54 protein-coding genes, 1 tRNA gene, 1 pseudogene and 1 riboswitch are annotated in these 56,473 nt (G+C 57.4%); of the genes and pseudogenes, 28 read left to right on the plus strand and 28 right to left on the minus strand.

Going from position 1 to position 56,473, the window contains the following annotated elements:
- Positions 1 to 70: 70 nt before the first annotated feature.
- The 8 genes from BMY44_RS11705 (at position 71) to BMY44_RS11740 (ending at position 7,009) form a co-directional block, all read left to right on the plus strand.
- Positions 71 to 478, plus strand: coding sequence for a DUF1428 domain-containing protein (locus BMY44_RS11705; protein WP_089994915.1), 408 nt, complete (start codon positions 71 to 73; stop codon positions 476 to 478).
- Between the two features lie 148 nt (positions 479 to 626).
- Positions 627 to 1,289 (plus strand): 50S ribosomal protein L25/general stress protein Ctc, encoded by a 663-nt coding sequence (locus tag BMY44_RS11710; RefSeq protein ID WP_089994918.1) that lies wholly within the window; start codon positions 627 to 629, stop codon positions 1,287 to 1,289.
- A 112-nt stretch (positions 1,290 to 1,401) separates the two neighbouring features.
- Positions 1,402 to 2,076, plus strand: a complete 675-nt coding sequence (gene pth, locus BMY44_RS11715) for an aminoacyl-tRNA hydrolase (RefSeq protein WP_089994920.1) — start codon at positions 1,402 to 1,404, stop codon at positions 2,074 to 2,076.
- The gene (locus BMY44_RS11720) at positions 2,073 to 3,104 is read left to right on the plus strand and encodes a DUF2332 domain-containing protein (RefSeq protein ID WP_089994923.1); all 1,032 of its coding nucleotides are present in this window, start codon (positions 2,073 to 2,075) and stop codon (positions 3,102 to 3,104) included. Before pth ends, BMY44_RS11720 begins: the two co-directional genes overlap by 4 nt.
- Positions 3,101 to 4,258, plus strand: a complete 1,158-nt coding sequence (locus tag BMY44_RS11725; RefSeq protein WP_089994926.1) for a serine hydrolase domain-containing protein — start codon at positions 3,101 to 3,103, stop codon at positions 4,256 to 4,258. Before BMY44_RS11720 ends, BMY44_RS11725 begins: the two co-directional genes overlap by 4 nt.
- A 24-nt stretch (positions 4,259 to 4,282) precedes the next feature.
- Entirely contained in the window at positions 4,283 to 4,660 is a 378-nt protein-coding gene (locus BMY44_RS11730) for a DUF2237 family protein (protein ID WP_089994929.1), read from the plus strand.
- 285 nt (positions 4,661 to 4,945) lie between these two features.
- Complete coding sequence (locus BMY44_RS11735; RefSeq protein WP_089994932.1) at positions 4,946 to 6,346, plus strand: selenium-binding protein SBP56-related protein; 1,401 nt, start codon at positions 4,946 to 4,948, stop codon at positions 6,344 to 6,346.
- A 3-nt stretch (positions 6,347 to 6,349) separates the two neighbouring features.
- The gene (locus tag BMY44_RS11740) at positions 6,350 to 7,009 is read left to right on the plus strand and encodes a hypothetical protein (protein ID WP_089994935.1); all 660 of its coding nucleotides are present in this window, start codon (positions 6,350 to 6,352) and stop codon (positions 7,007 to 7,009) included.
- Between the two features lie 101 nt (positions 7,010 to 7,110).
- Here BMY44_RS11740 and BMY44_RS18220 read toward each other — a convergent pair whose 3' ends face one another.
- The 5 genes from BMY44_RS18220 to ihfB form a co-directional block, all read right to left on the minus strand.
- On the minus strand, positions 7,111 to 7,713 hold the full coding sequence (locus tag BMY44_RS18220; RefSeq protein WP_165611836.1) for an EF-hand domain-containing protein: 603 nt from the start codon (positions 7,711 to 7,713) through the stop codon (positions 7,111 to 7,113).
- Positions 7,714 to 7,848: 135 nt separating this feature from the next.
- Positions 7,849 to 9,081: a tryptophan synthase subunit beta gene (gene trpB, locus BMY44_RS11750; RefSeq protein WP_089994941.1), complete on the minus strand. Its 1,233-nt coding sequence runs from the start codon at positions 9,079 to 9,081 to the stop codon at positions 7,849 to 7,851.
- Positions 9,082 to 9,175: 94 nt separating this feature from the next.
- On the minus strand, positions 9,176 to 9,829 hold the full coding sequence (locus BMY44_RS11755; RefSeq protein ID WP_089994943.1) for a phosphoribosylanthranilate isomerase: 654 nt from the start codon (positions 9,827 to 9,829) through the stop codon (positions 9,176 to 9,178).
- Between the two features lie 4 nt (positions 9,830 to 9,833).
- A complete protein-coding gene (locus tag BMY44_RS11760) occupies positions 9,834 to 10,184 on the minus strand; it encodes a lipopolysaccharide assembly protein LapA domain-containing protein (protein ID WP_089994947.1) in 351 nt (116 codons plus the stop codon).
- Positions 10,185 to 10,193: 9 nt separating this feature from the next.
- Positions 10,194 to 10,475, minus strand: a complete 282-nt coding sequence (gene ihfB / locus BMY44_RS11765) for an integration host factor subunit beta (protein ID WP_089994950.1) — start codon at positions 10,473 to 10,475, stop codon at positions 10,194 to 10,196.
- 301 nt (positions 10,476 to 10,776) lie between these two features.
- Between ihfB and BMY44_RS11770 the strand changes: the two genes are divergently transcribed.
- Entirely contained in the window at positions 10,777 to 11,256 is a 480-nt protein-coding gene (locus BMY44_RS11770) for a pyridoxamine 5'-phosphate oxidase family protein (protein WP_089994954.1), read from the plus strand.
- Between the two features lie 81 nt (positions 11,257 to 11,337).
- On the opposite strand, the gene rpsA is transcribed toward BMY44_RS11770, so the two are convergent.
- The gene (rpsA, locus tag BMY44_RS11775; RefSeq protein ID WP_089994957.1) at positions 11,338 to 12,999 is read right to left on the minus strand and encodes a 30S ribosomal protein S1; all 1,662 of its coding nucleotides are present in this window, start codon (positions 12,997 to 12,999) and stop codon (positions 11,338 to 11,340) included.
- A 416-nt stretch (positions 13,000 to 13,415) separates the two neighbouring features.
- Here rpsA and BMY44_RS18100 point away from each other — a divergent pair, with 416 nt between their 5' ends.
- Entirely contained in the window at positions 13,416 to 14,606 is a 1,191-nt protein-coding gene (locus BMY44_RS18100) for a hypothetical protein (RefSeq protein ID WP_131801604.1), read from the plus strand.
- Positions 14,607 to 14,775: 169 nt separating this feature from the next.
- Positions 14,776 to 15,264, plus strand: a complete 489-nt coding sequence (locus tag BMY44_RS11785; protein ID WP_089994960.1) for a hypothetical protein — start codon at positions 14,776 to 14,778, stop codon at positions 15,262 to 15,264.
- Here the strand turns inward: BMY44_RS11785 and BMY44_RS11790 are convergent.
- From BMY44_RS11790 to miaB, 12 genes are all read right to left on the minus strand, one after another.
- Positions 15,261 to 15,779 (minus strand): hypothetical protein, encoded by a 519-nt coding sequence (locus BMY44_RS11790; RefSeq protein ID WP_089994963.1) that lies wholly within the window; start codon positions 15,777 to 15,779, stop codon positions 15,261 to 15,263. The genes BMY44_RS11785 and BMY44_RS11790 overlap by 4 nt on opposite strands.
- Before the next feature lie 67 nt (positions 15,780 to 15,846).
- Positions 15,847 to 16,458 (minus strand): (d)CMP kinase, encoded by a 612-nt coding sequence (locus BMY44_RS11795; RefSeq protein WP_089994967.1) that lies wholly within the window; start codon positions 16,456 to 16,458, stop codon positions 15,847 to 15,849.
- Positions 16,455 to 17,807, minus strand: a complete 1,353-nt coding sequence (gene aroA, locus BMY44_RS11800; protein ID WP_089994970.1) for a 3-phosphoshikimate 1-carboxyvinyltransferase — start codon at positions 17,805 to 17,807, stop codon at positions 16,455 to 16,457. Before aroA ends, BMY44_RS11795 begins: the two co-directional genes overlap by 4 nt.
- Positions 17,808 to 17,888: 81 nt before the next feature.
- Positions 17,889 to 18,602, minus strand: a complete 714-nt coding sequence (trmB, locus tag BMY44_RS11805; protein ID WP_089994974.1) for a tRNA (guanosine(46)-N7)-methyltransferase TrmB — start codon at positions 18,600 to 18,602, stop codon at positions 17,889 to 17,891.
- 247 nt (positions 18,603 to 18,849) lie between these two features.
- Positions 18,850 to 20,031, minus strand: a complete 1,182-nt coding sequence (gene metK, locus BMY44_RS11810) for a methionine adenosyltransferase (protein ID WP_089994977.1) — start codon at positions 20,029 to 20,031, stop codon at positions 18,850 to 18,852.
- 6 nt (positions 20,032 to 20,037) lie between these two features.
- A riboswitch (SAM-SAH riboswitch) is annotated at positions 20,038 to 20,085 on the minus strand.
- 33 nt (positions 20,086 to 20,118) lie between these two features.
- Positions 20,119 to 21,615 (minus strand): apolipoprotein N-acyltransferase, encoded by a 1,497-nt coding sequence (gene lnt / locus BMY44_RS11815; RefSeq protein ID WP_089994980.1) that lies wholly within the window; start codon positions 21,613 to 21,615, stop codon positions 20,119 to 20,121.
- Positions 21,608 to 22,498, minus strand: a complete 891-nt coding sequence (locus BMY44_RS11820) for a hemolysin family protein (protein ID WP_089994983.1) — start codon at positions 22,496 to 22,498, stop codon at positions 21,608 to 21,610. The genes lnt and BMY44_RS11820 overlap by 8 nt, the downstream gene beginning before the upstream one ends.
- A 39-nt stretch (positions 22,499 to 22,537) precedes the next feature.
- Entirely contained in the window at positions 22,538 to 23,032 is a 495-nt protein-coding gene (ybeY, locus tag BMY44_RS11825; RefSeq protein WP_207510544.1) for an rRNA maturation RNase YbeY, read from the minus strand.
- Positions 23,029 to 24,030, minus strand: coding sequence for a PhoH family protein (locus tag BMY44_RS11830; protein WP_089994986.1), 1,002 nt, complete (start codon positions 24,028 to 24,030; stop codon positions 23,029 to 23,031). Before BMY44_RS11830 ends, ybeY begins: the two co-directional genes overlap by 4 nt.
- A 198-nt stretch (positions 24,031 to 24,228) precedes the next feature.
- A complete protein-coding gene (locus tag BMY44_RS11835; protein ID WP_089994989.1) occupies positions 24,229 to 24,546 on the minus strand; it encodes a hypothetical protein in 318 nt (105 codons plus the stop codon).
- Positions 24,547 to 24,558: 12 nt separating this feature from the next.
- Positions 24,559 to 25,116, minus strand: coding sequence for an OmpA family protein (locus tag BMY44_RS11840; RefSeq protein WP_089994992.1), 558 nt, complete (start codon positions 25,114 to 25,116; stop codon positions 24,559 to 24,561).
- A gap of 231 nt (positions 25,117 to 25,347) precedes the next feature.
- Positions 25,348 to 26,658 (minus strand): tRNA (N6-isopentenyl adenosine(37)-C2)-methylthiotransferase MiaB, encoded by a 1,311-nt coding sequence (gene miaB, locus BMY44_RS11845; protein ID WP_089994996.1) that lies wholly within the window; start codon positions 26,656 to 26,658, stop codon positions 25,348 to 25,350.
- Between the two features lie 115 nt (positions 26,659 to 26,773).
- On the opposite strand from miaB, the gene BMY44_RS11850 reads away from it, so the two are divergent.
- The gene (locus BMY44_RS11850) at positions 26,774 to 27,637 is read left to right on the plus strand and encodes a glycosyltransferase family protein (RefSeq protein WP_089994999.1); all 864 of its coding nucleotides are present in this window, start codon (positions 26,774 to 26,776) and stop codon (positions 27,635 to 27,637) included.
- A 61-nt stretch (positions 27,638 to 27,698) separates the two neighbouring features.
- Entirely contained in the window at positions 27,699 to 28,193 is a 495-nt protein-coding gene (locus tag BMY44_RS11855) for an REP-associated tyrosine transposase (protein WP_089995002.1), read from the plus strand.
- On the opposite strand, the gene BMY44_RS11860 is transcribed toward BMY44_RS11855, so the two are convergent.
- Positions 28,190 to 29,251 carry an ABC transporter ATP-binding protein gene (locus BMY44_RS11860; RefSeq protein WP_089995005.1) on the minus strand — a complete coding sequence of 354 codons (1,062 nt, stop codon included), beginning with the start codon at positions 29,249 to 29,251 and terminating at the stop codon, positions 28,190 to 28,192. The two genes, BMY44_RS11855 and BMY44_RS11860, sit on opposite strands and share 4 nt — an antisense overlap.
- 3 nt (positions 29,252 to 29,254) lie before the next feature.
- Positions 29,255 to 30,061 (minus strand): IclR family transcriptional regulator, encoded by an 807-nt coding sequence (locus BMY44_RS11865; protein ID WP_089995008.1) that lies wholly within the window; start codon positions 30,059 to 30,061, stop codon positions 29,255 to 29,257.
- 194 nt (positions 30,062 to 30,255) lie between these two features.
- Here BMY44_RS11865 and BMY44_RS11870 point away from each other — a divergent pair, with 194 nt between their 5' ends.
- The 10 genes from BMY44_RS11870 (at position 30,256) to BMY44_RS11915 (ending at position 42,343) form a co-directional block, all read left to right on the plus strand.
- Positions 30,256 to 31,512, plus strand: a complete 1,257-nt coding sequence (locus BMY44_RS11870) for an ABC transporter substrate-binding protein (RefSeq protein ID WP_089995011.1) — start codon at positions 30,256 to 30,258, stop codon at positions 31,510 to 31,512.
- A gap of 144 nt (positions 31,513 to 31,656) precedes the next feature.
- On the plus strand, positions 31,657 to 32,598 hold the full coding sequence (locus BMY44_RS11875) for a carbohydrate ABC transporter permease (protein WP_089995014.1): 942 nt from the start codon (positions 31,657 to 31,659) through the stop codon (positions 32,596 to 32,598).
- Positions 32,599 to 32,612: 14 nt separating this feature from the next.
- Entirely contained in the window at positions 32,613 to 33,461 is an 849-nt protein-coding gene (locus BMY44_RS11880; protein WP_089995016.1) for a carbohydrate ABC transporter permease, read from the plus strand.
- Between the two features lie 113 nt (positions 33,462 to 33,574).
- The gene (locus tag BMY44_RS11885; RefSeq protein WP_207510579.1) at positions 33,575 to 35,638 is read left to right on the plus strand and encodes an alpha-galactosidase; all 2,064 of its coding nucleotides are present in this window, start codon (positions 33,575 to 33,577) and stop codon (positions 35,636 to 35,638) included.
- Complete coding sequence (locus tag BMY44_RS11890; protein WP_089995019.1) at positions 35,635 to 36,525, plus strand: 2-dehydro-3-deoxygalactonokinase; 891 nt, start codon at positions 35,635 to 35,637, stop codon at positions 36,523 to 36,525. The genes BMY44_RS11885 and BMY44_RS11890 overlap by 4 nt, the downstream gene beginning before the upstream one ends.
- Complete coding sequence (locus BMY44_RS11895) at positions 36,526 to 37,131, plus strand: 2-dehydro-3-deoxy-6-phosphogalactonate aldolase (protein ID WP_089995022.1); 606 nt, start codon at positions 36,526 to 36,528, stop codon at positions 37,129 to 37,131.
- Positions 37,128 to 37,949, plus strand: a complete 822-nt coding sequence (locus BMY44_RS11900; RefSeq protein WP_089995025.1) for an SMP-30/gluconolactonase/LRE family protein — start codon at positions 37,128 to 37,130, stop codon at positions 37,947 to 37,949. The genes BMY44_RS11895 and BMY44_RS11900 overlap by 4 nt, the downstream gene beginning before the upstream one ends.
- 46 nt (positions 37,950 to 37,995) lie before the next feature.
- Positions 37,996 to 39,900, plus strand: coding sequence for a beta-galactosidase (locus BMY44_RS11905; protein ID WP_089995029.1), 1,905 nt, complete (start codon positions 37,996 to 37,998; stop codon positions 39,898 to 39,900).
- Entirely contained in the window at positions 39,897 to 40,886 is a 990-nt protein-coding gene (locus BMY44_RS11910) for an aldose epimerase family protein (protein WP_089995032.1), read from the plus strand. Before BMY44_RS11905 ends, BMY44_RS11910 begins: the two co-directional genes overlap by 4 nt.
- On the plus strand, positions 40,883 to 42,343 hold the full coding sequence (locus tag BMY44_RS11915) for a malonate--CoA ligase (protein WP_089995034.1): 1,461 nt from the start codon (positions 40,883 to 40,885) through the stop codon (positions 42,341 to 42,343). The genes BMY44_RS11910 and BMY44_RS11915 overlap by 4 nt, the downstream gene beginning before the upstream one ends.
- Here BMY44_RS11915 and uraH read toward each other — a convergent pair.
- A pseudogene (gene uraH, locus BMY44_RS11920) lies at positions 42,340 to 42,699 on the minus strand (hydroxyisourate hydrolase). The gene BMY44_RS11915 and the pseudogene uraH overlap by 4 nt on opposite strands.
- 208 nt (positions 42,700 to 42,907) lie before the next feature.
- Here uraH and BMY44_RS11925 point away from each other — a divergent pair.
- Positions 42,908 to 44,314 (plus strand): cytochrome ubiquinol oxidase subunit I, encoded by a 1,407-nt coding sequence (locus BMY44_RS11925; protein ID WP_089995037.1) that lies wholly within the window; start codon positions 42,908 to 42,910, stop codon positions 44,312 to 44,314.
- A gap of 6 nt (positions 44,315 to 44,320) precedes the next feature.
- Positions 44,321 to 45,331, plus strand: a complete 1,011-nt coding sequence (locus tag BMY44_RS11930; RefSeq protein WP_089995040.1) for a cytochrome d ubiquinol oxidase subunit II — start codon at positions 44,321 to 44,323, stop codon at positions 45,329 to 45,331.
- On the opposite strand, the gene BMY44_RS11935 is transcribed toward BMY44_RS11930, so the two are convergent.
- Positions 45,328 to 48,912 carry a hydantoinase B/oxoprolinase family protein gene (locus BMY44_RS11935; RefSeq protein ID WP_089995043.1) on the minus strand — a complete coding sequence of 1,195 codons (3,585 nt, stop codon included), beginning with the start codon at positions 48,910 to 48,912 and terminating at the stop codon, positions 45,328 to 45,330. The genes BMY44_RS11930 and BMY44_RS11935 overlap by 4 nt on opposite strands.
- A gap of 108 nt (positions 48,913 to 49,020) precedes the next feature.
- Here BMY44_RS11935 and BMY44_RS11940 point away from each other — a divergent pair.
- A tRNA-Met gene (locus tag BMY44_RS11940) sits at positions 49,021 to 49,097 on the plus strand.
- 37 nt (positions 49,098 to 49,134) lie between these two features.
- Here the strand turns inward: BMY44_RS11940 and BMY44_RS11945 are convergent.
- Genes BMY44_RS11945 through BMY44_RS11955 form a run of 5 tightly spaced genes read right to left on the minus strand, consistent with a single transcriptional unit; the run spans position 49,135 to position 52,900 of the window.
- Positions 49,135 to 50,676 (minus strand): polyamine aminopropyltransferase, encoded by a 1,542-nt coding sequence (locus tag BMY44_RS11945; protein ID WP_242650554.1) that lies wholly within the window; start codon positions 50,674 to 50,676, stop codon positions 49,135 to 49,137.
- Positions 50,673 to 50,897: a DUF350 domain-containing protein gene (locus tag BMY44_RS18385; protein WP_242650555.1), complete on the minus strand. Its 225-nt coding sequence runs from the start codon at positions 50,895 to 50,897 to the stop codon at positions 50,673 to 50,675. Before BMY44_RS18385 ends, BMY44_RS11945 begins: the two co-directional genes overlap by 4 nt.
- An 18-nt stretch (positions 50,898 to 50,915) precedes the next feature.
- Complete coding sequence (locus BMY44_RS18390; protein ID WP_242650556.1) at positions 50,916 to 51,074, minus strand: hypothetical protein; 159 nt, start codon at positions 51,072 to 51,074, stop codon at positions 50,916 to 50,918.
- Between the two features lie 3 nt (positions 51,075 to 51,077).
- On the minus strand, positions 51,078 to 52,352 hold the full coding sequence (locus tag BMY44_RS11950; RefSeq protein WP_089995049.1) for a DUF4178 domain-containing protein: 1,275 nt from the start codon (positions 52,350 to 52,352) through the stop codon (positions 51,078 to 51,080).
- Positions 52,349 to 52,900 (minus strand): DUF4178 domain-containing protein, encoded by a 552-nt coding sequence (locus tag BMY44_RS11955; RefSeq protein ID WP_242650557.1) that lies wholly within the window; start codon positions 52,898 to 52,900, stop codon positions 52,349 to 52,351. The genes BMY44_RS11950 and BMY44_RS11955 overlap by 4 nt, the downstream gene beginning before the upstream one ends.
- 142 nt (positions 52,901 to 53,042) lie before the next feature.
- Here BMY44_RS11955 and BMY44_RS11960 point away from each other — a divergent pair, with 142 nt between their 5' ends.
- Entirely contained in the window at positions 53,043 to 54,410 is a 1,368-nt protein-coding gene (locus tag BMY44_RS11960) for an FAD-binding oxidoreductase (protein ID WP_089995055.1), read from the plus strand.
- On the opposite strand, the gene hemC is transcribed toward BMY44_RS11960, so the two are convergent.
- Entirely contained in the window at positions 54,397 to 55,341 is a 945-nt protein-coding gene (hemC, locus tag BMY44_RS11965) for a hydroxymethylbilane synthase (RefSeq protein ID WP_089995057.1), read from the minus strand. The genes BMY44_RS11960 and hemC overlap by 14 nt on opposite strands.
- Before the next feature lie 79 nt (positions 55,342 to 55,420).
- On the opposite strand from hemC, the gene hemE reads away from it, so the two are divergent.
- On the plus strand, positions 55,421 to 56,455 hold the full coding sequence (hemE, locus tag BMY44_RS11970; RefSeq protein ID WP_089997140.1) for a uroporphyrinogen decarboxylase: 1,035 nt from the start codon (positions 55,421 to 55,423) through the stop codon (positions 56,453 to 56,455).
- The last annotated feature ends 18 nt before the right edge of the window (positions 56,456 to 56,473 follow it).

Below are 56,473 nucleotides of genomic sequence, written 5' to 3' on the forward strand. Positions count from 1 at the left end.
GAGCCCTCTGGCATCCTTGTCTGGACGGCGATAATGGCGGACAGTGGGTTGAGATATCTGGACTGTGACCATGCCATTCTGCGACATCACGATCTTTCCCGTAGCTGCAAATGGAAAGGAAGCCTACCTTCGCTTCTCCGAACGCATGGCGAAGATCTACCGCGAGTTCGGAGCGTCACGCGTAACGGATTTCTGGCAGGATGACGACGCCAGCGCCGATGAGAACTTCCACGCCGAAGATGCAATGGCGAACTATGCCGCGGGGAACCTTCCGAACTTCCGAAAACTCGCTGGTGCAGCCGAGGGCGAGACAGTGGTCGTTTCGATCACCGAATGGCCAGACCGCGAGGCTCGAGATCGCGGAATCGAAGCCGTCGTCTCGGACGCGCGCATCCAGGCCACGATGGCGGAAGAGCCAGTTTTCGATGGCAGCAAACTAATAGCCGGTGGATTTACCGTCGAACTCGACATCAGCTGAAGTAGTCAATGTCCGCTTTGTCCGCAAACCAGACATACGCGCTCTATCAAATTACCCCCTTCCCAATCAGCCCGATTCCCCCTATAGCGCAGGCTTCATCGGGCTCGGACACCCTTGGAGGCGGGCCCCTACATTATAGGAATATACTATGGCTGATACGATCCCTGATCTGAACGCCACGGTACGCGCGGGGACAGGCAAGGGGGCCGCCCGCTCTGCTCGCCGTAACGGCGACGTACCTGGCATTGTTTATGGTGGTGGCGCTGATCCACTTCCCATCAACATTGACTTCAACAAATTGCTGACACGCCTGCGCAAGGGCCGTTTCATGTCGACGCTGTTCAACCTCAAGGTTGACGGTCATGATGATGTCCGCGTGATCTGCCGCGGTGTCCAGCGTGACGTTGTCAAGGATCTGCCGACACATATCGACCTGATGCGCCTGAAGCGCACAAGCCGCGTGAAGATCTTCATTCCCGTCAACTTCCTGAACGAAGAAACATGCCCCGGCGTGAAAAAGGGCGGAGTTCTGACCGTTGTGCGCAACGAAATCGAACTTGACGTTCTTGCCGGTGACATTCCCGATCAGATCGAGGTTGATCTTGCCGGTGCTGAAATCGGTGATACCATTTCGATCAGCAGCGTTACGCTGCCAGAGGGTGCGACATCCGTCATCAGCGACCGTGACTTTGTGATCGCCAACATCCAGGCACCACGTGCGCTGGCCGCCGACGATGACGACGAGACCGAAGAAGTTGCAGCCGACGAAGTCCCGACAACGGACGAAGCCGAGGATGGTGGCGAAGAGTAATCTTCCCGCTTTTGACCATTTGAAAGGGCACCCTGACCGGGTGCCCTTTTTGCATGCTGCCACCCCACGGGACGGGTTGTTGTCTGCGCCTGTTGTCTTTTAGAGTGCGCCCATGAAACTGATTGTCGGCCTTGGAAATCCCGGTGCGAAATACGCCCAGAACCGCCATAACATAGGGTTCATGGCCGTGGATCGGATTGTATCCGATCATGGCTTTGGCCCCTGGCGGTCGAAGTTTCAGGGATCTGTCACCGAAGGGCGTTTCGGGTCGGACAAGGTGATCCTGCTCAAGCCTGAAACATTCATGAACCTGTCAGGCCAATCTGTCGGAGAGGCGATGCGTTTTCACAAGCTTGATCCCGCTGATGTCATCGTTTTTCACGACGAACTCGACCTTGCCCCGGGCAAGGTGCGCGTCAAGACAGGTGGTGGTCATGCCGGCCACAACGGTTTGCGGTCGATCCATGGTCATATCGGCCCGGACTACGACCGCGTGCGCATGGGGATCGGGCATCCGGGGCACAAGGATGCGGTGCCGGGGTATGTGTTGCGCGACTTTCCGAAGGCGGATGCCACTTGGCTGGATGATGTCTTGCGTGGGGTCTCGGACGGCATCGCAGACCTTGTTGCGGGTGACAGCGGCAGGTTTTTGAATGCCATCGCGCTGCGTGTGGCCCCGCCGCGATCTTCGACCACCAAGCCGAAACCCCAGCCGGTGCCAGAACCGGAACCCGAGCCGGTTGACGATCGCTCTGCCCTCCAGAAACTGGTGGATCGCTTCAAATGAAGCCCGAAGTCGTCCGTGCGGCATTTCACGAACAAGGAATAGCCTGCGCCAGCCTTGGTTCGCCCTTCATGGCCCGGCTTTGCGCCTTGTTCGGATCGCGTGATTGGCCTGAAGGACGTGTGCGTGACAAAGTCTTTGGCTGGAGCGGTGATTTGTCGCCGCGCGCCCAATCCGTGCCGTTGCGGTTGTGCGGCGGGCTTCATGCGCTAAAGCTGAAGGGCGATGTGACGCTGACTGCTGCCTATCCGCCGCAAGACGTATCTGACGATACGCTTTGGCAGGCTGTCTGCAAGGTCATGGTCGCGCAAGAGGCGTTCCTGACTACGTGGATGGCCAGCCCACCCCAGACCAACGAGGTCCGCCGCTGTGTCACATTGATCCCTGTCGGGCACTATTTGCATGAACGCTTTGGGTTGCCGATCCGCCTGTCCGAACTGGGCGCGAGCGGTGGTTTGAACCTGATGTTTGACCGCTTTGCGCTAAACATTGATGGGCAGGTATTTGGACCGCCCCACCCCGCCGCGCGTCTGACACCGGACTGGTCCGGCCCCCTGCCGCCCGCGCAGGAACCGACCATTGCTGCGCGCGAAGGTGTCGATTTGAACCCGCTTGATCCACACGATCCAGAAGATGCATTGCGCCTGCAGGCCTATCTATGGGCTGACCAGCCTGAACGCATGGCGCTGACGCTGGCGGCGATCAAGGTGGCTAACGCGCCGGTGACACGTGCGGATGCAATCGACTGGTTGGCCAAGCGACTGGACCATGCGCCGGGACAGGCGCACCTGATCTATTCCACCGTCGCGTGGCAGTATTTTCCAGCAGAGAAACAAGTGCTTGGCACGTCCCTGATTTCGGCTGCAGGTGCAAAAGCGACCGAGGACGCGCCGCTGGCCTGGTTCGGGATGGAAAACGACGGGGGCGCGCGTGGTGCCGCGCTAACCTTGCGCATCTGGCCTGGAAACGAAACCAAGGACCTTGGCCGCGCCGATTTTCACGGTCGCTGGGTAGAGTGGAAAGACGAATGAGACGGTGGATTCTGCGCATCCTGCTAGCGCTTGTATTGGCGATTGTCGTGGTCGGCCTGTGGAAACGCGAAGAGATCACGCGATTGATGGCAGTGAACAGCCTGTTCGCGGAAGACCGGATCGTGTCGAACTTCAGCGGTATGGACGATTTGTTTCTGGTCCGCAGCATGTCGCGTGGCGACACGCCGGTGAGTCCGCTGCCAGCGGGTACGCCTGCCGAGATGCCTGCAGGCTACGACCATTGGGTTACTGAGCGGAACGTGACCGCGATGGTCGTGCTGCACGATGGAGCAATCGTATTTGAAGAGTATTATCAAGGCACCGAAGCCGAGGATTTGCGCATCGCCTGGTCGATATCCAAAAGCTGGATGTCTGCGCTTTTCGGCATTCTGGTGGATGAAGGCGCTATCGCCAGTATCGATGATCCTGTCACCCTGTATGCCCCAGCACTGACTGGCACCGCTTATGATGGCGCGCGCATCAAGGACGTCTTGCAGATGTCGTCGGGCGTGGTGTTCGACGAGGACTACTTGGACTTCAATTCGGACATCAACAAGATGGGGCGTGTCATTGCCCTTGGCGGTTCGATGGATGCGTTTGCCGCCGGTCTTCAGGATACGTCGGCCGCACCGGGTGAAGTATGGAAGTACGTGTCGATTGATACCCATGTGCTGAGTATGGTCTTGCGGGGTGCCACAGAACGTTCCTTACCTGAACTGATGACCGAAAAGGTGATCGCTCCGTTGGGTCTTGAGGCTGACCCCTTTTATCTGACGGACGGATATGGCGTTGCCTTCGCCCTTGGCGGGTTGAACCTGCGTACCCGTGACAACGCACGGTTCGCACAGATGTTCGCCAATGGCGGCACATGGCAGGGTCAACAGATCGTCCCTAAAGACTGGGTCGCCGCGTCGACCACCGCAAGCGCCCCCAAGGCGAACGGGATGGGATACGGCTATCAGTGGTGGATGCCAGCAGGTGCGCCACCGGGTGTCTTTCACGGGCAGGGGATTTATGGACAGTATATCTATGTCGATCAGAACCGGAATGTCGTGATTGCCACCAACGCGGCAGACAGGCTGTTTCGTGAAGCGGGCGTTGCCGATCAAAACATGGCGATGTTTGCAGAGATCGCCGCACTTTTTGACGAATGATATTGACGGGTTAGGTTGGTGGTTATGGAAAAAGATCCCTCACTCAATGTTCTTGGCGGCACTTTGGAAAGCTGTTCCACTGATCCGATGACCGGCTTCTTTCGCAACGGGGCTTGCGATACCTGCGCACAGGACGCAGGCAGCCATACCGTTTGCGCAGTGATGACGGCCGAGTTTCTGGCCTTTTCGAAGTACGTCGGTAACGACCTTTCTACACCGCGCCCAGAGTTCGGTTTTGTCGGATTGAAGCCTGGCGATTCTTGGTGTCTTTGCGCGTCCCGCTTCATGCAGGCCCATGAAGAAGGCTGTGCGCCGAAGGTCAATTTGGCCGCAACGCATGTGCGTGCGCTTGAAATTGTCCCCGGCGATGTCCTTGAGCTTTACGACGAAAGTGCTGTCTGAGTTCCGCCTTTTTTTTGCTTTGAATCATTGCACTGTCATAAATTGCGCGCATCATTGAGTCCGCTTTCGCGCTGTTCTTTTCGCGTGGTGCATCGGGGCTCCTTGAGCCGCGCGAGAGAAAAATCTTGCAATGTAAAATCTTCTCTCATCTAATTGTCTGACATTTAGACTTGGTGGCCGTTGCTGGGCGGTTCACACCGCGCACCAAGGATGACGTGGCACAAGGAAGGGCATCCGCTGAAAGACAAATAGGGAAGACGACAAAGATATCTGGGAGGATACACCGTGAACTTGAGACCTGATCCGACGTTTCACGCCACACCGCAACTTGCGATGCAGGCCCCAACCGAGAATTTCGCCTTTACGGTGATGCTCTCGCCTGACGGATCGCAATCCGACGGAATTGCCGTTGTTGATGTGAATCCAAAATCAAAGACGTACGGCCAAATTGTCCACAAGGTGATCGTGCCCAACAAGGGCGATGAATTTCACCACTTTGGCTGGAATGCCTGTTCTTCGTCGCTTTCGCCGTTGACGGGCCATGCCTTTCTGGAGCGCCGCTATCTGATCGTGCCGGGCATCCGGTCGTCCCGCATCTATATCATCGACGTGAAAGAGCCGCTGAAGGCGAAAATCCACAAGATCATCGAACCCGAAGAAGTCTTTGCCAAGACCGGTTATTCGCGCCCCCATACAATCCATTGCGGGCCCGAGGGGATTTATGTCTCTACCCTTGGTGGCGGTGGCGAAGACGGCACTGACGGTCCTCCGGGCATCTTCATCATGGACTGTGAGACCTTCGAAATCATTGGCCGTTATGAAATGGATCGCGGCAAGCAGGACAAGCACTATGATTTCTGGTGGAATTTGCCGCAGGATTACATGGTCAGTTCCGAATGGGGCCTGCCCCCGCAGTTCGAGAATGGCGTTGTCCCCGAAGACTTGCTGTCCAACAAATACGGCCATTCGATCCACTTCTGGGATTTGCGCAAGCGCAAGAACATCCAGACCATTGATTTTGGTGAGAATTATCAGATGGCGCTGGAAATTCGCCCGGCCCATGATCCGGCAAAATCATACGGTTTCTGCGGGGTGGTTGTGGATACCACCAACCTGCAAGGCGCAATCTTTACGTGGTGGCGCGATGACGACGGTACGTGGCAGGCCAAGAAGACGATCACGATTGACCCGCGTCCCGAAAAGCCAGAGAACCTGCCGCCCCTGCTACAGGGTTTCGAGGCTGTGCCGCCACTTGTGACGGACATTGACCTTAGCCTTGATGACCGCTTTCTTTATGTCGCGTGCTGGGGTCTAGGTGAAATGCACCAGTACGATGTCAGTGATCCGATGAACCCCAAGCTGGCAGGCAAGGTCGAACTGGGCGGAATTGCCAAGGGTACCAAACACGTGAACGGCAAACCCTTTGCCTATGGTCCGCAGATGGTCGAGATCAGCCGTGATGGCGAGCGCGTCTATTGGACCAACTCGCTTTATTCCACGTGGGACGACCAGTTCTATCCCGACGATGAAGGCGGCCAGATGGTCATGGCGCGGGTTGGCAAGGATGGTGGGTTGACGCTCGACAAGGATTTCTATGTCGACTTTCCGAAAGGATTGCGGTCGCACCAGATCAGGTTGGAAGGCGGCGACTGTTCGACCGACAGTTTCTGCTATCCAAACGTCTAGGCGATGGATCCGACAACATCGATGATGGCCCTTTGGGGGGCCGTCGTCCTGTCCGGTCTGTATCACGGACTGAACCCTGGCATGGGCTGGCCGCTTGCTGTGTCGGCCGCCTTGTTCGAGCGTAAGTCAGCCGCCCTGCCCCGTGCATTGGTCTGGCTGGCGTTCGGCCATTTCGTTGCGATGGCCGCGATTCTGCTGCCGTTTTCGATGATGTTCGTGCTGGTCGATTTTGCGTCCGAAATCAGGATCGGAGCCGGTTTGCTGGTGATCGCGTTAGGCGTCTACCTATTGATCAATCGCAGGCATCCGCGCTTTCTGGCCCGCGTCAAGCCAAGCAAGCTTGGCCTTTGGTCATTTCTGGCTGCGATGGCGCATGGTGCCGGTTTGATGCTGGTGCCGATCTATCTGGGCATCTGTGCGGCGGATCAACTGGAAGGCGGGCACAAGGCCGCTGGCATCCTGATGTCGTCGAACATTGGCGTCGCTTTCGCAGTGGCAACCACCCATACGCTGGCCATGACGATAGCGGGCGGAGCGCTGGCCGCGGGCATGTATTTCTGGCTGGGTATGCAGTTCCTGTCGCGGTCCTGGTTCAACCTGGACGTGGTCTGGGCGCTGAGCCTGATTGGCGTCGGCACCTTAGGGATCACGCTGGGACATTAGCGCCGAAGACCCGATTCTTCGCAAAAGAAAAGCCTGCCCCAAGGGGACAGGCTGACACTATGTGGCAGTGTTTCAAGTGATCAAAGACGATTGGTCAAGCCTTAATTGTCGTCGTCATCATCGTCGTCATCGTCGTCATCGTCGTCATCATTGTCATCATCGTCGTCGTCTTCATCTTCGTCGTCATCGTCGTCTTCGTCTTCGTCTTCGTCGTCGCGATCATCGTCTTCGTCACGATCTTGATCATCGTCGTCATCGTCGTCATCGCGACCCTGATCTTCGTTGTCATCTTCGCCTTGATCGTCGTCATCGTCTTCACGATCTTGATCGTCATCATCATCGTCGCGGCTATCGCGGCCTTGGTCATCATCATCGTCATTTGCGTTGCTGCGCGGCTTACGACGATCCCCGCGATCATCATTGTCATCTTCATCTTCATCGTCCGCACTGGTCCGACGATTGCTGTCGTTATCATTGCCAGAAGAGTCTTCTGACAATTCTGCAACTGTTACGGAGCGGTCACCGTTGCGATCGCTTTTGGCAACAAGTGCGTCGGCACCTGCTGTACCAAACGTTGCTACCAGTTCTGCGTAGCTCAGCACGTTGTCGCCATTTGCATCAATCGTGGAGAAGTTCGTTTGCGACGTTGCCTGTGTTGCCAGAAGCGCCATCACAGCAGTCGAAGAAGAGAGTAATTTAAGCACAAGTCATCCTTTCAGTGGACGCAATGCAGGAAACATCACGTTTTTCACATGTATGGCGACAAATGTGGTCACAAAGCGGCTAAAGCTGGATTTTTTTTCAGAATCGCTTAATAAATCGGCGAAAACCTGAATCCATCAGGCAAATTTGCCCATTTCAAAGCCGAGGTGCTTGGCGACGGTAAAGATGTCTTTATCCCCACGGCCGCACATATTCATCACCAGCAAGTGGTCCTTGGGCAGGTCTGGCGCGATCTTCATGACGTGCGCAAGCGCGTGGGATGGTTCGAGCGCCGGGATGATGCCTTCGAGTTCACAGCAAAGCTGGAAGGCTTCCAGCGCTTCCTTGTCAGTGATTGAGACGTATTTCGCCCGACCGATTTCGTGCAGCCATGAATGTTCTGGCCCAATACCGGGATAGTCGAGCCCGGCGGAGATCGAAAAACCTTCGAGGATCTGGCCGTCGTCATCTTGCAGCAGATATGTCCGGTTGCCGTGCAACACGCCCGGGCGACCGCCGGTCAGTGAGGCGCAATGCTCCATCTTGGCATTCACGCCTTTGCCGCCTGCCTCGACCCCGATGATGTTGACGTCTTTGTCGTCAAGGAATGGGTAGAACAGCCCCATCGCGTTCGAGCCACCGCCGATGGCGGCAATGATCGTATCCGGCAGACGCCCTTCTGCGGCTTGCATCTGTTCCTTTGTTTCCTTGCCGATGATCGCCTGAAAGTCGCGGACCATCGCAGGATAAGGGTGCGGACCCGCCACTGTGCCGATGCAATAGAACGTATCCCGCACGTTTGTGACCCAGTCCCGCAGAGCGTCGTTCATCGCGTCCTTGAGCGTGCCACGCCCAGATGTGACCGGCACGACCTCTGCCCCCAGAAGACGCATGCGGAACACGTTCGGGGCCTGCCGTTCGACATCATGTGCGCCCATGTAGACGATGCATTTCAGCCCGAATTTGGCACAAACCGTTGCCGTTGCGACCCCGTGCTGACCAGCCCCTGTTTCAGCAATGATCCGGGTCTTGCCCATGCGACGGGCGAGGATGATCTGGCCGAGTACGTTGTTGATCTTGTGTGCGCCGGTATGGTTGAGTTCATCACGCTTGAGGTAAATCTTGGCCCCGCCCAGCCGTTCGGTCAGACGTTCGGCATGATACAGCGGCGACGGGCGACCGACGTAGTGGGTCCAGAGGTCGTGCATCTCGGCCCAGAACGACTCGTCCGTTTTTGCATTCTCGTACTGTTCCTCCAGTTCGAGGATCAGCGGCATCAACGTTTCACTGACAAAACGCCCACCAAAATCACCGAACCGTCCTTTTTCGTCGGGGCCGGTCATGAAGGAATTGAAGAGATCGTTTGCCATGGGTCCGCTTTCAACTTTTCTGTCGGTAAGCACTAGCCCGAACCGGCAGAAGGGTAAAGTGATAGAGGGTCGCACGATGGCCAGCCGAAAGGGGTCAGCCCGCTTGGGTTGCTGCCTTGCAGAACGCTGCCATCAGCTGGGCATCCTTTACGCCCGGCGCGCTTTCGACACCTGATGCGACATCGACCTGTTTTGCGCCTGTCAGCCGGATCGCGTCAGCCACGTTGTCGGGCGTCAGGCCGCCCGCAAGCATCCAGGGGGTTGTCCAGTATTTGCGGTTTGCCAGAAGCGTCCAGTCGAAGGCCACACCGTTGCCGCCCGGCAGGACCGCGTCCTTTGGCGGTTTGGCGTCGACCATGATCTGATCGGCAACCGTGCTGTACGTGTCTATGGCGTCCAGATCAGCGGCGGTGGAGATCCCCAGCACTTTCATGACCGGCAGGCCATAGCGGGTCCGGATTTCGGCCACACGGTCAGGCGTTTCGCTGCCGTGCAGTTGCAGGATATCCACTGGCACTTGTGCTGTCAGGGAGTCAAGCGTGGCGTCATCGGCGTTCACGACCAAGGCGACCTTGGCAATGCCCACGGGTGTTTCGATTGCCAGATCGCGCGCGTCGGCGAATGATACAAAGCGCGGAGATTTTGGGAAGAAATTCAGCCCGATGTAGTTCGCACCTGCACGGGCTGCTGCATTCACGTCTTCGATTGTCCGCAGACCGCAGATCTTGACCCTTACATCAGTGGACATGATCCTAGCGTGCGTCGATCAGGGCGAGGATATCGTCGCCGTTCTCTTGCGCTTTGGATGCGCGCAAATCAGCAACTTCGCGCTTGAGTGCCTCTGCCTCGCGGGTCTTGGCGCGCGCGTCAGAGCGAATGCGATGTTCACGCACCCATTCCCAGAGAAAACCGATCATCAGGCCTGCCGCAACGCCGATAAAGATCACGACGAACAGCGGCAATTGCACGTCTGGCGAAATGTTCAGCAGGTTGCTGATCGCTTCAGGCATGGCACGCACAGTGACCATCGCTGTGTTCCCGAGACCGACAAGGATCAGGCACAGCGCAACGATAGCCCAGAACGCGTAACGAATGGTTTTCATGGTTGCCTCTTAATGACCGTTCAGTCGGTCACGTAGCAGTTTGCCCGTCTTGAAGAAAGGCACGTGTTTTTCTTCGACCTGCACCGCTTCGCCGGTGCGCGGGTTGCGACCGGTCCGCTGGTCGCGCTTCTTGACCGAGAACGCACCAAAGCCGCGCAGTTCGACACGGTCACCATTGGACATGGCACCGGTAATTTCTTCGAAGATGGTATTCACGATGCGTTCGACGTCTCGTTGATACAGGTGCGGGTTTTCGTCTGCGATTTTTTGAATCAACTCAGAACGGATCATAGGGGCCCCCCAGGACATGTTTCACGCGCGGCAGCACATCTTGCCGACTATACGCACAAACCTACGCGCGTTGAATAGCATGACAACGACCTTTTTCAGCCAAAATTGAAAAACTTTGGCCAAAGTTGGGGTGGCAAGCCCTTGATTAAGGATACCTTTTCAGATGTTGCGCGCGCCGCACCCCAATTTGCGCCCGCCGCATCACGACCGATTCGGGGGCAATCACGCATGTTCCTCGAACGCCCAATGGAACAAGAGCAGCGTTGGAGGGTTCTTTCGCTGACAAAACAGGAGCCAAACCATGACCACCGAGCACGCCCGTTTCTGGGAGATTATTTCCGGCATGACCGCAGCGATGGTCACAACCCACGACGGCACCGTTATCCGCGCCCGCCCCATGGCCGCGTTCATTGATGAAGATGCGCGCACGATCCGCTTCGTCACCGACAACGACAGCCACAAGATCGACGAGCTTTGCCGCGACAATAATCTTTGCCTGAGCTTTGCTGACGAAAAGAAGATGCTTTACGCGTCTGTTTCGGGAACCGGCCACGTCAGCCATGACCGCGACCTGATCAAGAAACTTTGGGGCCCGTATTGCGATGTATTCTTTTCCGGTGGTGCCGAAAACGCGGATGTCGCCGTGATCACGATTGATCCGTCACAGGCCGAATACTGGGACAACGACAAGGGCGCGGTCTCGATGGCGGTCGAAATGACGAAGGCCTATTTCAGCGACCATGGTCCCAATCTTGGTGATAATGCCAAACTGTCAATGTGACCGGACCCAGTCGCCCCGGACATGCAAAAAGCCCCGCTGTTTCCAGCGGGGCTTTTGATTTTGCGAACCTGACGAAAATGTTTATTCGTCGCCCTTGAGTGCTGCACCAAGGATATCGCCAAGCGATGCGCCGGAGTCGGATGAACCGAACTGTTCGACGGCTTCTTTTTCTTCTGCGATTTCGCGTGCCTTGATCGAGAGACCCAGCTTGCGGGTCTTGGAATCGATGTTGGTGACGCGAACGTCGACCTTGTCACCGACGCCAAAACGCTCTGGACGCTGTTCGGCACGGTCACGGGACAAGTCGGAACGACGGATGAACGACTTCATGCCTTCGTATTCTACCTCGATGCCGCCGTCTTCGATCTTGGTCACCTCGACGGTGATGATCGAACCGCGCTTTACGCCGCCAATTGCGTCAGCGAACGGATCACCGTCCAGCGCCTTGATGGAAAGCGAGATACGCTCTTTCTCGACGTCGACTTCGGCAACCTTGGCTTTTACGATGTCGCCCTTGCGGAAATCACCGATGACGTCTTCGCCACGGCCTTCCCATGTCAGGTCGGACAGGTGAACCATGCCGTCGATGTCGCCTTCGAGGCCAACAAACAGACCGAATTCGGTGATGTTTTTGACTTCGCCTTCAACCTCGGTCCCCTCGGGGTGGGTTTCGGCAAAGACTTCCCATGGGTTGCGCATGGTCTGCTTGAGACCAAGAGAAACGCGACGCTTTGCAGAGTCGATTTCCAGAACCATGACTTCGACTTCCTGAGAGGTCGATACGATCTTGCCCGGGTGTACGTTCTTCTTTGTCCAGGACATTTCGGAAACGTGCACCAGACCTTCGACGCCTGGTTCCAGTTCAACAAATGCGCCGTAGTCGGTGATGTTGGTCACGCGGCCCATGTGCACGGAATCAAGTGTGTACTTGGCTTCGACTGCGTCCCATGGATCGGCCTGCAGCTGCTTCATGCCAAGGCTGATACGGTGTGTTTCCTTGTTGATCTTGATGACCTGCACCTTGATCGTTTCACCGATGGTAAGGATTTCAGACGGGTGGTTCACACGGCGCCACGCCATGTCGGTCACGTGCAGAAGCCCGTCAACGCCACCAAGGTCAACGAACGCACCGTATTCGGTGATGTTCTTGACCACGCCGTCAACTTCCTGACCTTCAGTCAGGTTGCCAATAACTTCGGCACGTTGTTCAGCACGGGATTCTTCAAGGATCGCACGGCGGGATACAACGATGTTGCCACGGCGACGGTCCATCTTGAGGATCTGGAACGGCTGCTTGAGACCCATCAGTGGGCCAGCATCGCGCACGGGGCGCACATCGACCTGCGAGCCGGGAAGGAACGCAACAGCGCCGCCCAGATCAACAGTAAAGCCGCCTTTGACGCGGCCGAAGATGGCACCGTCAACACGTTCTTCGTCAGCATAGGCTTTTTCGAGACGATCCCATGCTTCTTCGCGGCGGGCCATCTCGCGAGAGATAACTGCTTCGCCACGGGCGTTCTCAACCTGACGCAGGAACACTTCGACAGTGTCGCCAACGTTGATTTCAGCGTCTTCGCCGGGATTTGCAAATTCTTTCAGATCAACGCGGCCTTCCATTTTGTAGCCGACGTCGATGATGGCTTGTCCCGCTTCGATTGCGATGACCTTGCCTTTGACAACTGATCCCTCGGAGGGCGTGTCAATTTCGAAGCTTTCGTTCAAGAGTGCTTCAAACTCTTCCATTGTGTTAGCCATGTGGCAGATTTTTCCTAATCTAGTTTTTATACGGGCCGTGCGGTTGTCTCCGCCGGTCTTTGGATTTCAGTTGGTCAATGGCCAAGGGGCCGAAAAATAACAGGGCTGGTGAAACACCAACCCCGCTCAAGTCCCTCGTCCGCGCCTGTCTCGACGCTTAGACACGGCGGCGTATAGGGTATGGAAAACCATAAGGCAAGGCTGTTTGCCCTTCAAAACAGGCGTTCTGCCGCCGCAAATCCCCCCAAAAGAGTGGTGAGGAAAACCCGACCGTCCGGTTTTCCTGACTGTCAGAGCGCAAACCGGTCGCGATAGGTCTGCCGTATTCTCTCATTTCAGAGATGTCCAACACGCCCGACACGTTTGCGGGCTTTTGAATTACGAGCAAAAACAAGGATTTGATAATGGAATTGAAAACACAGATCAAAGAACTGACATTGAAGGCAGACACCGACCTGTCCGCGACGATGGACGCCGGTGAGTTGGCAAAGCTGATTGCAGAATCCGCTTATCTGGAAGCTGCCGCAAAGGCCGGTGTTGACCCCAACACGGCACTTGATGCCCTGCTTGGCACCCCTGATGCCTTTGCAGCCATGCTGGAAGGTCATGGAGAAACCGCTTTCGACCTGGTCGATGCAGGCCGTTTTGGCGATCAGTTCGATCATGGCTTTGGGCTGGATCAGACAGGCACAGGTCCCGATTTTGGCGGCGGTCTTGGCGGTCAGGGCACGCTGTTTGATGGCGGCGAACAGGGCCATGTCGTGGACAGCAAGGGCAATGCCCTGCCCGGCCCGGACGAGTCGCAACAGAACGGAAGCGGCCCGATCGACATCTTCAACACGCCTCGTCCTGACGGCCAGAATGACGGTGATCCCCATTACAACGAAAAAGGTGAGATCGACGGCATGTGGAAGGGCGGGAAGCACACCATTCTGGTTGAGCCCCGCTATGACGCGGACGGCAACCTTGTCGGATGGGAACATCACAACGGCACCTATGAAAGCGTCGAAGACCTGAAAAATGGGGGCAATGACGGCAACGGAACCGATGGCACGGATGGATCAACCGGCACAGATGGCGGCGATGGCAATTCCGGGTCTGATGGTGGCGACGGCAGCACTGGAACGGACGGGAGTGACGGAAACACCGGGTCCGACGGTGGCGATGGTAGCACCGGCACGGACGGCAATAATGGCAACACGGGCACCGATGGAAAGGATGGCGAAAATGGCGGAGAAACTGGTCCGGAAGACAAGACAGGGCAAACCACAACCACACCGGCCGACGGCGAAGGCTGCGGTGGCGAGGATGATTTGCCAGATCACTTTGACTTCGGGTCGGATGACGACGACGACGCGCCTGACGATGGCCTTGGCGGCCTGACCCAACCCGGCGTTCTGGGTGTAGGCGGATCGGGCGATGGGGTTGTGACGGTGCAAGGCCCCGGTTACGGCCTGACACAGCCTGCGGCTGACTACGTAGATGCGAATGTGACACTGAATCCAGAACTGCTGGATCCGACCTATGGCCTGACCCAGCCGGGCCTGGATGGCGATGGCGGCATGTTTGCCGCAGTGGACGATTTCCTGTTCTGATGAAAGATCAGGGTTCGGCCATGCGCCGGGCCCTGAATGTCGGCTCTTGCACTTTGCGGGCGCATTGTTGGATATGGTACAATACGCTGTTGCCGCATTAACGATTGGACCGTCTCAGGTGTGATCACTAAGTTGAACGCTGCGTTCACAGACACCGAAAAATGGACCCATGCGCACACTGTTTATCTGGCTTCTTTGCCATCTGGTTGTTGTTGCTGCGTCTCCTGTTGTCTGGACGGGCGTCGCTGATGGTTATGTTGGCGACAGTTTCTGGACCCTGTCGGATGTGGGGCAGATCGGCGTGATCGCCATCTGTCTTTCCGGTTTGCTGACGGTCGCAACGGTGAATGCGTGGAAAACACTGGCCATTCTGCGGATGAGTCACCATCGCTGGCGCATTTCGGTCTGGCTGCTTGACGTTGTTCTTGGGCTTGGCGTTTTTGCCATTGCCTACGTGCTGTCACCGCAGGTCTTTTACAGCTTCTATCAGCAGCTTTTTCCCAGTTTGCCCGATCAATGGGTGATCGACAGTGCGGCCAACTGGACCAAGCTGCTAAAGGTTACCAGTCCCCGGCATGGGGCCAGTCTGTCGGACCACATTGCCGGGATTGCGATGGGTGGGATCGTTCTGTTCACCGCGTATCTGCACCGTCGCTAGATATCCTGCCCTTTTTCAAGCAGGTCCTCCAACAACTTGCGCTGGAGCGCGCCGGAGTCACCGGCCCCGAATTGCGCCGCCCCACCGGTAAAAAGCGTGCCATAGGTGTTGGCGATATTCACGGTTTGGGCGATCCCGGAAATCAGCTGGTCTTTTTCGAGTGGCGAGAGCGGGTGGATGAAGACGCCCCACAGGCGATCACCTGCAATGGCATAGCGTGCATCGAGTGCCGTATCAAAGTTTGCCTGCATCACGCGCAGCATTTCTTCGGGCGTCATCTCTGTTGCGGCACGGATTGGCACCATGGCCCGCATCCGGTCGGCCCGCACGTCCATTACGATCAGGACCGGCACGTCGTCGACCGTAAATTCGATCCCGTTGGCCGTGATCTGCGCCTCTGCATCCAGTGCCAGCACGATTTCGGCCATGCGCGGTGCCGTCATTGCAGGTTCTGACTCTTGGGCGGTAAGCGTAACAGGAAAAAGGCAGAGGGTCAGGGCAAGTGTGCGCAGCATCAGGGTCTCCTTCGTTTGGCGCAAGTTTAGCCATGATGCGCTGTAACAGGGAGCCACAATGGTGTGACTAGGCAGTGCGCGCCTTTTCAATAAGCGCAACCGCCTGTGCGACTGCGTCATCAATGCTGAGATCTGTGGTGTCGATCACGATCGCATCTTCCGCCGGGATCAGGGGTGCGGTCGCACGTTCCCTGTCGCGCTTGTCGCGGGCTTCGACGTCCGCCAGGACCCCGTCGCGCGTCGCGCTTGAGTCTTTCGGCTGAAGTTCGAGAAAGCGCCGCTCTGCCCGGCAGGCGGCACTTGCCGTGACAAAGAGTTTTACATCTGCATCCGGGCAAATCACCGTGCCGATGTCGCGACCGTCGAGAACGGCACCACCGTCGCGTTTTGCGAAATCCTGCTGGAATTGCACAAGCGCGCGGCGCACCTCCGGGTTGACCGCCACCTTGCTTGCGGCCTGCGCGACAGCAGATGTGCGCAGCGTTTCGGGATCAAGATCCGCACTTGTCAGTGATGTTGCCGCTGCAATTTCGTCAGAGCCCTTCAGCACCTTTGCCCCGACAGCGCGATAGAGCAGCCCAGTATCGAGGTGCGCAAAACCAAAATGCGCCGCGACAGCCTTTGACACCGTACCCTTGCCTGCTGCGGCTGGGCCGTCGATGGCCACTACAAATTTCATGTATTGGACCGGACGATCTGTGCGCCAAGGTCGGCCATAAGTGTTTCGAAAATCGGGAACGATGTCGCAATTGGTGAACCGTCGTCGACGGAGACCGGTTTTTGCGTTGCCATGCCCAGGATCATGAACGACATGGCAATACGGTGATCAAGCTGGCTTTCCACGGTCGCCCCGCCGGGGACATTCCCATGACCAAGGCCTGTGACCTTCCACCAATCCGGCCCTTCATCAACCGTGAGTCCGGCTGCACGCAGGCCTTTGGCCATCGCGTCGATCCGGTCGCTTTCCTTGACGCGCAGTTCCTTGACGCCCTGCATGTCCGTCACGCCTTCGGCAAATGCCGCGACGACGGACAGGACCGGGTATTCGTCGATCATTGACGCCGCGCGTTCGGGTGGCACGGCGATGCCTTTCAAATCAGGCGAGTAACGTGCGCGCAGGTCGGCGACGGGTTCGCCACCTTCTTCGCGCATGTTTTCGTATTCCAGATCGGCACCCATTTCGCGCAATGTCGTGAACAATCCAGCGCGCGTAGGGTTAAGTCCGATGTTCGGCACCAGCACGTCTGAGCCCGGCACAATGAGCGCCGCACAGACCGGAAACGCGGCAGAGGACGGATCGCGCGGCACTGCGATGGTTTGCGGTTGTAATTCGGGCTGGCCTTGTAGCGTGATGACCCGCCCTTCGTCGGTTTCGACGACATCCACGTTTGCGCCGAACCCGGCCAACATCCGTTCGGTGTGATCGCGTGTGGCTTCTTTTTCGATGACGATTGTTTCGCCGGGCGCGTTCAGCCCTGCCAACAGTACGGCGGATTTGACCTGCGCTGACGGGACCGGCACCACATAGCGCACAGGCACCGGATCGACGGCACCAACAAGGGTCATGGGCAGACGTCCGCCTTCGCGCCCGACCGCTTGCGTTCCGAATAGCGCGAGTGGGTCCGTGACCCGCCCCATCGGACGCCCGTTCAGTGACGCATCCCCCGTGAATGTCACCGTGATTGGCGTCGTCGCCATCGCGCCCATAATCAACCGCACCCCAGTGCCGGAGTTGCCGCAGTCGATCACTTGGTCGGGTTCGCCAAACCCACCGACGCCGACGCCCTGCACCGACCATGCACCGTCACCGTGGTTTGTCACCGTCGCCCCGAAGGCGCGCATCGCCTTGGCGGTATCGAGCACGTCTTCGCCTTCCAGCAGTCCAGTAATTTCTGTTCGCCCGACAGCCAGCGCGCCAAGGATCAAAGCGCGATGCGAGATCGATTTGTCACCGGGTACCCGCGCTGTACCTTGCAATGGACCGCACGGGCGGGACGTCATGGGAATGGGGGTGCCGTGGCCTGACATCTTCTCTCTCTTTATCGTTCGCCATCCAGTAACGCAGGTCATGCCGCGCGTAAATTGCCGTTCTTGCTGTGGATCGACAGTCTAGGCTTTGTGAAACGTCAGGTAGTGCGGCGTGCGCCCTTCGCGCAGCGCTTTTTGTTCATAGCGCGTGGACAGCCAGTCGACCCAAGGATCGCGCCAGTCCGAAGGCCGTTCGGCGGACCATGTGAACCCGGCTTTCGGCACCTCTTCCAGCGTCTGGCGCACGTAATCCTGAATGTCTGTCGCGACCCGCAATTCTGCTCCAGTCGCCATGACCCGGTGTAGCGGTTCAAGGTGTTCGGGTGTCACAAAGCGCCGCCTGTGATGGCGTTTCTTTGGCCATGGATCGGGGTAGTTCAGGAACACCTTTTGCAGGCAACCATCCGGCAGCACATCGAACAGATCACGCACGTCACCCGGATGCACGCGCAGATTTGACACATCGGCCTTGCGGATTTTGCCAAGCAGCATCGCGACGCCGTTGATGTAGGGCTCGCAGCCGATGATCCCCACGTCGGGGTTGTGCGCCGCCATGAGGATCAAGTGTTCGCCACCGCCAAACCCGATTTCGAGCCAGACCGGTTTGCCGCCAAACAGCGCATCGGTGTCAAGCGCGACGCGATCGGGATTTTCTTCCCAAGTGACCGGGCCGGGCGAGAGTGCCGCGAGGTCTTCGGCCAGATAGGCTTCCTGACTTGCGCGCATCCCTTTGCCCTTGAAGCGGCCATAGAAGTTGCGCCAAGGCGCACCGGAGGGATGTTTCGTCTGTGTCATGGCCGCGCATGTAGCAACGCAATGAGCCGCGCGCAATCCGCCTAACCGCGTGCGACCAGTCGGGCAGCTTTGCCCAACCCGCCCCGATCGCCGTTGATAAGGACACCCGGTTGATCGATATCCCGCCAAACAGGTCGATTTCGGCGTCCGCAATCAGCCTGTGCACACCGTAAAGCGCAACAAGACATTGGAAAACGTTAGAGCATTTGATTTTTGCGCCGATGGGCCATCGCCAAAGATGCCAGTGCTAGACTTCTTTGCGAAGTGCTTCGACAAGATCCGTCCGCTCCCACGAAAAACCGCCGTCATCCGACGGTGCGCGTCCGAAGTGACCGTAGGCCGCTGTGCGTGCATAGATCGGACGGTTCAGGCCAAGCCGTTCGCGGATGCCGCGCGGAGTCAGGTCCATGACCGCGCCGATGGCCTTTTCAATCGCTTCGGGGCTGACTTCACCGGTTCCGTGGGTTTCGGCATAAATCGACAGCGGTTTTGCTACGCCAATCGCGTAGGACAGCTGGATCGTGCAGCGTTCGGCCATGCCCGCCGCTACGACGTTCTTTGCCAGATATCGTGCGGCATAAGCGGCAGAGCGGTCGACCTTTGTCGGGTCCTTGCCCGAAAAGGCACCGCCCCCATGTGGTGCCGCACCGCCGTATGTATCGACGATGATCTTGCGACCGGTCAGACCAGCATCGCCGTCAGGGCCGCCGATGACGAAAGTACCAGTCGGGTTGACCCACCATTCGGTGTTGGCGGTGATAAAGCCCTCCGGCAGAACTTCGCGGATGTAGGGTTCGACGATATCGCGGATATCGGCGCTGGTCTGACCAGCGTCGGAATGCTGCGTCGACAACACGATCGAAGTGGCTTCGACCGGGATGCCGTTCGCGTAGCGCAAAGATATCTGGCTTTTTGCGTCAGGCCGCAGCGTCGGTTCCTGACCGGATTTGCGCACCTCCGCCAAGCGGCGCAACACGGCGTGTGCGTACTGGATCGGTGCCGGCATCAGCGCATCGGTTTCAGTCGTGGCATACCCGAACATGATGCCCTGATCGCCGGCACCTTCTTCCTTGTCCTTGCTGGCGTTCACGCCTTGGGCAATGTGGGCGGACTGCTGATGCAAGAGGTTCGTCACCTCGCAATGGGCGTGGTGGAACTGTTTTTGTTCGTAACCGATATCCTTGATGCAGGCGCGGGCGATCCCGTCGATCTGATCCATGAACGTCGCAAGTTTGGACTGGTCTGACAGGCCGACTTCGCCGCCGATCACGACCCGATTCGTCGTGGCAAACGTCTCACACGCTACGCGGGCTTCGGGCTCTTCTGTCAGAAACGCATCAAGGACAGCGTCCGAAATACGGTCACAGACCTTGTCGGGATGCCCCTCGGAAACGGATTCCGAGGTGAAGATGTAGTCTTTGCGTGTCATGTGATGTGCTCCGTTAAGTCTGTGCGCCACGTCAGGAAGCCGTTGTGGCGGAAGTGTCCATGTGCCTTATCAGCCGCCCTGCCCGCGTCAATCGGAAACGCGACGCCCGCGCAGGAAAAGCAGCGCAAGAAGCCCGAATATCGCAACAATGGCCGGTGTATCACCGAACCGTACATATGGCGTGCTGATTGCAGCAGCCGGAAGAGCGGCGTCGAGGTAGCCTTCCTCGCCCAGTTCCATACGGGCCGTGATCCGCCCACGCGCATCTATGACTGCGCTGACACCCGTGTTCGCTACGCGCACCATCGGAAGTCCCTGCTCGATCGCGCGCAGGCGCGCCTGGGCCAAGTGTTGATAGGGACCGGGGCCCGCACCGAACCACGCGTCATTGGTGATGAGCACCATCAACTTTGGACGGATGTCCGTTGTGATTTCTTCTGCAAAAATGCCTTCGTAACAGATCAGTGGTCGTATGATGCCCACGCCCGGCACGTTGATCGTTTCGCCCAAAGTGCCGGCAGTGAAACCGAACCCTTGTGACGATGCGAATCCCGGCAATCCAAGCGTGCCGACAAGTTCGCCGCCGGGGATGAATTCGCCGAATGGCACGAGGTGTTTTTTGTCATAAAGGCCTTCGATCAGCCCCCCCCGCCCCAAAACGAAAAGGCTGTTGTGATAAATGCGGTCCTTGCTGCGTCGCTGCACACCTGCAAGCAGCGGCACGCCTTCCGCGGCCTCTGACATCTGGTCCAGCATGGGCTGCGCCCACTCTAGCAAGTCCGTGACGGATGATTCCGGCCAGACGATCAGATGCGGGCGCACGTTACCGGCGGACGTGTAGCCCAGCAGCCTTTCGAAGTGATAGTCGCGCCGCGCGATGTCCCACTTTTCGTTTTGCGGAATATTGGGCTGCACCAGTCGTACCGTTTTTTGCAGCGCCGTCGGCGCAGGCGGAGGTCCGGGATCAAGCCAGAACGCGAGGCCGACCAGCATCGCCGGAACGATCAGCGCATCCCAGTGCCGGGCCGTAAGGTGGGCAAGGGAAATAGCCGCGAGCACCGTGATCAGCGTCAGCAGATGTGGCCCGCCCACAGCAGCGATCTGGGCCAGAGACGTGTCGATCCAGATATGGCCAAGCAACGCCCATGGGAATCCAGACAGGATCAAGGACCGCGTCACTTCCGCCGCAGCGATGGACAGGCCAAGTACAAGCGGTCGGCGTGGTGCAAAGTGCTGCGCCAGCCCACCAGCCAGCGACCAGAACGCGCCGCCACCCGCGGCCATCGCCAATAAGGCAAAGGGGGCCATCCAGCCGTGTGTCTGCACATCCACCAGAAACGGTTCTACGATCCAGCGAAGCGTGAATGCAAAATAGCCAAGCCCGAAAAGCCACATTGCCCGCCAAACGCGTAGGTCTTCTGGAATGGTGCGCAGGAGCCAGAAAAGGATTGCAAGCGCCAGAACTGTCGCAAGCGGCCAGTCGATCGGTGCCTGTCCAAGCCCTGCGACCGCGCCAAGCCCGATCAGCCCAATTGCACGTACCCACCATGCGGCAGCCCAGAACGCGACCCGTGTGTCAGCCACGGCTGTCCGCGTTCATGCGCACGCGCAGCCGCTTGATCCGACGCGGATCAGCATCGAGAATTTCGAATTCGGGCCCGTCCGGGTGCGGAATGACTTCGCCACGCGCAGGAACCCGACCGGACAGCATGAACACCAGACCGCCAAGTGTGTCGACTTCTTCCTCGTCGATCTCTGCGTGTTCGGTCAGTTTCATGCCGACTTCGGATTCAAATTCCTCAAGGCTGGTCTTGGCCTGAGCCAGATAGGTTCCCGGTCCTTCGAGTACCCAGCTTTTGGCCTCTTCGACATCATGTTCATCTTCGATCGCGCCAACGACCTGTTCAATAAGGTCTTCGATGGTCAACAACCCATCGGTGCCGCCATATTCATCGATCACAAGCGCCATATGCGTGCGTTCCGTCTGCATCTTTTGCAGCAGAATGCCGAGTGGCATTGACGGGGGCACATAGATCAGATGGCGCACAAGTTCATTCAGGTCGTAGGCTGAGGCATCCCCATTGAACCCGTAACGCAAGGCAAAGTCCTTGAGGTTCACAAAACCGATCGGCGTATCAAGCGTGCCATCATAGACCGGCATCCGGGTCAGCCCGTTTTCGCGGAAGACCTGAACAAGTTCCTCTTTGCCGATGGTAATGGGAACCGCGTGAATATCCGCTTTCGGGATCATCACGTCTTCGACCCGCATGCGGCGCAGGTTCAACATTCCCAATGTCTGCGCAGCAACCGCGGACGCTGTTTCGCCGTCACGGCCGTCGTCTAGCGTATCTTCTGCGGGTGATAGCGCTTCGAGGAGCCTTCCGAAAAAGCCCTTCTGCGTGTCGTCTGTGTCGATCTCCTGCGCGCTTTGCGCCGCGTTAGAAGACCCGTCGGTCGTGTCGTCCATTCTCTCCGTTTCCTTGTGGGTGCGGACACATCAGTGCCGCTAACGTGAATATGGGTCAGAAACACCCAAATTGCCAAGAATTTCGGTTTCGAGCCCCTCCATGAGGGCTGCGTCCCCTTCGCGCATATGGTCGTAACCCAGCAGATGCAACGTGCCATGAATAATCAGATGGATCACGTGCTCTGACATCGGCTTGTTTGCGCCGAGCGCCTCGGCCTCGCAGGTGTCGAATGCAATAGCGATATCACCAAGTTCCTGATCCTGCGGCAGTGTTGGCGGCAATGGCGTTTCGCCATCGGCTGATGCGCCGCGTTCGTCGGACGGCCACGACAGCACATTCGTCGGTTGCGCCTTGGCACGAAAGTCGGTGTTCAACTGGGCGATCTTTCGGTCATCACAGGCCAGAAGGCTGATTTCAAAGGACGAGCGTTCAAGCCCGACCCGTTCCAGCGCTGCATCCGTCGCGGTTTCGGCCAGTGTCGTGATATCAATTTCGGCCCAGCGCGTGTCTTCGATCATGACCTCGACGGTCACGGTTGGTCGGCCTCGTACGCCTCGATGATGGCGGCGACAAGCGGGTGACGGACGACATCCTTGGACGTAAAGTAGTTGAAGCTGATCTTCGGAATGGATTTCAGCAAACGTTCTGCATCCCAAAGACCGGACGCGACACCGCGCGGCAGATCGATCTGCGTTCTGTCGCCCGTGATCACCATGCGTGATCCTTCGCCAAGGCGAGTGAGGAACATCTTCATCTGCATCGTCGTGGCATTCTGCGCCTCATCCAGAACGACGAAGGCGTTTGACAGTGTACGCCCGCGCATGAATGCAAGCGGGGCGATTTCGATGCGCTTTTCCTCGATCAGCTTGGCCGCCTGTTTTGCAGGAAGAAAGTCGTTCAGCGCGTCATAGAGCGGCTGCATGTAAGGATCGACCTTGTCCTTCATGTCACCGGGCAGATAGCCAAGTTTTTCACCAGCTTCGACGGCCGGACGCGACAGGATGATCCGGTCGACATGCCCGCCGATGAACATGTTCACGCCAACGGCAACGGCAAGATAGGTCTTGCCTGTGCCAGCCGGACCGATCCCGAAGGCCAGTTCGTTTTCGAACAACGATTGCACATAGCGTTTCTGTGCGTCGGTCCGCGGTTCGACCAGTTTCTTGCGGGTTTTGATTTCGACACGTGCGCCGCTGAACAGCTCTTTCTGGTCGCCTGCTTCGGGCGGGTTTTCCGGACCGGGGTTTCCCATACGCAATTCACGGTCGATGTCGCCATGATCCAGCGATTTGCCGGCTTCAAGCCGCTGGTAGAGCGACTTTAACACATCGACAGCATCCGTCCGGGCACCTTCTTCACCGATTACGGCCAGTTGGTTTCCCTTTCGCAGGATTTGAACGCCCAGCGCTGACTCGATTGCTGTCAGATTGCTGTCGTATTCACCACAAAGATCAATCAGGAGGAAATTATCAGGAAACTCAACCAGAGCTTCCGATGTTTCGGCGGTTGGGGTCAGCGCGCTAGTGGCCAATCACATCTCCTGCAGGGTTTGGTTGCTGCAATCATGGTGGACGTCTTGCATCGCGGACGCAAGATGTAGGGGGCGAATTGTTTCGAATTGGGCGCGATTTCAGCCGCGTTGCGCCTTGATGGTGAATTCCGCAGCGTCCCAATGAAAAAGGGCCGCAGCATCTGCCACAGCCCTTTCCGAAATTGGTGTCACCGCAACCTAAAGCGGATCGGCGATTGTCGTTCCTTCGCGGAACGGACCCGTTGCCGTGTTTGGCGGTGCAACACCGGAACACACCGGGCGGCCATCAGGTGTCAGGCGCTCTGACAGATAGCCTTCGATACCGTCATCAATGATCCAATGGTCACAGCCGTTCGGGTCAACCCAGACACCGGCCACGAGGTTGGACAGGTGCTTGTTGTCCTGTCCCGCATCCACGAAACGCTCAGCACCGGTGCGGTTACCACCTTCAATCGCCGTACAGGCTGTGATGCTTACACCTGCGACCACCAGTGCAGAAATCTTTAAAATGTTCATCTGTCTGGCTCCTCAGCGAATGCAGTAGATTTCGACGCGGCGGTTCTGCTGCAGCGCCTGCGCAGAGTGACCCTGCGCACGTGGCTGACGCTCACCAAAGCCTTTGACGTCAACGACGCGGACACCGGCGTCACGGGCGACGGATGCGACCATGTTGGCACGCGCTTCGGACAGACGGATATTGTATTCGTCAGAGGCGCGGCTGTCGGTGTGACCGTAAATCAGGAAGCCGAATGCGTTGGCGTTCTGGAAGAACGACATCAGTTCGGCTTTGGCCTGACGTGTGATCCAGGCTTCGTCCGTTGCGAACAATGTGTCTGTTGGAATGACCCCGCAGATTTCGCTGCGGTTGCAGACCGGGCGACCATCGCGAGTGCGGTGCGGCGACATGAAACCTTCAAAGCCGTCGTCCATAACCCAGTGTTGACACCCATCGGGGTCAATCCAGATCGTCGGTGTATATTCTTCGCCCTGGATGACACGTTCGTGTCCCTCGGCCTGGACCTGGCCAGCTGCAAGTGTCAGCGCAACGACGCCGGCAAGTGCTGCCTTGGTTTTCTGAAAGTTCATCTTAGCCACGGACAAATACCCCTTGTTCCTCACGTGCCCCACCTGTCAAAACGAGGCAGGCCAATATTTAACACACAATTGCCACATTGATAACAAGTTTGGGTAGCTTTGGAAGTGGGAATTACCACATATTGTGTCCGAGCCGGAAACAGTCAGCCTTGCCCGCCAATATTGGTTAACATATCAACCCAAATGGTCTTCCCCGGCGTCAGTCCGGCTTTGCGCTCGGGTTTACTGAATACATTGTCCTGCAAGCGAATTCGGGCTGTTTGCAATGATTCTGACCGGCACGACCTGCCCGATCAGCGATGCAGGGGCGTCCGCATAGACCGCGTGCAGATACTCGGACTTTCCGATCAACTGGCCCTCTTGCCGACCGGTCTTTTCGAATAGCACGCGCACCTCACGACCGACCATTGTCTCCTGCACAGCCCGCTGTTGCGTGGACAAGAGCGCCTGCAGGTTAGCCAGCCGTTCGGTTTTCAAGGCCTCGGCCACCTGCGCGCGTTCGGCCGCAGGCGTACCGGGGCGGGTCGAATACTTGAATGAATACGCCTGCCCGTAGTTCACTTCTCGGATGAGATTCATCGTATCTTCGAAGTCCTGATCCGTCTCTCCCGGGAAGCCGACGATGAAATCACCCGACAACAAAAGATCAGGTCGCGCTTCGCGGATGCGTTCGATCAGGCGAATGTAGCTTTCAGCCGTGTGCTTGCGGTTCATCGCTTTCAGGATTGCGTCAGATCCGGATTGCACAGGCAGGTGCAGGTAGGGCATGAGCTTTGTGCACGTGCCATGCGCTTCGATGAGCGCGTCGTCCATATCGTTTGGGTGGGACGTCGTGAAGCGGATCCGTGCGAGCCCGTCAATCTTGTCGAGCGCCCAGATCAGGCCTGCCAGCCCCTTTTCATGCCCGTGATATGCGTTGACGTTCTGGCCCAGCAACGTGATTTCGCGCACGCCCGCATCGACAAGCTCTTGCGCTTCTTTCAAGACCTGTGCGGCGGGGCGACTGACCTCTGCACCGCGCGTATAGGGCACGACGCAGAAGGCGCAAAACTTGTCACATCCTTCCTGAACCGTCAGAAATGCGGTTGGTCCGCGCTTGGTTTTCGCGCGTTTGGTCAATGTGTCGAACTTGTCGTCCTCGGGGAAATCGGTGTCGAGCGCTTTGGCACCCTGCTGCACTGCCTTTTCCATCGCGGGCAGGCGGTGGTAGCTTTGCGGACCAACCACCAGATCGACCAGCGGCTGACGGCGCATGATTTCTTCGCCCTCGGCCTGTGCCACACAACCGGCCACGCCGATTTTCAGATTGGGGTTTTCGGCTTTCAGGTCTTTGAAGCGTCCCAGTTCGGAATAGACCTTTTCCGCAGCCTTTTCGCGAATGTGACAGGTATTCAGCAGGATCATGTCGGCATCATCCGCCGATTTCGTTTCGACATACCCCTCGCCACCAAGCGCTTCGACCATACGCTCACTGTCGTAGACGTTCATCTGGCAGCCGTAAGTCTTGATGAACAGCTTCTTGGGAGTCGTCATGAGATGGCACCAATCGTGGGGGGTAAGACGGCGGGGTTCTAACTTGCGGGCTGCAGGCTTGCAATGGGGGCCGAATTGGCCGACATCTAAGCCCGCGCAACGAAAGTCTGTCCTGATGGTTTATACCTCTCTCCAACAGTTTCTGGGAACAGGAAAATCTGTCGTGGCGAACGGCCCGATCGGACTGATCTTGCTGGAAGACGCTGTAGAGGCGGATTCGACTGTGCGCCATCATCTGGATAGCGGTTTCGAGACGGTCATCGTGTTTGGTAGCGCAGAGATTGCGCTGGCAGAGGATGTGGCCAGTCGCGTGCACCGCGTGCATCATGACATGCTTTCCGACGATGCGCTGACCGACATCGTGAACGGAGTCATCAGGTTGGCACCCGGTCAGTGGATTTATTACTGCTACAATACCGAATATCTGTTCTTTCCGTTCTGCGAACATCGCACCGTCGGGGAAATGGCGACGTTCAGCCTAGAAGAACGCCGCAGCAGTATCCTGACCTATGTGATCGACCTTTACGCAGGTGATCTGGAGGCGCATCCGAATGCCGTCGCGCTTGAAGATGCGTATCTCGACAAATCCGGCTATTACGCGCTGGCGCGCAAGAACAGCGACAACGAATTCGCGGACCGGCAGCTGGATTTCTTTGGCGGCTTGCGCTGGCGGTTCGAAGAACACATCCCGATGCCCCGGCGCCGGATTGATCGTGTGTCGATATTCCGCGCAACCACAGGCTTGGAAATGCGGGCCGATCACACGTTCAATGATCCTGAGTACAACACTTACGCCTGCCCTTGGCATCATAGCCTGACTGCTGCGCTGTGTTCGTTCCGCACAGCCAAGGCATTGAAGCGCAATCCGGGCAGCGGTTACCAGATCAGTTCATTCAAGTGGCACAACTCGGCCCCGTTCGAATGGCGGTCGCAACAATTGCTAGACCTTGGCCTGATGGAGCCGGGGCAGTGGTTCTGACCTCATTGCGCGTCCGTTTCGCTTAACGCGGCCTTAACCATCCCTGTGATTGGCTCGGGGCATGAGCGAACCCCGAACAAACCAACCGACAGCAGCCACCTATTTCTTTTCCGTACATCTGCTGGATCCACGGGCAGACACGCTGATCCGCGAAATAGATGTCTTGCGACAGGCCGTCCGTATCGCACGCAAACGCTGGCCCTTTGTCATCGATGCGGCGGTGGTCCTACCAAATCAGACCCATATGATCTGGACCCTGCCGACCGGTGATCTGGATTATGCAAAACGTTGGCGGCTTATCAAATCAGTTTTTTCGCGTCATGTGGACGGGCCCGCCCATCGCAGCGCCGCGCAAATCAAGCGCAAGGACAAAGGAATTTGGCAGCGCAGGTTCTGGGACCATCGCATTCGCGACGGGCAGGATTTCGACTTACATATGGAACTGATTCGCCGGGCACCCGCGGACAAGGGTCTTGTCAAGCATGCAGCGGATTGGCCCTATTCATCGTTCAGTCGCCACAGGAGGCCGTCGAAACGCACGATCGACGTGGCCTAGCTGCGGATGCGGGCCTCTGTTTCCGCATCGAACAGGTACAGCCGCTTGGGTTCGAAGGACAACCCGACCCGTTCGCCTTCGCGCACGCGGTCATCGCCACGTTCCTCTACGACGATCCGCTCGCCAGTCGGCGCTTCAAGATAGGCGTATGACACACCACCGAGACTTTCGGTCAAATCAACGCGCAGAACATCACCGGCGGGGTCAATCACGAGGTGTTCGGGGCGCAATCCGGCGCTGACCTTGCGGCCTTTGTAGGCCGTGGCGATTGTCGCGGGCACGGATTGCCCGATGCCAGGAATATCGATGCTGCCTTCCCCGACAGTGCCTTGAACGAAATTCATCGCGGGCGAACCAATGAATCCGGCAACAAACTTGTTATCCGGATCGCGGTAGAGGTCCATCGGTGCCCCGACCTGTTCGATCACACCTTTGCGCAGTACCACGATCTTGTCGGCCAGCGTCATCGCCTCGACCTGATCGTGTGTCACGTAAATCATGGTTGCGCCGATTTCCTTGTGCAAACGCGCGATTTCGACGCGCATTTCGACCCGCAATTCGGCATCAAGGTTGGACAAAGGTTCGTCAAACAGGAACACATCTGGGCCGCGCACAATGGCCCGCCCGATCGACACACGCTGACGCTGGCCACCCGAGAGCGCGGCGGGTTTGCGTTCGAGGTATTCTTCCAGCTTGAGAATGCGGGTCGCCTCCGCGACCTTTTCAGCGATCTCTGCTTTGGGATAGCCGTTCATCTTGAGGCCAAATCCCATGTTTTCGCGCACGGTCATGTGCGGATACAGCGCGTAGGTCTGGAACACCATCGCGACGCCACGCTCTGACGGATCCATGCGTGTCACATCCCGCGACCCGATGTGCATCTCGCCTTCAGTCGTTTCTTCCAGACCGGCCACCATGCGCAACAGGGTGGATTTCCCGCAACCGGACGGGCCGACAAAAACACAGAATTCGCCGTCTTCGATCTTCAGGTCGATCCCGTGGATCACCTGCGTGTCACCATATCGCTTGATGACGTTCTTCATTGTGACACCGGACATGATTCAGATCCCTGTAGTTGTTTTTTGAGAATGATGGTCCGGAAAGGACCACCGTTTGGCGGCTTGGGCGATCGCGTTTGTGGCCTTGCGCAAATGCGGGACCTGCTGTTCCAGCCCAGCAAGGTTGGTGTGCTGCGTCGTGCTTGTCACCGAAAGCGCGCCAAGCACACGGCCGCTTTCGCTCAGGATCGGCATGGCGACACAGATGATGCCGGGTTCATGTTCCTCGCGGTCGAACCCGTATCCGTTGGCACGGATATCGACCAATTCCTCCTGCAAGGCATCGGCCGTGGCCAGCGTGGTTGGCGTAAAGACATGAAACGACTGCTGACCGATCACGTCCGCAGCCTCATCTTCGGGCAGGAAGGCGATCATCGCTTTGCCGACGCCAGTGCAGTAGGCAGGGCCGATTTTGCCTGCCTGGCTGTACATTTCGACCGGCTGGCGGGCATTTCGTTTGTCAAGATAAAGGACCTGCGCGCTATCAAGCTGTGCAAGATGGACAGTTTCCCCGGTTGCTTCGCTGAGCAATTGCACATGCGGGCTGGCCACTTGGGCAAGGGTAGACTGCGACCACGCGGCATGGGCAAATTTCATCAAGCGCGCGCCTGGCGAATACGTGTTGCGATCCGGGTCAAAGGCCAGCATCCCCTGGCTCGTCAGTGTTTGTAAGAGCCGGTAGAGCGTGGGTTTGGGAAAGTTGCTGTCGGCCAGAAGTTCTGCAAACCGCACGGGGCGACCGAACTCGGCGACCTGATCCAGGACCTCCAGAGCCTTTCCGACCGTGCCGTCGCCAGCGCCGCGTGCCATGCTGTTCCTCCCCGCCCCGTTTCAATCGTTCATTGCGCGTTTGAGCGGCGCGATTAAACTTCGAGGCATGTTGACATTCTTAGGCGAGTCGCGCTTTAGTATCAACATCCAAAACCAAGTTTCACATAATGAGACTTCCGAGAGAATATTCGGGTGGGCTTGGTTACACTATGGAAGCACCTAGGGAGGACAACATGCATTCCATTCTCAAGACGTCGTTCGCGGCGATTGTTGCTGCTGGCGTAGCGACATCTGCAGCTGCTGAAGGGCACAGCCTTTCTGGCGAACTGCGCATTATTTCCGACATGTCGAACCCTGCACCGCGGGCCGTCATGGAAAAACTGGCTGCCGACTTTGATGCGATGCATCCGGAGCTGACAGTTGACCTGACAATCGTTGACCGTGAAGCGTGGAAGACGCAAATCCGCAACGCACTGAGCGCGAACCCGCCAGACGTGGTGAACTGGTATGCCGCTACACGCATGTCACCGTATGTGGATGCTGGTCTGTTCATGGATGTTTCCGATCTTTGGGAAGATCCTGCCATGGCTGATCTTGCCTCGACCAAGGGTGCAATGACCCTTGATGGCAAGCAGTGGGGCGTGCCTTACACGTACTACCAGTGGGGCGTCTATTACCGCAAAGACATCTACGAAGAGCTGGGCCTTGCCGAGCCAACCACATGGGAAGAAGAGCTGGCAAACTGCCAGGCCATCCTCGACTCTGGCCGCAAGTGCTACACGATCGGTTCCAAGTTCCTTTGGACAGCCGGTGGTTGGTTTGACTACATCAACAGCCGCACGAACGGGTATGATTTCCATATCCAGCTGGCCAATGGTGAAGTTCCGTGGACCGATGACCGCGTGCGTCAGACATTCGCCAACTGGCGTCAGCTGATCGACATGGGTGCCTTCATCGACGACCACCAGTCCTACAGCTGGCAGGAAGCGATGCCATTCATGGTTGACGGCGAAGCGGCCGCCTATCTGATGGGTAACTTCTCTGTCGCGGCGTTCCGTGATGGTGGTCTGACCGATGATCAGCTGGACTTCTACCAGTTCCCAACGATCAACCCTGATGTTGCACCTGCAGAAGATGCGCCTACAGATACGTTCCATATCGCTTCTGGCGCACAGAACGTCGATGCGGCAAAGGCATTCCTGCTTTATGTGACGTCGCCTGAAGTTCAGTCAGAGATCAACAACGGCGACAATCTCGGGCAGTTGCCTGTGAACGCCCAAGCCTCCGTTTCTGATGACAAGTTCATTCAGGAAGGCTTTGAGATGCTGTCAAACAACGCAACCGGCGGCATTATGCAGTTCTTTGACCGTGACTTCCCCGCCGAAATGGCGTCGGTTGGCATGGAAGGTCTGCAGGAATTCATGGTGTTCCCGGACAATCTGGAAGACATCCTGACACGCCTCGAAGAGACACGTCAGCGCGTTTACTAAGACACGCATGCCAGGCTGGCTTTGGCCCGCCTGGCATCAAATCCCGCCCTGTTAATCAGGGCAGGATACACGCCCAGGACCCACAACGCATCCGCAAGAACCCTTTGGTTTTTTCGCATGTGTTGACACCGGAAAGGCAAAGCCATGGCCGTCTTGACAACAAATGCCCCTGCAACACGCGGTTGGTACAAGCGCAACGAGATTGCGATTACGCCGTGGCTGTTCCTTCTCCCGGCCGTGCTGTTTTTTGCATTCTACGTCATCATACCGATCGGTCAGTCCTTCTGGATCAGTTTCCACCAGTGGGACGGGCTTGGCGAAAAGACCTGGGTCGGCACAGCAAATTATGAACGCTTGCTTGGGATAGGCGACCAGAACATGGATCGCAAATTTCAGGTATCTTTCTGGAACAACATCAGGTGGCTGGTCCTGTACCTTCTGGCCATTCCGATGGGTCTGTTCATCGCCTTGTTCCTGAACCAGAAAGTCTTTGGTATCCGGCTTTACAAGTCGCTTTTCTTCTTTCCGTTTGTGATTTCGCAGGTCGTTGTCGGCCTTGTTTTCAGCTGGTTCTACCTGCCGAACAACGGTGCCTTCGACCAGATTGTCGGCCTTGTCGGAATCGACATCAGCGGCGGCGTGCTCGGCAATCCTAATACGGCAACCTACGGAATCATTGCCGCAGGTCTGTGGCCACAAACAGCGTACTGCATGATCCTTTACCTGACCGGCCTAAACGCTGTTGACCCCGAACAGGTCGAAGCGGCACGTCTGGACGGGGCAAAGGGCTGGCGGATGCTGTGGTTTGTCATCCTGCCGCAACTCAAACCCGCCACCTTCATTGCATTTGTGGTGACGATCATTGGTGCGCTGCGGTCATTTGACTTTATCGCGGTCATGACGAACGGCGGCCCGTTCGGATCGACACGTGTGCTGTCATTCTACATGTTCGAGGAAAGCCTTTCCGAATTCGGCTTCCGCATGGGCTATGGCGCGGCCATCGCTGTGGTTCTTTTCTTCATCATGCTCGGCTTCATCGCTTACTTTCTGTATTCGATGTGGCGTGACGAGCAGGCCGCGCGTTAAGGGGGGCCGGGCACATGTTTCCAAGACCGATTCAGCAGCTTTCCGGGGGACGACAGGTCGCCTATCAGGTTTTCCTTCCGATAGCGCTTTTCATCTGGCTTATCCCCCTGCTTGCAGTGATGCTGTTTTCCATCAAGCCCGATGGTGATTTCGTCGCTGGCAACTTTTGGGGCATGCCATCCTCGTTCGAATTATTCACCAACTACGGCAAGGTCTTTTTTGAATCGGACATGCCGCGCTATCTGTTGAATTCAGTGCTGATTACGGTGCCAACGGTGATCGGGGCGATCGTTTTGTCGAGCATGACCGGCTTTGCGCTGGGCGTTTACAAATTCCGCGGCAACTTGCTGATCTTTTTCATGTTCATCGCAGGAAACTTCGTGCCATTCCAGATATTGATGGTCCCTGTGCGCGATCTGACTGTCAGCATGAACCTGTATGACACCAAGCTCGGGCTCGTTCTTTTTCACATTGCGTTTCAGACGGGGTTTTGCACCTTGTTCATGCGCAATTTTATCCGCGCCTTGCCTTTTCCATTGATCGAAAGCGCACGGGTCGAAGGAGTGGCCGAATGGCGCATTTTTCTGTTCGTCGTCCTGCCGTTGATGAAGCCGGCACTGGCTGCATTGGCGGTGCTGATTTTCACCTTTATCTGGAATGACTATTTCTGGGCAGTCGTCCTGACCCAAGGTCCGGATGCGCAACCCGTCACGGCCGGGATTACCAGCTTTAATTCCCAGTTCCGCGCGGCGTATCATTTGATGAGTGCAGGTTCGATCGTGGCAGCCTTGCCACCTGTGGCCATGTTCTTTCTGATGCAAAAACACTTTATCGCTGGCCTGACACTTGGCGCAGTGAAGTAGACGGACCGACATTTATGACGACACGGCTCACCGACGCAGGGGCAGATGCCACTGCAAGCACTGCCATGAAACAAGCGTCCTCAAGCGGTGCACCCGTACCGCATGTCTGGCGCATGGATGATGGCAGGCAGACCCTTGTCCTTGCATCCGTCAACGACCGGCTGGCACAAGTCGTTTATTGGGGCGCGACGCTCCCGGCGGATGAAAACCTGTACACGGTGATGGCCGCACATGTCATTGATGTCACGGGCGGCATGCTTGACGAGAACCCAGATTTGTCCATCTGTCCGGAAGCGATCCGCAGTTTTCCCGGACAGCCCGGCCTGATCGTGCGCGATACAGACGGCACACCGTTGTTGCCGAAGTTCTGTCTGGAAAGCGCGATACAGAACGGGACGCTGGAACTGGTCTATGCCGACAAGGAAAACGGGCTGACCCTGACTGCGTTGTTTTCGGTCGATACGCAATCGCACATGATCACCTGCCAGCACACGCTGGATGCGACCCGCCCCGTACATCTGCACTGGCTTTCGGCCCCTGTCCTGCCCGCACCGCAGCAATCGGATGAGATGATCGATGTATCTGGCCGCTGGTGTGGTGAATTCCAGCTGTCTCGCACTGCCTGGTCGGCCGGAATGCGCTATCGCGAAAATCGCACCGGTCGCACTGGTCACGAACATTTCCCCGGACTGTTGATCCCTTGCATTGGCACGACGAACACGCAGGGCGAATGTTACGGTTTTCACTACGGCTGGTCGGGTGGTCACAAGATGATCGCCGAAGAGCTTCAGGATGGCCGTCGGCAGATCCAGTTCGGACATGCCGCCCGTATGGAAACGGCACCGGCTACGCAGTTCAAGACAGCACCTCTTTACATCACGTATTCAGACACCGGCCTGAACGGTTGTGCCACGTCCTTCCAGCGCCATCTGCGTGACCGGATCGTTACTTGGCCCAAGCCAGGCAAGCCACGCCCCGTGCATTACAATTGCTGGGAAGCCGTCTATTTCGATCACAAACTGCCCGTTCTGAGAGAAATTGCAGACCGCGCCGCCGCGCTGGGGGCTGAACGTTTCGTGCTTGATGACGGATGGTTTGGCAACCGCGACGACGATACCAGATCCCTGTCCGATTGGGAGGTCGACCCGCGCAAATACCCGGACGGGCTGACACCGCTTGTCGAGCATGTCCACGCGCTGGGCATGACGTTTGGTATCTGGTTCGAGCCGGAGATGATTAACGAAGACAGCGATATTCACCGTGCACATCCTGATTGGGTTTTTGGATCGGAAGACCAGACACTAGGCCGTCAGCAAAAGGCGCTGAACATGGCGTTGCCCGCAGTGCGCGACTTTCTTTATGACCGAATGTCAAAGATCCTGCGCGAAACCGACATCGATTATATTAAGTGGGACCATAACCGGGTCTTGCCCATGCCGGATGCCGCACAGACCCGGGGGTCATATGCGCTGATTGACCGGCTTCGCGCCGATTTTCCCCATGTTGAGATCGAAAGCTGCGCCTCTGGTGGCGGACGGATCGACTTTGGCATCATGGCGCGTACGCAACGTGTCTGGCTGTCGGATAGCAATGATGCACTCGAGCGTCTGCGCATCCAGCACGATGCCGCCCTGTTCCTGCCGCTTGCTGTGACCGGATCGCACGTTGGTCCGCGTATCTGTCACACCTCGGGCCGGGTCCTTGATATCTCGTTTCGTGCTTGGGTCGCAGCCCAGCGTCATATGGGGTTCGAGATGGATCCGCGTGAATTGACTGACTATGAAGCGCGCGTGCTGACCGAAATCACGAGCTGGTGGAAGCACCACCGGCACTGGATGTATCAGGCGGATATCCTGCGACTGGACAGTGCCGACCCAGCTGTCATCGCCGAGCAGCAGCTTGCTCGCGACGGAAGCCGCTTTGTCGTGTTCGCCGGCAAGGCAGCGACGTCCGCACAGATTGCACCGCGCCCTTTGCGCCTGACGGAACTTGATCCCAATGCCACCTATCGCATCAGTCTTGCGAACCGGGAAACCGCATCGCATCTGTCGCGCGGCACAACTGCATTGAAGACACAAGCGCTTGACCTGTCGGGTTCGTATCTGATGCGCACCGGTGTAACACTGCCATGGTCGTTCCCCGAACGGATGTGGGTCATCGAGGGTGAGCGCCTATGACCCCGGATTGGATCGCCGCAGACTGGGGCACCACGAACCTGCGGGTCTGGGCGATGTCGCAAAGTGGCTCTGTTCTTGCGGCGGCGAAATCTGACGACGGGATGGGCAAGCTTTCAAAGGATGGTTTCGAACCAGCGCTGCTGGCGTTGGTGGACGGTTGGATCAGCGAAACGACGACGGTGATTGCCTGTGGCATGGTCGGCAGCCGTCAGGGATGGACCGAAGCGCCTTATGCAACCGTCCCCTGTGCTGCGACGCCCGATCGGTTTGCTGCAGCCCCGACGACGCATGCGAACCTGTCTGTAAATATCATTCCCGGCCTGCGCCAGAACAGTCCGGCAGACGTCATGCGCGGCGAAGAAACCCAGATCGCAGGTTTTCTTGCGCTTAATCCCAAATGGGATGGCGTCATCTGCCTGCCCGGCACCCACACGAAATGGGCCCATGTCAGCGCTGGTGAGGTCGTTAGTTTCCAGACATCCATGACCGGCGATCTGTTTGCGGCGATTTCTGAACACACGGTGTTGAAACACTCAATCGGCAGCGGCTGGGACGAAGAAGGGTTCGCGCAGGGACTTGACGATGTGATCTCCAAGCCCGAGAAGCTTGCCGCACGTCTTTTTTCGCTCCGTGCTGAGGGTCTTTTGCACGGGCTGGCGAATGAAACCGCCCGTGCACGTCTGTCCGGTTTATTGATCGGGGCAGAATTGGCCGCAACCAAACCCTATTGGCTGGGTCAGCAGGTCGCCGTAGTGGGCGCAAGCACGCTTTCAAAACGCTATGTTGATGCCTTGGCCACACAAGGCGTCCACGCCACCCAGGCAGATGGAGACCGCGCCACGCTGGCAGGTCTGACCGCTGCCTATCGCCGCTTCAGGGAGTTATAGATGTCTCGACCATTGATCGCGATCCTCCGGGGCGTGACCCCGCCAGAAGCCACTGACATCTGCGCTGCAATCCTTGAGGCGGGTATCAACCGCATCGAGGTGCCGCTGAATTCCCCCGACCCCTTCGACAGCATCAAGGCAATGGCCGCAGCCTACGGTGATCGCGCGCTGATCGGTGCTGGCACCGTCCTATCGACAGATGATGTGGGCCGTGTTGCACAGGCCGGTGGCAAACTGGTTGTCTCGCCGAACTGCGATCAGCGGGTGATTGTGGCGACCAAGACCGCCGGCATGCAAAGCTGGCCCGGCGTGATGACCCCGACAGAATGCTTTGCCGCACTCAAGGCGGGCGCAGATGGGCTGAAGATATTTCCTGCGAGCATCCCTGGACCTGATGGCGTCAAATCGATGCGTGCCGTACTGCCACCCGGAACCCTGGTTTATGCAGTTGGAGGGGCAGGTCCTGAGAATTTTGCGCAGTGGATCGCGGCAAGTGCTGACGGATTCGGGATCGGTTCCGCCATTTACAAACCCGGCGATCGTCCTGAGGACGTATCGCGCAAGGCAAAGGCGATTGTCGCCGCTTATGATCAGGCAGTGCAATGATATTTGACGCAACGATCTGTGCGCTTGGCGAGGGACCGCTTTGGCATCCCCTTCGCAAAGAGCTGTTCTGGTTTGATATTCTTGGCAAACGGCTGCACTGCGCAAACCGGCACTGGCAGTGCGACGACTATGTCTCTGCCGCTGGTTGGGTCGATGGAGATACCTTGCTTGTGGCATCAGCCACAGCGCTGTCGCGGTTTGATCTTAGCAGCGGTGCCATGACGCCTGTTTGTCCACTCGAAGCCGAAAATCCGGTCACCCGGTCCAATGATGGACGCGCCGACCCGCAGGGTGGTTTCTGGATCGGCACCATGGGGATCGACGCCGAGGAAAACGCAGGAGCAATTTATCGCTTTTGCAAGGGTGAGCTGCGCCAGTTATTTGCGCCGATCACCATTAGCAACGCGATTTGCTTCGCACCTGATGGCCGGGCGGCCTATTTCACCGATACACCCACGCAGCAGATCATGCGCGTCGCGTTGGACCCGGACGGCTGGCCGGACGGCGACGCCCAGTTGCATATTGATTTGACCGGCACTGATTTCCGCCCCGATGGGGCCGTCGTCGATGCCGATGGCAATCTCTGGAATGCACAGTGGGGCGCGGGGCGTATCGCGGGCTATGCGCCGGATGGGAGCTTCATCGAAGCTTTCAGCTTTCCGGCTGATCAGACGACTTGCCCGGCCTTTGGTGGCCCTGATCTGACAACGCTTTATTGCACCTCAGCCGCTAATGGCGTCGACGGGCCGGATCAGGGCAAGACCTTTGTCGTCGAAACCAAGTACACAGGTCAGGCAGAACATCGCGTGATCTTGTAGCCTTTCGCACGCGGTCTGACCTTCAGCAGAAGTGATTGAAACAGATATGAAACGAACTCTTGGCGTCTGCTATTATCCTGAACATTGGCTAGAAACCCAATGGGCAGACGACGCTGCGCGCATGATTGAGGCTGGTCTGACATGGGTGCGTATCGGCGAATTTGCGTGGCAACGCATCGAACCGAGCCGTGGTCAATTTGCTTGGGACTGGCTTGACCGCGCTGTTCAAACGCTTGGCGCTGCAGGGCTGAAGATCATCATGGGCACGCCAACCGCGACACCGCCGCGATGGCTGGTCGATGAAATGCCTGACATGCTGCCTGTCGATACCGACGGGAGGGTGCGCAAATTTGGATCACGTCGTCATTACGATTTCAGTCATCAGGGCTATCGCACTGAATGTCGCCGTATCGCGGGTGCGATGGGTGAACGCTATGGGAAGAATCCGCACATCGCCGCTTGGCAGATCGACAATGAATACGATTGCCATGATACGACGCTGTCCTATTCCGAAGCCGCACGGGCCGGTTTTCAGGATTGGTGCGCCCAGCGCTATCAATCGACCGACGCGCTGAACCGCGCGTGGGGGAATGTGTTCTGGTCAATGGACTATGACCGCTTCGATCAGATCGAATTGCCAAACCTGACGGTGACAGAACCCAACCCCGCGCATGTGCTGGCCTTTCGGCGTTATGCCAGTGATCAGGTGGTCGCCTTCAACAGAATTCAGGCGGATGTGCTGCGCAAGTACACCGATGCCCCGCTTGTTCACAATTACATGGGACGGATCACGACCTTTGATCACTGGGCTGTCGGTGCAGATCTGGATATCGCGTCATGGGACAGTTATCCGATCGGATTTTTGTCGGACCGCATTGAAGGAACGCCAGCGGAAAAGCAGCGCTTCTTACGGCAAGGTCATCCTGACAATCAGGCTTTCCACCATGACCTTTACCGCGCTGTCGGCAAAGGGCGGATGTGGGTGATGGAACAGCAACCCGGACCGGTAAACTGGGCACCCTACAACCCAGCCCCCCTGCCCGGAATGGCACGTCTGTGGGCGTGGGAGGCATTTGCCCATGGTGCCGAAACCGTTTGCTATTTCCGCTGGCGGCAGGCCCCGTTTGCGCAAGAGCAGATGCACGCAGGTCTTTTGCGTCCTGACAGCGCCGACGCACCCGCCCTTGCCGAGGCACGTCAGGTCGCGACCGAATTGCTGGATCTGCCGGATGTTGAAGCGGCAGCATCGCCCGTTGCATTGATCTTTGACTACGAAAGCGCCTGGGCGTGGGACACGCAGCCACAAGGTGCTGATTTCGACATGTTCCGCCTCGCTTTCGCCGCTTATCGCGCACTGCGCAGGGCCGGTCTTTCCATTGATATCCTGCCCCCCGATGTGTCCGACCTTGGCGGCTACAAGCTGGTGTTGGCCCCCGGGCTGATGCGGTTGAGCGATCCGGTGCGTGCCGCACTTTCCACGTTCGAGGGCACAGCCTTGATCGGCCCGCGGACGGATACGAAAACGGATGAACTTTCGATCCCGACGCCTATGGGTCCGAACCTGCCGGACGTTGATATTACCGCTGCGCTGACCGAAAGCATCCCACCAACAGACGAGATCGCCTTGCAGGATGGTGGCCGATTTCTGCACTGGTTCGAGCATCTGGAAGGCAAGGCTGAGGTATTCCGCCGCACCCAAGCCGGCTTTCCCGCCATCATGGGTAACGTTCATCTACGCTATCTTGGCGGTTGGCCCGATGATGAAACCTTTGATCAGATTATTCGTGCGCTTTGCGACGAAGCGGGTATCACAACGCATGACCTTCCTGATGGGCTGCGCGTCAGGGACACAGGCACCCATCGCTTTGTTTTCAACTACGCGCCCGAACCACTAACGTGGCGGGGTGCGACGATCCCCCCTGCGGGTGTGCATTGGGAACCCCTTGGGTGATATTCGGGACGACCAGCACAGGTGATGACGTCGCCCAACTGACCATCGCGTCAGGCGACCTGACTGTTTCGTTGCTGACATGGGGGGCCATTGTACAGGACGTGCGTCTTGCAGGTATTGACCGGTCGCTGACGCTGGGCTCAGACAGCATCGCGGATTATGAGAGCGACATGCGCCATCATGGGAGCCTGATCGGACCCATCGCCAACCGCATCAGCACCGCACGGGTGTTGATCGACGGGATGATGTATGAACTTGAACGCAATCAGGATGGGGCGATCCATCTTCATTCCGGCGCGCAAGCCACGCACCGCCGTAACTGGGAAGTGCTTGCGTCCAGCCCGACAGAAGTGACTTTGCGCTGCATTCTGATCGACGGCGCATGCGGTCTGCCCGGCAATCGCGAGATTACTGCGACTTTCGCAGTTTCCAAGCCTGCCACCTTGACCTTGACGGTAACTGGGAAAACGGATGCGCCAACGCTCATGAATTTTGCCAATCACAGCTATTGGAACTTTGATGGGACCGATACCTGGGACGGACACCGCCTGCAAATCCATGCCGACAGTTTTCTGCCGGCCACGCCGCAAAACTACCCAACGGGAGAGATCGCAGATGTCGAGGATACTGCGATGGATTTTCGGCAGTTGCGCCAAATCAGCCCTGAAAACCCGCCGCTTGATAACAATTTCTGCTTGTCTGGCTCGCGCGGTCCCGTTCGCGATGTGCTGACACTCCAAGGTAGCAGTGGTGTTGGCATGACGGTCGCGACCGATCAGCCCGGCATTCAGATCTATGATGGCCGCGATGCCATGCGGCCCGCGCGCGCGAACTATGAAGGACTTGCAATCGAGGCGCAGGGCTGGCCCGACGCGCCCAACAACCCGACCTTCCCATCAATCCGCGTGACGCCGGATACGCCCTATCAGCAAACGACCCGTTTCTCGTTTTACAAAAGTGCAAAGCCCCCTACACCAAACGCATGACCAACCCACTATTTGACGCCCTGTTCGCCCCGCACGTCACGAATGACGCGCCGTTCCTGCACCTCGCCGACGGATCGACGCAGAGCTATCGTGCGTTCATGGAGCAAGTCGCCCGGTTTGCTGGCATGATTGTGGAAAAGGGGCTGGGTGTCGGGGATCGGCTTGCCCTGCGCGCTGAGAAATCACCTGCCGCGCTTGCCGTTTATGCAGCGTGCATGCAGCGCGGTGTGATCTTCTTACCGCTCAATCCTGCCTATACCACGGACGAGTTGCGCTATTTCGTCGAAGACAGCGGCGCGAAGCTTTTTGTCAGCGATGACCCGGCAGCGCATGCCGGACTTGCCCCGCAGGTCATCGCCCTGAACGCGGATCACGCAACACCCTGCACCGAGGTAGCAGCGCGCTTGCCGGATGATCTGGCCGCGTTTCTTTATACCTCTGGAACGACAGGGCGGTCCAAGGGGGCGATGCTGACACAGGACAACCTGCTGTCGAATGCCCGTGTGCTGACGGACTATTGGCAGTTCACACAGGACGACGTGTTGTTGCACGCGCTTCCGATCTTTCACACGCACGGCCTGTTTGTCGCGACGAACATCACACTGCTGACCGGCGGGTCCATGATTTTCTTGCCGAAGTTTGACATAGACCAGATGATTGCCCATCTGCCGCGGGCGACAAGTATGATGGGCGTGCCGACATTCTACACCCGCCTTCTGCAGGACGCCCGTTTTGACCACGCGCTCACGAAACACATGCGGTTGTTCATTTCAGGATCTGCCCCAATGCTGGCAGAAACCCATTCACGTATGAAAAAGCGAACCGGGCATCGGGTGCTTGAACGCTATGGCATGACCGAAACGAATATGTCGACATCCAACCCATATGACGGTGAGCGTCGGGCAGGGACCGTCGGCCTGCCCCTGCCCGGCGTAGAGCTGAAAATCTGCGACCCGCAAACCGGTGAGGTGCTGCCGACAGGTAACATCGGCGTTATTGAGGTGCGTGGCCCCAACGTGTTCAAGGGCTATTGGCAGATGCCTGACAAAACCGCACAGGAGCTGCGATCGGACGGTTTCTTTATCACTGGTGACCTCGGCTTTGTTGACGCAGACGGATACGTCACCATTGTCGGACGCGGCAAGGATCTGATCATTTCCGGCGGGTTCAATATCTATCCCAAAGAGGTGGAACAGGTCATTGACGACCAGCCCGGTATCTTGGAAAGCGCTGTAATCGGTGTTTCGCATGCCGATCTGGGTGAAGGCGTCGTGGCCATCGTCGTGGCCGATGGCCCGCTTGATCTGGATGACCTGCGTGCCGTGATCGCTGCCAAGCTTGCGCGGTTCAAACAACCGCGCAAGATCATCCTTGTTCACGCGCTACCGCGTAACACGATGGGCAAAGTGCAAAAGAATGTGCTGCGCGATACCTACGCTGACGTATTTCTTTCCTAGCTCCCCCGATATGTCGAAAAACTGAAAGGCAAGACCAGCAAAGGCAGGTGATAGTGGTTGCCCTTGTCGGAAATACCAAAGCGGATCGGAATTTTGTCAGGAAATCTCGGACTGCCTGAAAACGTGCTGTTCTAGTCAAACCACGCAACCGCGTAGAACAGCAATTCGTATTTACCGACGCCGAAGTCACCGACCGGCGGAATGGGTTCATCCATGCGCCCGTCCCAATTGGTCCATTTTGTCGCAAGATGGGTCCAGGCATCGCCTTCGATCCGGTTGAGATCTATCTTCATGTCAACCGCCGGGATGCCGCGCACGGGGTCCACGACATGTGTCGTCAGAAATCCATCAGTCATTGGCCCGCCCCCTTCTTTTAGTCGTCCACAGGAAGCGGCAGCCGGTCGCAGTAGTCGAGAGGAACGGCCTGTAAACCGCTGATAAGAGAAGGCTCTTAGAGCGTTGATTTTACTGGGCGCGCCTTGCTGTCGCACCTTACTTTGCAGGTGCAGAATCCAGCCTATATTTGGATCAAGCAATGAATCGCCCCAAAGGAGGCGTTATCAGATGGAAACCCTGTTACTTTCGCGCATTCAGTTCGCGGCCAATATTTCGTTTCATATTCTTTTCCCAACGATCACGATCGCCTTGGGATGGTTGCTTTTCTACTTCCGCATCCGCTACAACCGGTCGGGTGAAGCGCGCTGGATGGAAGCCTATCAGTTTTGGGTCAAGATCTTTGCGCTTTCCTTTGCAATGGGCGTTGTGTCCGGCATCACCATGTCCTTTCAGTTCGGGACAAACTGGCCCGGTTTCATGGAAACCGTCGGGAATATTGCAGGGCCTCTTCTGGCTTATGAAATCATGACTGCCTTCTTCCTTGAGGCCGTATTCCTTGGAATCATGCTATTTGGCTTTTCCAAGGTGCCGCGCTGGCTCCATACCGGTGCCACCTTTCTAGTGGCGTTCGGAACCCTGATGTCGACGTTCTGGATCATCGTACTGAACTCTTGGATGCATACACCGCAAGGCTTTGAAATGATTGACGGTGTCGCCTATGCGACCAACTGGTCCGAGATCATCTTTAACCCGTCCATGCCGTATCGTTTTGGACATATGGTGCTGGCGAGCTTCCTGACCTGCAGCTTCCTGATCGCCGGTGTCAGCGCATTCCGCTGGCTTATTGGCGGACGTACGGAAGGCGTGCGCGTCGCATTGCGTACGGGGGTCTTTGCCGCAGCCCTGTTAATCCCGGTGCAGATTTTCGTCGGTGACATGCATGGTCTGAACACCAAAGAGTACCAGCCTGCAAAGGTTGCGGCGATGGAAGGGCATTGGGAAACTAGCGGCAACGTTCCCTTGATCCTGTTTGCAATCCCGGACGATGAAGCGCGTGAAAACCGTTATGAGATCGGCATTCCGAACCTAGGGTCTTATATCCTGACCCATACTTGGGATGGTGAGATCAAAGGCTTGGACGCATTCGTGGCCGAGGACGGCACAGTCATGCACCCGCGTGTAGCCCCTGTCTTTTGGTCGTTTCGCGTGATGGTGGGCACTGGCATGGCGATGCTGCTGCTGAGTTGGACGGCCTCGTGGATGCTGTTGCGCCGAAACAAGGAAACCGGTGAACGCCGTGGTGTCGAAGGCCTGCCGAAAGTCATGCTGTTCGCCCTTGTCGGGATGAGCTTCAGCGGTTGGCTGGCAACGCTCGCCGGTTGGTACACAACCGAGATCGGCCGCCAGCCTTGGCTTGTTCAGGGCGTCATGACCACCAAGCAAGCGGTTGCTGACGTCCCCGCCCCGATGGTTCTGTCCACGCTGATCGCCTATCTTGTCGTATATGCGATCCTTCTTGGGGCCTATGTCGGGTGTATCTTCTACCTCGCCCGCCGCGCGGCCCATGGCAAGAAGATCGAACAGCGTGTGCCCGGCTCGGGTGCTGCCGAAGCCCGCGCGATACCGGCGGAGTAGCGGAAGATGGACACATTCGGAGATCCCGCTGTCTGGCTACCCTTCGTGTTTGCGTCGTTGATGGGCTTGTCGATCCTGATCTACGTCGTATTGGACGGGTTTGATCTGGGCGTTGGAGTGCTGTTTCCCTTCGCTAATGAAGACGAGAAGGACCGGATGATCGCATCAATCGGTCCTTTCTGGGATGCAAACGAAACTTGGTTGGTGCTTGCGATTGGCCTGTTGTTGGTCGCGTTTCCGACGGCGCATGGTGAAATCCTGACCTCGCTTTATCTGCCGGTTGCCTTGATGCTGATTGGCTTGATCCTGCGCGGTGTTGCGTTCGAGTTTCGGGTCAAGGCACCGGCGGCATACAAGACGCTGTGGAACAACGCGTTCTTTGTCGGGTCGCTTATCACGTCCCTATGCCAAGGCTTCATGCTTGGCATGTATGTTATGGGACTTGATTACACGTTGGGCCACGTTCTGTTCGCCATCGTGACGGCAGTCTTCCTGACAGTCGGTTACAGCTTTATCGGCGCGACATGGATCATTCACAAAACCGACGAACACTTGCAGCGCAAGGCAGTCGCTTGGGCGAAAGGTGGCATCTGGGGTCTGGTGTTGGGGATCGCTGCGATCTCGCTCGCTACGCCTTTCGTGAGTGCGCGGATTTTCGACAAATGGTTCACGTTCCCAGATGCGCTTTATCTCGCGCCGTTCCCGATTGCCTCGGGCATGTTGGTCGTATCGCTTTGGGTGATGTTGCGGCGCATGCCATTTGTTGATGACCGCAAATCCTGGCTGCCCTTTGCCGCTGCCACGGGGCTTTGGGTGACGGCGTTCAGTGGCATGGCTTACAGCTTTTACCCCTATGTCGTCCCTGAGAAGATCACGATCTACGAAGCGGCCAGCGCGCCTGAAAGCCTGTTCATCATCCTTATCGGCACGTGCATCGTTCTGCCAACAATCATCGGTTATACGGTGCTGGCCTATTACATCTTCCGGGGCAAGGCGACGGAACTGACCTACGATTAGACGTCCTCTGGCGTCCCCCATCCGCCGCCACCTGGCGTTTCCATCACGAAAACTCCACCTTCGGGCAACGCGACTTCCGCGTTTCCCGGAAGGGTTTCTTCACGCCCATCAGGAAAGATCACCCTGTCGACACCCTTTGCTCCCGGCGCGCCACCGGCACCGCCGAAAGGTGCCACCGAACGGCGCGAGCACAGCGTTGTAACCGTCACTGGTTTAAGGAACCGCATCCGGCGCACGGCACCGTTGCCACCGTTCCATTTGCCTGCCCCGCCTGACCCGCGCCGAATACCGAATTCTTCGAGTCGTACAGGAAAACGTTTTTCCAGAATTTCGGGGTCGGTCATGCGCGTGTTTGTCATGTGCGTCTGCACGGCATCGCATCCGGCAAAACCGGGGCCAGCGCCGGTGCCACCCGCAATCGTTTCGTAATTCTGGAAATCGGCATTGCCCCAGATGAAATTGTTCATTGTCGCCTGCGAACAGGCCATCCGGCCAAGCGCGCCATAAAGCGCATTGCACGCGGCTTGCGACACTTCGGTGTTTCCGGCAATGACGGCGGCGGGGTAGGTCGGGTTTAGGAACGACCCTTCGGGCACGATGATCGTGATAGGGCGCAAGCACCCTTCGTTCAGCGGGATATCGGACCCAACGAGAGTGCGAAACACGTAAAGGACAACCGCGCGGCATACAGCCAAAGGCGCGTTGTAGTTGCCAGCCTGTTGCGACGACGTTCCGGTGAAATCGACGGTTGCGGTATCACCATTGACAGTCACCGCAACGTTGATGATCGCGCCGTTATCCATGTCATAGCGAAAACTGCCGTTTCTTAGCCCGGTCAAAGCCCGTGCGACGCTGGCCGCTGCGTTGTCCTGCACATGTCCCATGTATGCCGTCACCACATCTGCGCCATATGCATCACAGACCTTCAGCAAGGCCTGTCGTCCGGTTTCATTGGCCGCGACCTGCGCCTTGAGATCAGCCATGTTCTGGTCGATGTTGCGGCATGGGTAGCGACCGGAAGCCAAGACCGCGCGAGCTTCGGCTTCGCGGAGCCGACCGGCTTTGACCAGTTGCACATTATCGATAAGCACGCCTTCCTGGTCGATGTGCGTACTGTCGGGTGGGCCTGACCCCGGTGTACGTCCCCCAATATCGGCATGATGGCCGCGCGAGCCAAGCCAGAAAGCCGGTTTTCCGTCTACGAAAACCGGTGTGACGACCGTTACATCCGGCAGATGCGTGCCGCCGTTGTATGGCGAATTCAGCATATAAGCATCGCCCTCAGCGACATCGGGGTTGAGCCGCATCACTGTCTTGATGCTCTCCGACATGGACCCGAGGTGCACCGGCACGTGCGGCGCATTCGCCACAAGATCGCCGGCCGCGTCGAAGATTGCGCATGAAAAATCAAGCCGTTCCTTGATGTTCACCGACCATGATGTGTTGGCGAGTGTTGCCCCCATCTGGTCAGCAACAGACATGAACAGGTTGCTCATTACCTCCAGCACCACCGGATCAGCCGTTGTCCCTTCTGCCGCAGGTCGCGCGGCGTCTCGCACCTGATCGAGGATAAGGTTGCCGTATCTATCCGTGCTCGCCCGCCAACCCGGTTTGACCACAGTCGTTCCCGTCGCTTCGATAATGACGGCCATACCCTCGATTCTTTGGCCCACACCGATGTCTTCCCGGCGATAGAATTCCAGCGTTGTGACTGCCCCACCATCACCGATGCGTCGCCCCATACTGAAAGGCTGTGGGTCTTGCGCCTGCGATACCGCCGGTAGTGCGTACTCGGGCGTGCCCCCGATGGCCTCTACACTGACCATCTCGAACAGGATTGCGCGTTCTGGTGACGTGAAGCCGAACCGCTGCTGGTGTGCATCCTCAAATGCGGCCTGCATTTCGCTAGCAGAACCGAAAGCCACCTCTAGCGGCTGATGAGAGCCGTCGTAACGCAAGTGCGCCCGCGCGAGAACGCGGATATCGCTGATGCCTTGCGCGGACACTTCCGCGCGGGCCGCGTCACCGAGTTCTGAAATGGCAGTTTTCGCCCGATCGACGTCGGCCAGTGGTACATCCAGCTGGGTTTCGCGCAGGGCTCGCACCTCTGCCAGACCCATCCCATAGGCCGATAGGACTCCAGCATAAGGATGGACGATTACCCGCTTCATCCCAAGCGCGTAAGCCACGTCACAGGCGTGCTGCCCCCCCGCTCCTCCGAAGCATTGCAACGTGTATCCGGTTACATCGTGGCCTCTCTGCACGCTTATCTTCTTGATGGCATTGGCCATATTGTCGACGGCAATGCGCAAGAATCCAATGGCCAGATCGGCCGGATCGCGGGCTGCTTCGCCGGTCTCATCCGCTACCAATTGCGCCATTTCGGCAAAACGTTCAGCGACAGCGTTCCGGTCAAGGGGCTGGTTCCCATCAGAGCCGAAGACCGTCGGGAAGTGTTCTGGTGCCAGATAGCCGAGATAGACGTTGCAATCAGTGACGGTTAGCGGGCCACCGCGCCGGTAACAGGCTGGTCCAGGGTCAGCACCGGCACTTTCCGGACCGACTTGCAATCGTCCGTCACGGAACATGCAGATTGATCCGCCACCGGCTGCAACCGTGTGAATATCCATCATTGGCGCACGCATCCGCACACCAGCAACCTCGGTTTCAAAGCTACGCTCGTACGTGCCGGCATAATGGCTGACGTCGGTCGAGGTACCACCCATATCAAATCCGATCAGCCGATCGAACCCGGCCTGCTCGCCGGTCTTGACCATCCCAACAATGCCGCCTGCCGGGCCGGACAACACGGCGTCCTTGCCCTGAAACATACGCGCATCAGTCAATCCGCCATTGGATTGCATGAAGAGCAGCCGTTCGCACACATGGCCAACGTCAAGTGCATCGGCCACCTGATCGACATAGCGGCGCAGGATTGGTGAGAGATAAGCATCGACAACCGTCGTATCCCCGCGCCCGACCAGTTTTGCCAGCTTGCTCACGCCATGGCTCGTCGAGATCTGGGTGAACCCGATATCGGCAGCGAGGGCTGCGACACAATCCTCATGCTCTGGGTTCAGGTAGGCATGAAGATAGGCAATCGCGACCGCCCGCAAGCCCTTGTCAAATGCCGCCTGAAGCACTGCGCGCGCGGTTTCCTCATCCAGCGGCGTGACTGTCTGCCCATCGGCATCCAGCCGTTCAGTGACTTCTGCGACATCCAGATAAAGCCGCTCTGGCCGAATGATTTCAAGATCGAATAGACGCGGTCGGTTCTGATAGCCGATCGTCAGTAAGTCCTTGAAACCCTTGGTTATCAACAAAAGAACGGGTTCGCCTTTACGTTCCAGCAAGGCGTTTGTCGCTACGGTTGTCCCCATTTTGACAGCGCGGATCGACCCCGCCTGTGGCGTGTCCGTGCCCATGAGCTCTTTAATGCCCTGCACCGCCGCATCACGATAGCGTTCGGGATTTTCGGACAAGAGCTTGTGCGTCAGGATTGTACCGTCTGGTGTCTGGGCAACGATGTCCGTGAATGTGCCGCCGCGGTCGATCCAGAATTCCCACTGTTTGGCTGCCATGTCCGCCCCCGTTCGTTCGATTTCTTCTAACGCATCGGGAAAGCTGCAGAAACCGTAAGAATCGGTTTGACAGACACCGCCCCTTTGCTTAATTGCGGCGCGTGGTCAGGCGCGGTAGCTCAGTTGGTTAGAGCGAACGACTCATAATCGTTAGGTCGGGAGTTCAAATCTCCCCCACGCCACCACCGCCACCCGTTTCCGTCGAAATTCATTCGAAGAAGCCTACTGGAACCAAGCGTCCCAGCCCGCTTGGTAATAACCCGACAAAACATGATCCTGAATCGAATTCGGCTCTGCATCCGTGCGATCAATGTCCCGACTGAATGACTGTGCGGCCTGCCATTCGGCTGCCGTCAGATACTCCAGCCCATCTGGCAATGGCAGATCCCGCGCCGCGAGCGGGGCAACGCTCGCCATCACGAAACCCCAGTCGCCAAAACTTGGCACGTAGGTGTGATACGGGGTCACGAACAGACCTTCACCCGGTTGTACGGGATTGCGGGTTTCCTCGAGCGTTCGGGCAATCGACCAGAACGCATCTTGGGCAAACAGAGGGCTGCCGGCCTGCGTTGTGGCAACCCCTTGCGCCGTCATTCGTTCGACAAGAAGTGCATAAAATTCCAAGGAGTACAGTTTCGACAACGCGATGTTCTTGGGGTCCGGCAAATCCAGAATGATGACGTCGAACTGTTTGCCGGTTTCGTCAAGAAACCGCCAGGCATCTGCTGCAACGATATTGACGCGCGGGTCACTAAGTGAACCGCCGTTCAACGGTGCTAGGTCAGGATGTTCGCGAAACAATTCTGTGACGCGGGGATCAAGATCAACAAGCGTGACACTTTGTACATCGTCGTAGCGCAACACCTCGCGCGTTGCCATGCCGTCGCCGCCGCCGAGGATCAATACATGCGCACGGCGCGGTGCCGAAGCCATTGCCGGATGCACCAACGCTTCGTGATAGCGATGCTCATCGAGCGTATCGAACTGGATCGCATGATCAAGAAACAGCCGCGTGCGTTCGCGAAACCGAGTGATCGTGATCTGCTGGTAAGGCGTGGTTTCTGACAGGATCACATCATCTTCGAACAGGTTCGCATCGACGACAGACACCATCCGTTCTGCCATTACCAGCGCACCGATAGATGCCGCCATCGCGACACCCCATGACACCTTCATCGTTCGGGTCGTGCTGTCACGAAAAATGAGCAATGACAGCCCCGCGACACCAAGGTTCAGGCAGCCGAAGGCAAGGCTTGCCGACATCAATCCAAGATGCGGAATGATCAGCAATGGAAACGCAATCGAAGCGATCAGCGCGCCGACGTAGTCCACTGTGAGGACGTTTTCGAACCGGAACTGGCGGACGCCAATGTCTTCGAGAACGCGGGCGATGAGGGGGATTTCCATGCCGGATAGAACGCCAATCAGCGCCAGCAGAAGATAAAGCGGCACAGTGATGTCACCGAGAAACGCGTAGGCAAAATAGATAACGGGAGCCAAGAAACCGCCCACAATCCCGAGGGTGATCTGCGCCCAAACGAAACCTGCGAGTGCGGCCCCGACAAAGCGCGACAGATACGCACCAAGGCCCATCGCCGACAGAAACACCCCGATGACAAAGCTGAACTGTCTGACGCTGTCCCCGAGCAGATAGCTGGAGAGTGTCGCGGCGATCAGTTCGTAGATCAGGCTGGCAACGGCAACAAGAAACGTCGCCAGCAAGAGCCAAGCGCCTTTCTGAGTCGCCGACTTGGTTTCGGTCACGAAAGAATGACTGCCGCAATGATGATCGAAAGCGCGATAAACACCGATCCGATCAGGATCGCGAGCGACGTGTTCTGATCCGTCTCGATTTCCTTGATGATCGGGAATGGCGACAGCTTGGTGATCAGCCACCAGCAGAACCCGAGGATCAGGATTCCAAGGATCGAAAAGACGATCGTGCTGACGATTTCTGCGATTTGGACCGCTGCGAAGAGTTCCATCACGTATTTCCTTACTGATTATTTCACGCGCGAATTGGTGAACCCGCCACCGCTCCCGACACGTATGGATTGTGCGACGTCGCGGCTTTCGCCCCAGACGCCCGAATATGACAAATAGGATGCCCCGCCCATGACAGAGAGGACGGCAAGCAGAAAGACGATACGAAATGGTGCCATGTGTTAGTCGTTCCAGTCCCAGCCAGCCCAGCGCTTGCGTTGATGTTGAGCAAATCGTGCCGCCGGAATGATCCAGATGAGCATAAAGAACAGTCCGGCAAAGAGGAACCATTTGGCGACAAAGCCACCTTCGAAAATCCGCGCGCTCATCCGAACGGGTCCGCTTTGGTTGTCGGTTTCACTGAGCGCAACCGTTAAGGTGTGCCGTCCCGTTTGTGTCGGCATGAAGCGCAGTGTTGTTTCGTTGCTACCTTCTGTCCATGTCCCATCGCTGTCACGACCGGTATACATCGCGATTTCGCGTCCAGTCTCGAAAAGCGTTTCTCCGTCGGGGCCAGTGACGTCGATCTCGTAATACGCCCAGTTATTTTCGAGACCACTGCCCAGCCGGACCGTCGCGATCCGGTTTGCACGGCTTACATCGAAGGGGATCGAAGCGGGAAGATCGCCCTCGGTAAAACGAACTTCTTGTGTAGGTTGGCCCCTCAGCGCACCCAACATGCCCAAATATATCACAAAGCAAGCGATCATCGCCACCATCAGTGTGTTGCGGACGAAGTTTGTATGCGGCCCTGATTGGTATTGCTGCAACCTGTGGACGCCCCGCAAAGGCGGCACTGACTCCAGTCCGAAAGACTCCGCGATTTCCAACTGATCAGGATAAACTGACCGGATGGTTTCTTCTTCGGTGTCTGTTTTGCTGAATGCGATCACAGCGTCGCGCGACATCAGTGAAATTGTCGTGCTGCGGTCACCAATCTTTGGCTGCCAGTTGAATTCACCCTCGGCAAAGGTGATCTGGCTTTCGGAGGTGTCGTAGTATCTGTACGTATCACCGCCTGCCTTTACCGACGGAGGTGTTTCCATGGTCTCGATCATGGCGGGTGTCAGCCACTGCGGGCTGGTGGCCTTGCGATAGGTGCGCGTAAAGACAAAATGCCCATTTTCGACCGTCAGAAAGGCATAGCCATGTGTCGGCGAATACAGCTGGTGATCGACCCACGTCCAGGTACGGCCACGATACTTTTCTTCGAAGCCCAGTGTGCCGATCACCGTATAGATCACGCCTTCGACCGTGCCCTGCATTCCGATCTGGAACGGCGTCTCGGGGCGTGGCAGATCGGTGAATTTCTGAAGAACCTTGTAGTGATCCTGTGCGTCCAGTTGCGAACCGCAATAGCCACAGACGTGGGTTTGCACACGCCCCCCGCCAAGCACGTCGAGCCCTGCCCCACAGGAGGTGCAGTTGATGCTGGTCAGTGCGGCCTTACGCGTCATGTGTGCGACTCAACCTTGATGTCGAACGGGTCGATCCACTGGCCGATGAACCAGTGGGTCTCGTCCGCTGAAAATTCTCCGGACAGGACGTCGGCGTATTGGTTGCGTGCGTTGATGAATCTGTATGTTTCGCCGACTGTCAGCGTTTCGGGAAACTCGCCCCGCAGTGCGATGCAGGTTGCTTCGTCACGTTCGCGCACGCGGTAGTCGTAACCATTGATCATCAAGACCTGGCCCAGCCGCGGCACCGTTTTCGGTGCGCCTTTCAGCGGTTCTTCTACGGCGCGTTGCAAGATGATTTCACCCTCGTCGACCGAAATCCAGGCCCCTTTTCCGTTGCCGTCGAGCGCATAGAATTCGTCCCACCAGCCGGGCCCGTAGTCAAAGCGCGCATGCCCTATTGTTTGGAACTTTGCCTCTTCAATCACGACCTGATCGCCAAGCGCAAAGAGCATTGGCGCATCGTGCATTTCGCCTGCCGTTCCCGCATTCAGGAACCCGTCATCACGTAAATAGATCGTGGTTCCACAAGCATCGCATGTTGTCATTTTCGCCTGCGCGAAACGAAGGGATAGCGCATTCCCGCAGTTTGGACAGTTGTGCTCGTTCATATCGCCTATTGAATCGAAAACTGATTCAGTGTCCACCCTAGGGCTGCACCAAAGATTGAACCTGTTGCGAGGTGTTGCAATGATCGAAGACCTGAGCGCCATTGTCGGCCCGCGGTACGTGCTGACCGGCGCAGATACAGACAAATGGGGGCGTGACTGGACAGGTGCGTATGTCGCGCAACCCTTGGCGGTTGTACGTCCGGCCGACACCGCCGAAGTCGCTGCAGTCATGGCTTTTGCGCATGCGGCCAGTCTGCCGGTCGTTCCGGTCTCGGGCAACACTGGCCTGAACGGCGGCGCGCATGGCGATAACGCCATTGTTCTTTCGTTGGATCGCCTGAATTCCATTGAAACGATTGATGTGGCTGGGCGCAGTGCAACTGTCGGTGCAGGGGTCGTGTTGACCCAACTTCATGACGCGGTTGCGGCCCATGATCTGATATTTCCGATGACGTTCGGTGCACGTGGGTCCGCAATGGTCGGCGGCATCCTGTCCACGAATGCAGGCGGGTCGAACGTCGTTCGGTATGGCAACACGCGAGATCTTGTTCTCGGGATCGAAGTCGTGATGGCGGACGGGCGTATCATGGATTTGATGACTGCCCTGCACAAAGACAATTCGGGCCTGAACTTGCGCCATCTGATGATTGGTGCCGAGGGAACCTTGGGCATCATCACCCGTGCAATCGTCAAGCTGTTTCCCAAACCAGCGGCCTATGCGACGGCGACCGTGGCAGTGCCGACGTTAACGGATGCTCTGGCCCTATTGCACCGGATCCAAGCGGTCACGGGCGGTGCAGTCGAAGCATTCGAATATATGCCGGCTGCTTACATTGCGGGCCATCTCGCCGTTGTCGCGGGGGCGAAACCGCCTTTCGCGAAGGCCCACGACGTCAATCTGCTGATCGAGGTGGGAGAGGATGCCGACCGTCTGACAACCTTGCTTGCCGAGATGTTGGAGGCGGATCAGGTGTTGGATGCCGTGATCGCGCAGAACGAGGCGCAGCGTCAGGACATGTGGGCCCGTCGCGAAGCGGCCGCAGAAATCACGTTTCATCGCAGACCCTTCGTCGACACAGATGTGGCTGTCGCCCTACCCATGGTCGAGCGTTTCTTGACAGAGGCGCGTGCACGGTTGACCGAGCTTGATCCTGAAGCTGACGATTTGTCGGTGGCACATTTGGGAGACGGAAACATCCATTATACCGCCTATCCCAGCCGCGACGATCCCGCGCTGAAAGATGCGATCAAGGAGATGGTCGAAGACGTCGTGACTGAACTGCGTGGATCATTCAGTGCTGAACACGGTGTCGGAATTTCAAAACTGAAAACGATGGCCCGTCGCAAGGATCCTGTCGCCTTGGACACGATGCGTGCCATCAAGGCCGCGCTTGATCCGAAGGGTATCCTGAATCCGGGAAAACTCTATCCGCCTAAGCGTGCGTAAAGAAATCTGGTCCGGCGCGCTCCAGCAGCGAAGCCGCCATTTTGCGCCCCATATCGGGACCGTCACTAATTGGCCCTTCGATATCATCGGTCAGCACTTCTGAACCGTCCTCGCGCAGGATTTCCCCGCGCAGCCGCAAACGGTCGCCATTGATTTCTGCGAGCGCGCCGATTGGCGTTTCACATGACCCGTCTAACGCACCTAGAAACGTGCGTTCAGCCGCCAGCCGGTGACCGGTTTCAGCATGGTGGATCGCGGCAAGCATATGTGCTGCGCGATCATCCCCGATCCGTTGTTCGATTCCGATTGCACCTTGTGCAATCGCGGGCAGCATATCGGCCGGATCAATAGGTGAATAAGGCACGTCGTCCATACCAAGGCGGCGCAATCCGGCAGTTGCAAGAAATGTCGCATCTGCAACGCCGTCTGCCAGTTTCTTGAGCCGAGTCTGCACATTTCCGCGGAATTCGACAACCTGCAGATTCGGGAAACGTGCGGCAAGCTGCGCCCGTCGCCGCGTGGAAGATGTGCCGACAACTGCGCCGTCAGGCAAGTCCGCAAGGTTTTTGTAGCGCAGTGACACGAACGCATCGCGCACGTCTTCGCGGGGCAGAAACGTTTGCAGCATCAGGCCGTCGGGTTGATCGACAGGCATGTCTTTGGTCGAGTGCACGGCGATATCGATACCGCCTTCCAGCAAAGCCTCTTCGATTTCGCGGGTGAACAGCCCCTTTCCGTCGATTTCGCGCAATGGTTTGTCGAGGATCTGATCACCCGTCACCTTGATCACGCAGATTTCGAATGCCGTTTCGGGCAAGTCGAACGCCGCCATCAGGCGGCTGCGTGTTTCGTGCGCCTGAGCAAGCGCAAGTGGAGAGCCTCGCGTGCCAATCTTGAACGGGTGGTTCGGGGTCGGTAAGTCAATCGTCATGGCATATTCCTAGCGGTGTCAATCTGGGTTGACAACTGCCTGCGTAGTTGGGACCACGGTGATGAAAAAGGAAGTAATTATGCCGAGCGACAAGACCATCCTGCGTGCCCTAGCGGGCGAGACCCTCCCGACACCGCCGATCTGGATGATGCGCCAAGCTGGCCGCTATCTGCCGGAATATCGCGAAACACGGGCGAAGGCGGGCGATTTTCTGTCGCTTTGCTATAATCCGGAACTTGCCGCAGAGGTAACGCTGCAGCCAATTCGTAGATACGGGTTTGATGCGGCGATCCTGTTTGCCGACATTTTGCTTTTACCGCAAGCACTTGGCGCTGACCTTTGGTTCGTCACAGGCGAAGGCCCACGGCTTTCAACCATCAAGAGTGCCGATGAATTGTCCGCGCTCAAACCCATTTCTGATATTCACGACACCCTTGGTCCGGTCTATGAAACGGTCAAAATCCTGTCTGAAGAACTGCCGCAGGAAACGACGCTTATCGGCTTTGCTGGTGCCCCGTGGACCGTGGCGACCTATATGATCGCTGGCCGTGGCACTCCGGATCAGGCCCCTGCTCATGCGTTAAAAGAAGAAAATCAGGCTGTCTTCGAAGGGCTTTTGAAGGTCATTACCGAAGGCACAATTGCCTATCTGTCAAGACAGATTGACGCAGGCGCAGAAGTCGTGAAGATTTTCGACAGCTGGGCTGGATCGTTAAGTGGAGCGGATTTCGTCAACTATGCCGTGAAACCGACCGCGGAGATCGTGAAAGCTCTGAAGAAGCGCTATCCTGACGTGCCTGTCATCGCGTTTCCCCGTGGCGCCGGAGAGTCTTATGCCGGAATGCACGCTGCGACTGGTGCCGATTGCATTGCGGTCGATGACGGCGTCGACGCCGCCTGGGTCGCCAAATATGTACAGAAAGATGGCTGTGTACAGGGCAACCTCGCCTCTTCTCACATGGTGACAGGCGGGCGAGGCTTGATTGATGAGACGCAGCGCATTTGCGACGCCCTTTCCGGCGGACCGCACATCTTCAACCTCGGCCATGGCATCACGCCAGATGCGGACCCTAAAAATGTCGCATTGATGATCGAGACTGTCCGCAACAGTTAATTGCTTGCGGAGGGCGCG

It is taken from the genome of Cognatiyoonia koreensis (genome assembly GCF_900109295.1).
Lineage (GTDB): Bacteria > Pseudomonadota > Alphaproteobacteria > Rhodobacterales > Rhodobacteraceae > Cognatiyoonia > Cognatiyoonia koreensis.

Excerpts from the sequence above, each read along its gene's own strand:
- BMY44_RS11840 (WP_089994992.1), bottom strand. The coding sequence starts at position 25,116 with ATGAACTTTCAGAAAACCAAGGCAGCACTTGCCGGCGTCGTTGCGCTG.
- BMY44_RS11890 (WP_089995019.1), top strand. The coding sequence starts at position 35,635 with ATGACCCCGGATTGGATCGCCGCAGACTGGGGCACCACGAACCTGCGG.
- BMY44_RS11835 (WP_089994989.1), bottom strand. The coding sequence starts at position 24,546 with ATGAACATTTTAAAGATTTCTGCACTGGTGGTCGCAGGTGTAAGCATC.
- BMY44_RS11770 (WP_089994954.1), top strand. The coding sequence starts at position 10,777 with ATGACCACCGAGCACGCCCGTTTCTGGGAGATTATTTCCGGCATGACC.
- BMY44_RS11725 (WP_089994926.1), top strand. The coding sequence starts at position 3,101 with ATGAGACGGTGGATTCTGCGCATCCTGCTAGCGCTTGTATTGGCGATT.
- BMY44_RS11755 (WP_089994943.1), bottom strand. The coding sequence starts at position 9,829 with ATGTCCACTGATGTAAGGGTCAAGATCTGCGGTCTGCGGACAATCGAA.
- BMY44_RS11925 (WP_089995037.1), top strand. The coding sequence starts at position 42,908 with ATGGAAACCCTGTTACTTTCGCGCATTCAGTTCGCGGCCAATATTTCG.
- hemE (WP_089997140.1), top strand. The coding sequence starts at position 55,421 with ATGCCGAGCGACAAGACCATCCTGCGTGCCCTAGCGGGCGAGACCCTC.
- BMY44_RS11875 (WP_089995014.1), top strand. The coding sequence starts at position 31,657 with ATGGCCGTCTTGACAACAAATGCCCCTGCAACACGCGGTTGGTACAAG.
- BMY44_RS11960 (WP_089995055.1), top strand. The coding sequence starts at position 53,043 with ATGATCGAAGACCTGAGCGCCATTGTCGGCCCGCGGTACGTGCTGACC.
- BMY44_RS11865 (WP_089995008.1), bottom strand. The coding sequence starts at position 30,061 with ATGGCACGCGGCGCTGGCGACGGCACGGTCGGAAAGGCTCTGGAGGTC.
- BMY44_RS11820 (WP_089994983.1), bottom strand. The coding sequence starts at position 22,498 with ATGGACGACACGACCGACGGGTCTTCTAACGCGGCGCAAAGCGCGCAG.
- BMY44_RS18390 (WP_242650556.1), bottom strand. The coding sequence starts at position 51,074 with ATGGCACCATTTCGTATCGTCTTTCTGCTTGCCGTCCTCTCTGTCATG.
- BMY44_RS11915 (WP_089995034.1), top strand. The coding sequence starts at position 40,883 with ATGACCAACCCACTATTTGACGCCCTGTTCGCCCCGCACGTCACGAAT.
- BMY44_RS11760 (WP_089994947.1), bottom strand. The coding sequence starts at position 10,184 with ATGAAAACCATTCGTTACGCGTTCTGGGCTATCGTTGCGCTGTGCCTG.
- BMY44_RS18100 (WP_131801604.1), top strand. The coding sequence starts at position 13,416 with ATGGAATTGAAAACACAGATCAAAGAACTGACATTGAAGGCAGACACC.
- BMY44_RS11880 (WP_089995016.1), top strand. The coding sequence starts at position 32,613 with ATGTTTCCAAGACCGATTCAGCAGCTTTCCGGGGGACGACAGGTCGCC.
- BMY44_RS11785 (WP_089994960.1), top strand. The coding sequence starts at position 14,776 with ATGCGCACACTGTTTATCTGGCTTCTTTGCCATCTGGTTGTTGTTGCT.
- ihfB (WP_089994950.1), bottom strand. The coding sequence starts at position 10,475 with ATGATCCGTTCTGAGTTGATTCAAAAAATCGCAGACGAAAACCCGCAC.
- trpB (WP_089994941.1), bottom strand. The coding sequence starts at position 9,081 with ATGGCAAACGATCTCTTCAATTCCTTCATGACCGGCCCCGACGAAAAA.
- BMY44_RS11905 (WP_089995029.1), top strand. The coding sequence starts at position 37,996 with ATGAAACGAACTCTTGGCGTCTGCTATTATCCTGAACATTGGCTAGAA.
- BMY44_RS11855 (WP_089995002.1), top strand. The coding sequence starts at position 27,699 with ATGAGCGAACCCCGAACAAACCAACCGACAGCAGCCACCTATTTCTTT.
- BMY44_RS11955 (WP_242650557.1), bottom strand. The coding sequence starts at position 52,900 with ATGACAACATGCGATGCTTGTGGAACCACGATCTATTTACGTGATGAC.
- pth (WP_089994920.1), top strand. The coding sequence starts at position 1,402 with ATGAAACTGATTGTCGGCCTTGGAAATCCCGGTGCGAAATACGCCCAG.
- BMY44_RS11895 (WP_089995022.1), top strand. The coding sequence starts at position 36,526 with ATGTCTCGACCATTGATCGCGATCCTCCGGGGCGTGACCCCGCCAGAA.
- BMY44_RS11740 (WP_089994935.1), top strand. The coding sequence starts at position 6,350 with ATGGATCCGACAACATCGATGATGGCCCTTTGGGGGGCCGTCGTCCTG.
- trmB (WP_089994974.1), bottom strand. The coding sequence starts at position 18,602 with ATGACACAGACGAAACATCCCTCCGGTGCGCCTTGGCGCAACTTCTAT.
- BMY44_RS11935 (WP_089995043.1), bottom strand. The coding sequence starts at position 48,912 with ATGGCAGCCAAACAGTGGGAATTCTGGATCGACCGCGGCGGCACATTC.
- BMY44_RS11790 (WP_089994963.1), bottom strand. The coding sequence starts at position 15,779 with ATGCTGCGCACACTTGCCCTGACCCTCTGCCTTTTTCCTGTTACGCTT.
- miaB (WP_089994996.1), bottom strand. The coding sequence starts at position 26,658 with ATGACGACTCCCAAGAAGCTGTTCATCAAGACTTACGGCTGCCAGATG.
- BMY44_RS11710 (WP_089994918.1), top strand. The coding sequence starts at position 627 with ATGGCTGATACGATCCCTGATCTGAACGCCACGGTACGCGCGGGGACA.
- BMY44_RS11870 (WP_089995011.1), top strand. The coding sequence starts at position 30,256 with ATGCATTCCATTCTCAAGACGTCGTTCGCGGCGATTGTTGCTGCTGGC.
- BMY44_RS11900 (WP_089995025.1), top strand. The coding sequence starts at position 37,128 with ATGATATTTGACGCAACGATCTGTGCGCTTGGCGAGGGACCGCTTTGG.
- BMY44_RS11885 (WP_207510579.1), top strand. The coding sequence starts at position 33,575 with ATGGATGATGGCAGGCAGACCCTTGTCCTTGCATCCGTCAACGACCGG.
- BMY44_RS11730 (WP_089994929.1), top strand. The coding sequence starts at position 4,283 with ATGGAAAAAGATCCCTCACTCAATGTTCTTGGCGGCACTTTGGAAAGC.
- BMY44_RS11795 (WP_089994967.1), bottom strand. The coding sequence starts at position 16,458 with ATGAAATTTGTAGTGGCCATCGACGGCCCAGCCGCAGCAGGCAAGGGT.
- BMY44_RS11720 (WP_089994923.1), top strand. The coding sequence starts at position 2,073 with ATGAAGCCCGAAGTCGTCCGTGCGGCATTTCACGAACAAGGAATAGCC.
- BMY44_RS11705 (WP_089994915.1), top strand. The coding sequence starts at position 71 with ATGCCATTCTGCGACATCACGATCTTTCCCGTAGCTGCAAATGGAAAG.
- BMY44_RS11930 (WP_089995040.1), top strand. The coding sequence starts at position 44,321 with ATGGACACATTCGGAGATCCCGCTGTCTGGCTACCCTTCGTGTTTGCG.
- BMY44_RS11950 (WP_089995049.1), bottom strand. The coding sequence starts at position 52,352 with ATGACGCGTAAGGCCGCACTGACCAGCATCAACTGCACCTCCTGTGGG.
- aroA (WP_089994970.1), bottom strand. The coding sequence starts at position 17,807 with ATGTCAGGCCACGGCACCCCCATTCCCATGACGTCCCGCCCGTGCGGT.
- metK (WP_089994977.1), bottom strand. The coding sequence starts at position 20,031 with ATGACACGCAAAGACTACATCTTCACCTCGGAATCCGTTTCCGAGGGG.
- BMY44_RS11850 (WP_089994999.1), top strand. The coding sequence starts at position 26,774 with ATGGTTTATACCTCTCTCCAACAGTTTCTGGGAACAGGAAAATCTGTC.
- hemC (WP_089995057.1), bottom strand. The coding sequence starts at position 55,341 with ATGACGATTGACTTACCGACCCCGAACCACCCGTTCAAGATTGGCACG.
- BMY44_RS11860 (WP_089995005.1), bottom strand. The coding sequence starts at position 29,251 with ATGTCCGGTGTCACAATGAAGAACGTCATCAAGCGATATGGTGACACG.
- BMY44_RS18385 (WP_242650555.1), bottom strand. The coding sequence starts at position 50,897 with ATGGAACTCTTCGCAGCGGTCCAAATCGCAGAAATCGTCAGCACGATC.
- rpsA (WP_089994957.1), bottom strand. The coding sequence starts at position 12,999 with ATGGAAGAGTTTGAAGCACTCTTGAACGAAAGCTTCGAAATTGACACG.